This window comes from Paenibacillus sp. OK060 (assembly GCF_900101205.1).
GTDB lineage: Bacteria > Bacillota > Bacilli > Paenibacillales > Paenibacillaceae > Paenibacillus > Paenibacillus marchantiae.
Genome location: NZ_FNFR01000002.1, coordinates 1,153,427 through 1,209,939 on the forward strand (window position 1 = coordinate 1,153,427; position 56,513 = coordinate 1,209,939).

A 56,513-nucleotide genomic window follows, 5' to 3' on the forward strand; every position below is an offset into this window, starting at 1 on the left:
TGCAGCTTGTCTGCATGCGATGTAACCTGAATCTATCAATTCGAAAATATGGATTATTCCAAACTTACTTATGCTTGCGACTGTTCTTGACAAGAGTCATTCGTCTTGAATGTCTTAGCCAAGAATAATACGATTTTAAATCCCGCAGTTCAATCGTCTCGGACATTTTCCCCAGAAACGTAACAACAATCATCTTATGAAGCGGATTGCCAGCAATGTCATATTCCCCTTCAAGTTCGGAAAATTCAGCAACCACGACCAAATCTTCGTCGATCAGGTAAACATCCTGCTCATTACGGTAGTATGGTGTAATACGGTCCTGCTTCAGACACTCCCATAACCATGCCGCAATATGGTCATCATCATTACGTGCCGGCTCAATACGGTCTGCATACCGCATCTTGGCATGATTGGTAATGACGATGTCGGCCACTTTTTTGTCTCCAAGAGCCACGAAAAAAGGCTCGTACGTGCTCCAACGTTGCATCACCTTATCACGCATGGGAATCACTCTCCACCAGATAGGACTTTCTATCTATTTATTTACCCAATATATTACAACATAAGTCCCGCAACCTCAAGGCGTAACTTCAGATTTTTTCACAAAATCCAGTTTATGCCTAATTCAATAAAAGAGCGGCCCCGAAGGGCCCCTCTGGTTAATCGTTTCGAAATGTACAGTGGCAATAAGTTCACTGTACATTTCCAAACCATTTTTGTTATATCCCGTAAAAACTCGTTTTGTCCATCGTTTTGCTAGCATACTCTGTTTTAATCTCATTCCGGTAGGAACGTTCAACCTTGCGCACATAGGAAAGTCTGTTCACATTTTTCATCGTATCTTCAGCCCGCTCTGCATTAACATACATGACGACATAATGCATACGGCGGGAGATGTAATGAACGGTACCATACTTTTCGAGATTACGAGCCGCTTTCAAATCACTGACCCATATAATGAATCCTGTCCTTTCCGCAAACATCATTTTCCCCGCCTTTCTATAATGGAGACCGGATCCTCGGAAAGGTCCGGTCTGTCATAAATTTATGTTCTTATCAAATCTTAGCTACAACCACACTTGCCTCCGCTACCGCAGCCGCCCTTCGGATTCGGATCATTGCTCGGTACCTTGATCGTCGTTGACACGGCGAATGCAATCGTCTCCGACATCTGGAACAACATATCGTCCAATGCTTTCTCCGCCTGTTTGAAGCGGGCTACCGCCTCGAAATGTTCCAATTCAAGCTCTAGAGCCTGAACCTGATCTTTTGCGGCGTGATAGTCCGGGTGAAAATGCCCAAAACGCTGGGTTTCTTCGAATAGTTCCTTTTTGGCTTCCAGCTTGCGTATCCCCGCCTGAATTTCAGGGCTCGTCTCCACTTGCTGCTTCCAATATAAATAATCCGATACTTCGGCTGATTGGTTAATCATGTCGCCCAGTTCATATGCGCCCGTTAACACTTGGGCCATATCGACCGTGTTCATTTCCGCTACGCTCATGAAATTCATCCTATCTATATATAAAGTTCTACTTAACGTAGACTACTTCATCATATCATATCCCCGAAAAGTTAAGAAGAGTTTTTCCTGCAAATAGAAATAAAGGGAACAGGCGATCTGCTTTGACAAAGTCGATCAAGTTTATGCATGGTTCGGAATAATCAGGCGTATCTGGTTCCATTCGTTAGGTGAGAAAGTACGGCGTTCTGTGGGATCTGTACCATCCTCCGATATGGACCAGCCCGTTAGTGTCCAATCTTCATGACCTTGAATCTGATCAGGGATAACATAAACGATATGGCTGTCTAGCTTCAGACCCAGTTTTGTCTGCCATTCAATGGCTTTCGCAGCAATCTGACGAGCTGTGGATACATGATATCCTCGCCACTCGTTATGCCACATCTCAGGGATCTCTCCGTATCCGGGAAACAGACCTGACTGCTCCGTGATGGAATGATCGTGTTCATACGTGTGCAGATTGGAGTCACATTGAATGAGCCCCGCTCTTCCACGAATATAAAAGAGTTCCTTCTGCACCTCAAGTCCGACTTTGAACTCATCTGCTCCGACAATGGACTCATCTAGAATGGCTTCCGCCTCTGGCCTGTTCAACTTTTCAAGTAATTCACTTCTCGATTCATATATCCAGGTGTCCTTTTTCTTAACTTTATCCACCGATTCATCCTGATCAACGTTCTGCCTAGCATCCATGTAAAGTCTGTCTGCATCCTGTCCCCACTGCTGGATCGCTAGCTCCACATGCTCAGGCACTCCCGAGACAGCATACAGTCTAAGGAAGTTTATCATTACATCCGCTGTAAGACCGATCTCTGATGCTGCGATGATTCGTTCCTTTGTTATCCGATATATGGACATTCGATCACGACTCACAAGCTCTGCACCAATGTCCAGATTCCAGCGGACCTGTGGGGCTACATCTGGAGGAACCATAATTTCAAAGTCAGGCTGAACAAAAATCGTATTCTTTTCCGGTTTTTCTGACTCGTCATTCGCAAAGTTCAATAAAATTCTTGGATCAATCTGCCAGCGATATAAAAGCTCTCCCGCAGCTGACTCACCAACCTCACCATATCCCAAACCTGTCAGAACATCGAGCCAACCCCAGATATGTGTTAAGAAGGATAATCCTGAAGAACCTTCACTCTCTCTAATTTCAATTGCTTCTTTCAGCTCAACGTTGTCTAAAGTCCCTGCTGAAATACTCAACCATTCATTTTCCCGTGAAGCAAACATCATCAGTTGATAACGAAAATGCTGAAGTTTAGGCTCAGCTGCACCATATCGGTCCATACATACGCTATAGATTTCTCGGTGCATTGAAGACCACGACAACGTTAACCAGTGATAAAGACGGTCAGGTGACACATGCATTCGGTTATGCGCCTTTTCAATCAAACCCAGACTGAGCAGCAAATCAATAATAAGGGCCACATGGACTGGATACACATCCGCATGATCATAGTGAATACCTAGTTCGGCAAAATCTTCAGGGCCCAGAACCGTCATCCGACTTAATCGCTGCACCATTTTCTTGTGGATCGTTCCCTTACTTGTTAATAGGAGTCCTCCTTGGGCTTGACCTTCTCTTACCATCCAAGCCAGTACATGAAGAAGCTCTGCGGCAATATCCGGTTTTCCCTCTCGAACAATCGTCACTTTGTGGACTTCAATACTGGATATGGCCTTATCTTGTGTCATTTCATCCTGTATTACATTCGTCTTCAGCTGAGCGAACTGTCCAACTCGTGCTGCGTAGGCAATGGTTAACAAAGGAAGTAGTGATTCTGGTATGTAATACAAGCGTTCGCCCCAAGACTTGCGCACAGCTTTGATCCAGCCTTTATGCCGAAGCGCTATAAACGTCGTCACTGCTTCAGCTCTGCTAAGACCATCCACAGCCCACTCTGCTGATGTCAGCATGTTGGAAAAGGGTTGTCCGGCATATTTGCAAAAAATCACACCAAGTACCGTTCTTTCAACCCATGAAAGCTCTTTTAATGAATTCACATCCAGATTACCTTGTGTACGCATTGCTAATCATGCCTTTCTCTTATTTTTAAGTAGAGATGTAAACAGCATTTTCATTGCAATTCATGAACGATTTTGTACTCATATCCTTGTTCGACCAGAAACATCTGACGGCGTAATGCAAACTCCTGTTCCTTACTGTCCTCCGATACAAGGGCATAGAAATAAGCTTTATTTTCTCCGGACTTCGGCCTTAGAATCCGACCCAATCGCTGGGCTTCTTCCTGCCTTGAACCGAAACTGCCGGATATTTCAAGTGCAACAGCAGCATCCGGCAGGTCTACGGCAAAATTGGCAACCTTGGATACGACAATCGTTTTGATCTCACCACGCCGGAACGCTGCAAACCATTTCACTCGCTCTTGCTGGGACATCGTACCCGATATGAGCGGCGCTTCAATTTCCCGGGCAATGCTCTCGAGCTGATCCAGATACTGTCCGATGACAAGCGCTGGCATTCCCTCATGATGGTCCAATATCCGTCTGATCACAGCTAATTTGGCCGGATTTTCGGCTGCAAGGCGAAATTGATGCTTCACCTCTGCTTCCAAATAGTTTGATCGTAGTTCAGGAGTAAACGGAATGCGTATTTCCTGGCACTGTACATTCGCAATCCACCCTTGCTGCTCTAATTCTTTCCACGGCATGTCATATAGTTTCGGACCAATTAGCGAAAATACATCCTGTTCACAGCCATCCTCACGCACCAATGTTGCTGTCAATCCCAGTCTTCTTGTAGCCTGAATATCTGCTGTTGCTCGAAATACAGGTGCTGGAAGCAGATGGACCTCATCATAAATGATGAGTCCCCACTGGCGTTCACTTAGCAATTTGATATGAGTAAAATCAGCATCTTTCGATTTTCTATGTGTAAGAATCTGATAAGTTGCCACGGTCACAGGTTTCACCTGTTTTTTCTGACCGGAATACTCACCAATCTGTTCATTCGTTATCGTTGTTTTATCCTGTAATTCCTGAATCCATTGCCGAACGGATGTGGTGTTCGAGGTCAAAATAAGACATTCACATTGCAGACGTTCCAACACGGCCATCCCAATAACTGTTTTGCCTGCACCGCAGGGAAGAACAAGCAGGCCACTGCCTCCCATGCCTTCGCTTCCTTCAAATGCATCTACTGCATCTCGCTGGTAAGGGCGTAACCTGAATCCTTCTGAACTGTCACTTTGAGTATTCGCTTGCCATTCAAACGGCAGACTTGTTCCTTCTCGATATCCCGCATAATCCAGCACCGGATAACCCAAACGAGTTAGTTCACGCTTCAGCAATCCGCGTTGCTCAACGCCAAGTATGAGCTCATGGGGATCGACACGTTCCATCCGAAAAGCCGAGATGGTCTTCATACTGCTTAATTCATCCAGCAATCGTTCATCTTCACTCACGAGACGCATTCTCCCGTGATTTGCCTGTGGCTTCAATTGCAACTTCCCATATTGATGGATAATTCTTTGGATATCTTGAATCAGGGCGGCAGGAACATTCCAACGAGACACTGATTCCAGACTTTCTATCACTTGATCAGCACTCCAGCCGAGTGCAGCGGCATTCCACAGTGATAATGCAGTGATGCGATATGTATGAAAAGCCGCAGGTGTCTTCACCAGTTCGGCATACATCCCTAGTTGAGCTCTGGCCTGATCAAATCCAGGATGACCCACTTCAAGCAATACTGTAAAATCACGCTGGACAATGCAGGCGTCCGTTTTCTCCATTCCGCTTCCTCCCTAATTAGAAAATGAGTTATATATTTTTCCGAATAACAGGCATCACAAAAAGTCCAGTTCCGGTTTCTTCCGAAATTGAACCTGTATAATACAACAGTTCGACCTTAATTTAAGCTTTATAAAGACCTAACAAAAAAAGCACCCTGCTCATACCTTGGTATGAATAGGATGCCCAACTATACTCAAATCATTCGGCTGTATATCCTTTAGCCATTGCTATAAATAGTTTCACAGCATTTTGCATGGCATCCTCATCAAAGTCGAACTTGGGATGATGATGCGGATAGATGGCATTCTTCTCCGGGTTACCTGCTCCAACAAACATAAAGCAGCCAGGAATCTGCTGTAAGTAATAAGCGAAATCTTCAGCTGGCATCAACATCGGTGACTTCTGTACATGTTCTGCACCAAATACATCTACCGCTTCCTTGAAGAAACGTGCCGTTTCCTGCTCATCATTCACGACAGGAGGATATCCCATAATATAGTTCAACTTCGTCTCGGCACCGTAGATCTCTCCGGTCTGAGCCACGATCGTATGCACACGTTCCTTCATGATACTGCGCGTCTCTTCATCAAAGGTTCTCACTGTACCCGTCATTTTACATAACTCGGCGATGATATTCTGCGCTGAGCCCGCCTGCATTGTACCAATTGTCAATACTGCGGGACGCAAGGGATCCACCGAGCGACTGACAACCGTCTGCAATTGCATCACAAGGGCTGAACCAGCCACGAGGCTGTCCACCGTGGATTGCGGCATGCCGCCATGTCCACCTTTTCCTTTGATCTCAATATAAAAGTCATCTGCCGCTGCCATCATCGGCCCCGGAGTACTCGCTGCCACGCCTACAGGAAGCGGGGTCCACAGATGAATTCCATAGATGACATCTACCCCTTCCAGTCCGCCGTCTGCTATTACTTTGAGCGCACCACCTGGTAGCAACTCTTCTGCAGGTTGGAACAAAAAGCGAATTTCACCCTTGATCTCATGTTTATGGCGACTGAAATACAGTGCCGTGCCTAGCAAAATGGATATGTGACCATCATGACCACAGGCATGCATAGCTCCTGCTTGTTGTGATGCATATTCAACGTCCTTCTCGTCCTGAATCGGAAGTGCATCCATATCTGCACGAAGCATTACGACAGGCCCTGGCTTGTCCCCACGAAGGGTACCTATAACCCCGTGTCCACCAACGTGTCGTCTCACTTCAACACCAAAGCTCTCCAGCATACCCGCTACAAAAGAGGATGTCTTCTCCTCATGAAAGGAAACCTCAGGATTCCGATGAAGATGACGACGCCATTCTACCATGTGGATTTGCAGGTCATTCCACCATATATTATTTGTCATGTCTCTCCATCCTTTCGCTCTCTATACGGGACTTTCATCAAGCCCGAACCTTCCTCTTGAAACCTATTGCTGTATATTGTAGCAGAATTGGAAGAAAACCGATACGAATGAACGCTTGAAAGCTTGCACGGGAAGGGGAAACATACTATCATAAACTAGAGAAAAGAACGAGATTTATACTCTCGGAAGCTTATGAGGAGGATCAGACGCTTATGATTTTTGAGAATACAGGCTTGGATGGCTTGAAGAGCGACTTGGCATACCTGGATGAGAGCGCCGAGAAAGTCGGATTTGTCCGGTGGCAATGGGAATATTATCGTGCTACATATGACTACAAAATTGAAGATGAACAAACCAAATCGGAATACTTTGTACGTATTAATACCCGTGCGATAGATGGCAAACTCGAAAAACCGGATACGGTTCTCGCAGTTGAAGCTGTTTATCTTGGAAAAGCAACCTTTCCGCATGGTCTGGATTATGACTCTACCATACCGCAGCCAGTCGTGAAGCTGGCGGCCCAAAAACTACAGCAGCTTAAAGAACTGCTGGAAGCATAGGCTGGGCCGAACCATGAAACAACAAACGGCCCAAACGAAAACGAAGAGAGGCACGCCGGATTTCCAACTGCTAATCCTCACTTTATTGTTGGTGGGCTTCGGACTGGTGATGGTGTTCAGCTCCAGTTCCAGCATTGCAATTGCAAACAAAAATTTTAACAATGATGCCCTGTTCTTCACGAAAAAACAACTTATGTGGGCGGTTATCGGTTTAGTGGGCATGTTTTTCGCCATGAATATCCGATTTAACAAATACAAAAAACTTTATGCACCATTTTTCCTGTTCACCACGGTATTGCTCCTGATAGTATTGGTTACAGGTAAGGTGCTGAACGGCGCACGAAGCTGGATTCACATTTTTGGCTTTAGTATTCAGCCCGCCGAGTTTGCCAAAATCGCTATTATTCTGTACCTCGCTGCACTGATTACCAAAAAAGGGGAACGGTTCAGGGATCTTAGGACAGGATATATTCCCGTGCTGGTCATTGTCGGGTTCATTGCAGGACTGATTATGCTGCAACCGGACTTTGGTACGTGCTTCATTCTTGTGGCTACTTGCGGTCTGGTCATCTATGCAGGTGGCGCCAGCATGAAACACATTATGGCTTCCATTTTATTGGTTGTGCTGGGAGCAGCATTGGCGATTGGAGCAAACGCATTGTTTTCTTCCATGTCTTCTTCAGATACTACGGATAGCACCACAACTACGGAAGCATCGCAGAACTATAAAATCGGCCGGATTCAGGCATTTTTGAATCCATTATCCGATACGACAGGTGGAAGTCTTAACCTCTATCGCTCCCTTGTCGCCATCGGCGATGGAGGCATAACCGGCTCCGGGATCGGACAAGGTACGATGAAGCTGCATTATTTGCCAAATGCCTATAACGACTTTATTTTCTCCGTAATTGGAGAAGAGCTCGGCTTTGTTGGAACTGCCCTATTTCTGTTGGTCTACCTCTACTTCATCTGGCGAGGCATTATCGTCTCCCTTCGCTGTCCCGATCCATTTGGGACACTGGTCGGTATTGGTATTATGGGATTGATTGCGATCCAGGCCTTTATCAACATTGGGGGCGTGACCCAGACCATTCCTGTGACAGGGGTTACCCTTCCGTTCATCAGTTATGGCGGTACCTCACTCTTTGTGATGATGGTGGCTATGGGTATCCTGCTCAGCATCTCACGTACCAATAATTTGGACGTCATCAAGGAAGAGAAAACGAAGTCGGTGACGGTTCAGACATCACGTACTTCTCCCGCACTTCGTTCACGTGAATCCATTCGCCGAATTCGGTAATGGGAAGGAAACGTCATACGAATGGTTTTGGAACAAAATGTATTGAAAACAGAAAAAGACTTCGCATCGAATTCGATGCGAAGTCTTTTTGGTGTTGTTTATCTAGATGAAGAACCAGGTCAATATACCGTTGTTCTTCCATCACGGATTGCTCAAGTTTACAGATCGTCGCCTCTGAAAGATACGCCTTCTACCTTTACATTGACTTCAACAACACGTAACCCGGTCATGGTCTCTACCGCTTCTCTTACATTCTGCTGGAGCATGCGGGAAACTTCATGAATCGGTGTCTCGTACAGGACGATGATGCGCAGATCAATGGCTGCTTCCAGCTGGCCGACCTCCACGCCCACGCCTTTCTGTACGTTTTTACCGCTCAGGCGCTTGGCCCAGCCCTCTGACAATCCTCCAGACATTGCGGCAATTCCGGGTGTCTCCATCGCAGCCATTCCGGCAATTTTCGCCACTACGTCATCGGCAATCCGGATGTTTCCGCCCTCTAGTTGAAGTTGTTCTGCCATGCCACATCCTCCTTCACTTCGTTACTCGTATTTTAAATCCTTTCGACCCCAAAAAGCAAATTAAACTCAAAAAGATGCGTTTACAACCTACCATGATTTGGTTATATTGAAATATGAAAATAATCTCATAAGTATTTAGTCATATCGTTTAAAACAAAATAATATGTTACCGAGGTGTTTGTTGTGAGAAACAGAATTTCATCCATTTTGCTGATTGCCACCTTTGCACTCAGCGCCGTCGCCCACTACTTGAAATGGGATTCGATTCTGCAATTCGTCATTTCAGCCATTTCGGTTATTTTTGTGGCCGGTTTTTTAGGCAAAGCCACCGAAAATGTAGCCCACTATGCCGGACAGCGGTTAGGCGGATTTTTGAATGCTACATTCGGCAATGCCGCCGAATTGATTATCGCCATTTTCCTCGTCAAAGAAGGATTGTTCGACATGGTTAAGGCCAGTTTGACAGGCTCCATTATCGGTAACCTGCTGCTGGTGCTTGGTCTAAGTATCTTTGCCGGAGGACTCAAGTTCAAAATTCAGAATTATAACGTATCCCTTGCCGGTCTAAACGGCTCCCTGATGATTGTAGCCATCATTGCCCTGTTTATTCCAGCCGTCTTCCTGAATACCCATTCCATCACACAGAAGGATACGAACACACTCAGTCTCATTGTCGCAGGTTTGCTGATCCTTGCCTACATAGCGTGGTTGGTGTTCTCCATGGTTACGCACAAGAACTATCTCGCAGATGTCACTGTGGATGAAGATGAAGAGTTGCCGCATGAACATGCACCCGAGTGGTCTAAGAAAAAATCAATTCTCTATCTTGTTCTTGCAACCGTCATGGTTGCCTTCGTCAGTGAATGGCTCGTTGGCACCCTTGAGGTGTTTACTGAACAATTTGGACTCAGCGAACTGTTCGTCGGTGCGTTCCTCGTTGCCATTATCGGTAACGCCGCGGAACATAGTGCAGCCATTATGCTTGCCATGAAAAACAAAATCGGTGCCGCCGTTGAGATCGCAGTCGGCAGCAGTTTACAAATCGCACTCTTTGTAGCTCCTGTGCTCGTTTTTGTCAGCTACTTCACAGGCAGAACGATGGACATTGTGTTTACAACGATTGAGCTGGTCGCCATTGGCGTAGCCGTATTTATCGCCAAGTCCATCACCCAGGACGGTTCAACGAACTGGTACGAAGGTCTGCTCCTAATGGTTGTGTATGTTATTTTGGGTGTATCGTTCTTCCTGGTATAACAGTACTCCCATCATCCTAAATAATAGACAAAAAATTAGCGCGTAAAAGGCAGCCTGGAAATCGCATTTCCAGGCTGTTTTTTCTTTTCTCCCTCGCCTAAACCACATCAGACGAGCTGTTTCAATTCAGGCGCACAAAAAAAGCATGCAAACACCTGCATGCCTTCTATTCTGACCCACGCTATTGCAGGCTATTGCTCATTCTTCTTGTTCAAAGCTTCATATAGAATCGCCAGATTCCGCTCAAGCGCGCTTACCAGCTGCTTACCAGCACCTTCTGGAAGAAGCCCTGCACGAACAGCAAAATCGACTTCCTTGGAGAACCCATACATCTGTGTATCCAATACTTCCTCATAGAGAGGGCAGTAGCGGGTAGCCAGATTCTCCATCTGTACTTCAATAAGCTTCTGTATTTTATCTGCATCTTCTTGAAGAAGACTGATCGCTTTCAAGTGCAACTGGTCCTGCAGATCAGATGAAGTCATGCATTTTTCCCCCCTATGTCCCAAAAATCGCGTAAAGACGTTCTACCTCTAATATTAGACGAAATCAGGAGCTAATACAAGAACCTGACCAAAATAACCATAGATTATGGAGAGCTTTATTCCTGCCTAATCCCCCTATTTTACGGAGGTCTTGCCGTACACCTGAATTATCTCATGCAAAAAAAAGCACCTCTGCCATAATAGGCAGAGATGCTTCTTAGTGCCATTACTCGGATGCGATACTTACATTCAGTCCATGTTTGGCAAATACTTCTGACATAGCTGCTTTGGCTTCAGCTGCATCCGGGCCATGAACGTGCAGTTCATAGCTGTGCGTGCTGATCAGCGTTGTAAACAGTCCGAGAATACTTTTCACATCGATATACTTGTTCTCTGAATGAAGCACGATTGAAGAAGTAAACTTGCTCGCTGTTTGAGCAATTTCCACTACCGCTGCGTTATTACTCGACATAGGAATCCCTCCGTCTTTTCACTTTTGGTATCATCTATTAATTACCACTACATGATACCGTGAATCCGCTTTCCTAGCAACAGCAAAATACTGTTCCTATTTCAGACGATCCGGATTGAGGCATTCCAGCTCAGGAATAACGAAAATCCCGTCTTTACGGATCAATACATCATCAAAATAAATTTCGCCACCACCGTAGTCTGGACGCTGGATCAACACCAGATCCCAGTGAATGGAGGAACGGTTTCCGTTATCTGTTTCTTCATATGCCTGGCCTGGCGTAAAGTGCAAGCTGCCTGCAATTTTTTCATCAAACAGAATGTCCTTCATTGGGTGCAGGATATGTGGATTAAATCCAATTGCGAATTCTCCGATATGACGAGCGCCGTCATCTGAATTCAGAATTTCATTGATGCGGTCTGTATCGTTGCTTGTTGCTTCAACGATTTTACCGTCTTTGAAGGTGAATTTAATATTTTCAAAAGTAATGCCGTTATACAGCGTTGGCGCGTTATAACTAATCGTTCCGTTCACTGAATTACGTACAGGGGCACTGTACACTTCGCCATCCGGAATATTTTTTTGGCCAGAACATTTCTCTGCACCGATATCTTTAATGGAGAAGCTCAGGTCTGTTCCCGGTCCAGTGATACGCACTTTGTCCGTGCGTTTCATCAGATTAGCCAATGAATCCTGTGCTTTGTCCATTTTAGCGTAATCCAGGTTACATACGTCGAAGTAGAAATCTTCAAACGCTTCTGTGCTTGTATTCGCCAGCTGTGCCATACTTGCATTCGGGTAACGAAGCACAACCCATTTTGTATGTTTTACCCGTTGCTCGCTATGTACCGGATGGGAATAAAGTGAATTGTACATTTTCATTTTCTCTTCCGGCACATCGGACAAATCGTTCACATTCTCCCCTGCACGGATACCAATGTAACAATCCATTTGTTTCATCCGGTTCAGATCGATCTCTGCCCAGGTTTTCATCATTTCTTCTGTCGCATTTTTGAACATGGCACGCTGTACTGTTTTGTCAGTCAGCTGTACAAAGACGTTACCGCCTTTTTTGCCTACTTCTTCAATAATTGCATTAATCAGATCACGTTCCGTGCCGATCATCTCAACCAGCACATTCTCGCCGGGCTGTACATCTACAGAGTAGCCCACCAGATTGGCTGCGAGCTTCTGAATTCTTGGATCCTTCATCGTGTAAACTCCTCCTGTCATCCGCCATTCCTTGAATTGAACAACGGTAAATTACGATACTATTGTAGCACGCTACAACGATCTCGTCAGCAGGCAGCCCCGCAACTTATCTATTCATAAGCCCTGAAGTTTACATCTGTGACAAGAGCTTCTTTATTCCTTTTGCTGTTCATGTCCTTATAGCTCACCTGGCTTTCCGAAGAAAGTCGCAAGGGCAAGCTAGTTTTCCGATCTACGGTTAGATGATACACCGTCTGTACCTCGGCCTGCTTCATCATCTCTTGCATCGATGTTTCCCCTTGTTCCCACACTTTGTTCAAATCCTTCTCAAGCTTCTCCTGACTGCCTCCCTTAACCGCAGTTGCCTTGTGCATATACTCTGCCCGAATCGCATTCATCTCGTCGTTAAGCTGCGCGAGTGCCCACGTTTTGGCGTCTTTTGGTGCGAGTTCAATTCGCAGTATTTTCGTTCGACGACCTGAACCGTACTCGGACTTTATCGTTTTGTTCAACCGATCGATACTTTCCATTTGAGCGATGGGATTAAAACGGGACAGCGATCCGCGCAGGGGCTCATGTTGGGCAGTTAAAGCCATCCACTGTCCTTGTTTGCGTTCAAAAGATGCACTGAATCCACTCGGTTGCCCATTATTGTTAACAGCGGCGGCATTTACCCCTTTTACTCCCGCTCCGGCAGCAGTCACGGCTCCAGGCAGCCTCGTTTGCAAGGTCAAGCGGTCATGATCCTCCAGCTTGCCCTCAAATTTAAACTGATTTTCGAACAGCCCGTTGCTTTCGCGTCGTAATCCTGCTTCCCCATCAAAACTCAGCTTTTCTTTACCTGCTATTCCGGATAAAGCAAGTGAAAATAACTCCTCAGGAGTTCGATCTCGGTCTAACAATCCACAACCAGGAGCACACAACACAACAATGCTCAGAATCAACAATAGCCCACGTAAATACCGACGGTTCAACATGTTCTATTCCACCTTTCCATCAAACTTTCTCCATAGCCTGCCCCTCCCTTATTTGCTTATACTTCCTTCCTTTGGCATCGCCTCTTCAAAAAAATAAAGAGAGGACGACTCCGCAATCGGAATAGTCCTCTCTTAACGTGTAACTTCCTGTTCTTCCATGACGATCCGATTTCGACCACCATGCTTCGCATCGTACAATGCCATATCAGCCCGATAAAATAACGATTCCACACTAACCTTCTCATCCATCCAGTTCCATTCGGCAATACCGCTGGATACGGTCACGGAAGGCCTTGTTTCTTCAGCAACCCTGGTGCGAATGATTTCCGCATATTCCAGTGCCTGACGAGCACCAATCTGAGGCATATAGATGGCCAGCTCTTCCCCGCCCCATCTGGCGCAGATGTCCTCAGGCCGGACGGAACTTGTTACAATGTCGCTTACCTGTTTCAATACCTGATCACCTGTTTGGTGCCCAAACGTGTCATTCACCTGCTTAAACTGGTCAATATCCACAACAACCAGTGAACCACAGAATTCATGAGCCTGACGTTCATGGATCACACTATCCAGGTAATGCCTCACATACAGTCCTGTCAGCATATCCAGGTTAGCCAAACGTCGTACCTCGGCGTGAAGCGTTGCATTGGAGAGAGCAAGTCCAATATGAATGGACAACATCTGCAGCAGACGGTAATTGTCGTACGAAAAATATTGCTTTTTGGGATGTCCCAGCAAAATGGCACCCTTCACTTCACCATTCACCCGAACGGGTGAAGCAATCAATGACATTGAGCCGGTAAGATCCATGAAGACCGATGACACTCTATCGTATTTCGCATAATTGGATAGGATGAGCGGTTCTTCGGTTTGATACAGCAAACCAGCGATTCCATAATCCATTGGAAACGATTTGCGACCTAACTCATTCACATTGGATGACATCACTTCGAAATGATCCGTACTGTCATTCAGTTGAAGAATACAACATGATTCAGCCTGAAAGATGTCCTTTAACTCCTGTTCAGAGAATTGATAGATCTCCATGAGCTGCAGGCTTTTGTTCAAACGTTGTGTCAGATCGTTGATTAGACGAAGTTCCTGGATCAACATATTCGATTGCTCGTGCAGTTTGGCATTTTCAAAGGCAGTTCCTGCTGTATCCGCCATCATCGTAATGAGTTGGAGATCGGAATCTTCCATTAACTCCTCATTCATCTCAATATGAAATACACCATAGATCCCTTGTTTACCTTTTAGAGGAAGACCAACCTCCAGTATGCGATGTTCACCTTCATCCGATCGAACAACAATGAGCTTGCCTTCCATAAACGATTGTACACAGATGTCTTCTCCACGTTCATGAACAAGCAACGGTTTAATGCGGGGATTGAGGCTGCTCTGATCCTGAGACATATACAATGTCATACGAGTCGTTGGATATAAGTAGTCAATGCTGTCAAAGACTTCATCCAATATGGCATCCACATCCATTTTGTCATGCATCCGTTGAACGATTTGGAACAGAATTGACCTTCGGTGCTCTTCACGAGCCGTTTGTTCATGAGCATGTAATAGATCCGCCATAAATATGTATTCAAATCTTCGGTAAAAGCAGGTACGATAATGCAATGCCTCTGATCGAACAACGGCTTCAGACGTGTCATCTCGATTTTGCTCGTAGGTTACAGCAGTGAAGACAGCAAACATATCCTTATTTGTTCTGGAGAAAAGAGGTTCAGCCATTAGATGGTACTCTCCATTTTCAGTGGTTCCACGTAACGACTGGGCCTGTCCCGTTTCAAGGCATTGCATCACAGTCGAATGTACATCGAGCAATGGAGCCCCTTCATTTCCTTGCCCCATACAGATCCCTTCTGTATTCCATACGTTGTATATTATCGATGATCTGTCGGAGTGCGGCCGCCGTTGGATATGCCAGTCGGTGTATGCTTGTTGCAGCAGGCTTCCCAAATATGAAAAATCAAAAGGTGTGATGTCCATTTTTTGCATCCAGAATACATGCGCTTCGTGAGGAGCGGCAGAAGATGCGGAATCGCCCGAACTTCGCGAATTCAAGCTGGCTGGTTTACTTCTTAGATGTTCTAACATGTCAGGCGCTCCTTTGCACCGTTTTTGCATCCACTTGGATGCATTAATCTGCAGACGTTATCGCAAACCTGCAAATTCTATGCGATAACCTTAATGTACAAGATCATTTAAAGTTAAGATACAATCTATTTTACTCTCTTTAAAGCATTTTTGCATCCATATTTCAGAAAATTGTCCCATTATTTTGGGCCTAAGGACCTATCGACAAATTTAGACGTTTTTTTGCTTTTATCACAGGCTTGACTTTGGTTCTAGTAAACTGTAAAATAAATTGTTGATGAAGACTACTAATGGGTCTTTAAATTTGGGCATTACCGGTTGTGTCACCCTCATTCTTTTTGTTGCTTTCAGGACAGCGGCTGAACTTTCCTGATCGTTCTATGCGTGGCTTAGCCCGCATCAACAAATTGGAGCGCAAACAGAGCCCTATATGAACTTTAACTAAAAAGGAGCTACTTTAAACATGGCACGTTACACTGGTCCTAAATTTAAATTGAGCCGTCGCCTCGGCATTTCCCTGAGCGGAACAGGCAAAGAATTGAAACGTCCTTTCCCTCCAGGTCAGCACGGAGCTAACCAACGGAGAAAAATCAGCAACTACGGTATGCAATTGCAAGAAAAACAAAAATTGCGTCACATGTACGGTTTGGGCGAGAAGCAATTCCGCACTCTCTTTGCTAAAGCGCAAAAAATGCAAGGTATCGCAGGTGAAAACTTCATGTTCTTGCTTGAGAGCCGCCTTGATAACCTCGTATACCGCCTTGGATTCGCTAACTCCCGCGCTGGTTCGCGTCAGTTGGTATCCCACGGTCACGTAACTGTAAACGGCAAAAAAGTTGACATCGCTTCTTACCAAGTAAGCACTGGCGACGTTATCAGCCTGCGTGAAAGAAGCCGCGGTCTTTCTTCCGTTAAGGAAGCTTTGGAAAACCGTTCGCATCTTCCGGCATACGTAGAATTCAACGATACTGCTCTGGAAGGTAAATTTATCCGTTTGCCTGAGCGTTCGGAATTGTCCCAAGACATCGACGAAAAACAAATCGTCGAGTTCTACAACCGTTAATCGTTGGAATTTCATTAAGCTTCACACCAAACAGCTGTCCGAGATTTTCTCGGCAGCTGTTTTTTTTATTTCGAGAGAAACAAAAAGCAAAAAAAAGAGGTCGTACCTGCACCTAATACAAGGATATGGCCTCTTTCCTATACATAGTCATCTATTTTCATCCACACTCGGACGCTCAATACTTCCACGTTTTATTGAAATTCTCCATGACTTCTCATGATATGTAATTCAATTCCGCATGATATATATCATAATCCAAGAAAGAATGGCAATTTTCGACCATTGCTTGTATTTCTCAGGCATGCAAACCAGCCTTTTTATGCTATAATAAGTGCTGTTAAAAGGAGGAAGACACTGAATGGTTGATGTTAATAAGAAAAAGCCCGAGGAACAGCCTGCCCGCAAGCGCAGTTTTGCCCGCAGACTTGGTAGTTTCGTCAAATGGATGGTTGTCCTTGGATTCATGGGGGTACTATTTGTAGGCGGTGCTCTAATGGGATACGTCAGTTCCATTGTGAAAGACGAACCCGTCCGTTCAAGGGCGCTGATTGAACAAAAAGTCAGCGAAAACTCCATCACAGGCTTTGCTTACTTTGCCGACGGCAGCCCGATCGGTCAATTACGAACAGAAGAAGACAGGCGTCCGGTCACCTTTGACCAGATCCCACAGAACGTTATTGATGCAGTCATTTCGATTGAAGACAATCATTTTTACGAACATAAAGGTGTAGACATGAGCGGAACGCTCCGTGCCGTGAAACAGAAAGTGCTGAAAGAATCTGTTCAAACAGGCGGTAGCACACTGACTCAACAATTGGCCCGGCGTGTATTCCTCAATCTGGATCGAACCGAAGACCGGAAAGTGAAAGAAATATTGCTTTCGCTCCGACTCGAACGTTTCCTGACCAAAGACGAAATTATGACAGCGTATCTGAACAAGGTTCCTTTTGGTAACGGCTCCAGTGGATATAATGTATATGGAGTCAAGGCAGCTGCCAAAGGACTGTTCAATATTAATGATTTGAGCAAAATAAACACAGCTCAGGCTGCTTATCTTGCCGGATTGCCTCAGCTCCCCTCCTCTTACTCTGCCTTTAATGGAAAAGGCGACTTTGTTGAGGACAATTTTGAGCGTGCAATCAATCGTCAGCATCTGGTCTTGCGCCGTATGCTGGAACTGGGCAAAATTAATCAGTCCGAATATGACGAAGCTCTTGCTTTTGACATCAAGAGTTCACTCGCACCCAAAACCATCAAAGCTTACAATACTTATCCATACCTTATGATGGAAACAGAGCGACAAGCTGCACAGATTTTAATGAAGCAACTGAATTCGGATAAGGCTGAAGGCACGGATGCCAATGCGGATACAGCCAAGGATACGGATACCGATACACCGCAAAAAGAAAGCAGTGCTCTGCTGGAAGAAGCTCAGCAGCAATTGCGTACAGGCGGATATCGTATCTACACGACGATCAACAAAAGTATCTACAAAACAATGCGTACCATTGCCGAAGATGACAGTAATTTCGCTGCTGACGATCCCGTGAAGGGAAAAGAACAGACTGCTGCCATGTTGATCAATCACAAAACAGGAGCCATTCTCGGCATGATTGAAGGCCGTAATTTCCAGGATGAGCAGATGAACTATGCAACTCAGATGGTGCGTCAGCCAGGTTCAACTATGAAACCTATTGCCGCTTATCTGCCTGCACTGGATGAAGGGCTTGTTCAACCGGCTTCCATTATTGACGATTCACCGATAATTCTGAAAGACGGCCAGACCGGATTCCATATTCCGAAAAATGCCAACAATCGCTACCAGGGACTTGTGACTGCCCGTAGAGCACTCAACTACTCGCTAAATGTGCCTGCGCTTAAGCTATTCAACGAAGAAGTTGGTATCGACAAATCATGGGCTTTTGCCAAGAAGCTGGGGATTACCACCATCCAGCCGGCAGATTACCAAGCTCAGACCGGTGTTCTTGGAGGACTTCAGTACGGTGTTACCGTTGAAGAGCTTACCAATGCCTATGGAGCCATTGCTAACAATGGTGTGTACAATGATTCCTATATGATTAGCAAAATTGTAGACTCAAAAGGGAATATCGTATATAAACACGATGCAGAGCCTGTTCAAGCTTTCTCAGAACAGACGGCATACCTGATGACAGATATGCTACGTACCGTTATTACAGAAGGTACAGCCGATAAAGTTCGTGAAAATTACAAGTACTCCAAGAGTGTGCCTATCGTAGGCAAAACGGGTTCAACCCAAAACTATGCGGATGTCTGGTTTGAAGGCTATACGCCGGATGTCACATTGGGTGTATGGGTTGGATACAAACAGCCGATAAACACGCTCGAGACCAAATCACAGAAGAAACGTGCACAGCAGCTGTGGACGCAAATCATGAATCAAGTCATCGCTACAGACAAAGAGATGTTCGTAACCGATTCATTCAAGAAACCATCCGGGATCGAGACACGAACTGTATCGGCTTATAGCGGCAAATTGCCAACATCTCTGACTGACAGATTTGTCACTGATATTTTCAATAGCAAATTTGTGCCGAAGGACAGCGATGATGGTGTCGCAAAAGCCAAATATATCACTTACAATGGTGTCAACTACATTCCGCGTGATGAAACACCTGGAGATATGACGAAAGAGAAAACCGTCGTCAAGCGCAAGAAACCGATCTCTGATCTCATCAAGGAACTGCAAAGTGCATTCTCACGCATGAGTCGTCACGAATCACTTGCATATTACCTGCCGGAAGATGCCGATGCAGACATGCCGACACAGATCGATCCAAGAACGGATAACGGCAAAGCACCAGATGCACCAGGCAATGTGAGAATTTCCGTTGCCAACGGGAACGCCGTGATTACATTTAACGCAACACCGGAAAGTGATGTGGTTGGCTATCGCCTGTATCGCTCAGTAAATGGCGCCGGATTCCAGAATCAGGGGCAGGTTGTCCTGACAGGTGAGTCCAGATCATTTACTGCATATGCACAAGGTGGAAACTTTGCGTTCTACGTGACAGCAGTGGATGTAGCTGGTCGTGAGTCTGCTCCTAGCGCAGCAGTTAGCAGTGCGGGAACGGTGGAGCCTCCTGCAGATGAAGAAATAAATGAACCGATTAATGTTCCGGGAACAGTCGTTACACCGGAAGACTCTCAGAATGAGAACGCCGCAACTACGGCTCCGGCTACACCGGGCCAAGTGAGCGTGTCGGCGCTCTCCCAAGGACTGCGCATTCAGTGGGCCTCCAATCCGGAATCAGATGGTGTTCAAAGTTATGCTGTATATTTTAGTGAGACAGGGTCAGCCCCTTACACCAAAATTGGCACAACTTCAGGGACCTCCATGGACTACGGAGTACCTGCATCCACCAGTGGATGGTTCAAGGTATCTGCCAGCAACAGCATAGGCGAATCCGAGCCGTCCGGAGCTGTGCATTTCCAACCGTAATACAGAGGTATCATAATTCCCCTCTCAACCCCATTCTCGCATCATGAGGATGGGGTTTTGTTATTCATTGATATCCAAAAGTAAAAGCCTGATCCACAATGAGACACGGATCAGGCTTTGTATTGGAATCATGAGACAGGCAGACACGTTGTATCCGCTGATTTATGCTTTAGTCTTCAATGGTCGATAGATCGCCTGTGGGCAGATCCAACTCCCAAGCTTTCAACACGCGGCGCATAATCTTGCCGGAGCGGGTCTTGGGCAGTTTATCCTTGAACTCAATCTCACGCGGAGCGGCGTGAGCAGACAAGCCCTCTTTTACAAATCGATAGATCTCTTCCTTCAGCTCCGGTGTCGGCTCATACCCCTCACGAAGTGCCACAAAGGCCTTAATGATCTCTCCGCGAGTTACATCCGGTTTGCCGATAACGCCTGCCTCTGCTACCGCAGGGTGCTCTACGAGCTTGCTCTCCACCTCAAAGGGGCCAATACGTTCTCCTGAAGAGTTAATGACATCATCAATCCGGCCCTGGAACCAAAAGTAGCCATCTTCGTCCATATAAGCCGAATCACCGGATACATACCAGCCAGAAAGTCGGAAGTACTCCTTATATTTGGCCGGGTTATTCCAGATCTTCGCCATCATGGACGGCCAGGAAGTACGAATAGCCAGGTTCCCCATACTGTATGGCGGCAGTTCCTCTCCATGATCGTCAATAATGGCTGCTTCAATTCCCGGTAATGGACGACCCATGGAACCTGGTTTGATTGGCATGCCCGGGTAGTTACAGATTAATTGTCCACCCGTCTCCGTCATCCACCAGGTATCATGAATTCGCTGTCCATAGGCTTTCCAGCCCCAACGGACAACTTCGGGATTAAGTGGCTCACCCACAGACATGACGTGACGGAGACTGCTCAAATCATGCTGGGCAATGGTCTCTTCGCCCGCTCCCATCAACATGCGGAAAGCCGTCGGTGCACTGTACCATACGCTGACTTTGTTTTTCTCAATGGTGCTGTACCAGTCTTTCGGACTGAAACGTCCCCCACGAATAACGTTGGTCACACCATTCAACCATGGTGCAAAAATTCCATAGGAGGTACCTGTTACCCACCCCGGATCGGCTGTGCACCAGTATACGTCGTCCTCGCGCAAATCGAGTACAACCTTGCCGGTGTAATAATGCTGAATCATTGCATTCTGCACATGATATACACCTTTCGGTTTGCCTGTAGATCCGGAAGTATAGTGAATCAGCAGTCCGTCTTCGCGTGTCAGCCACTCCACTTCCATATCATCTGAAGCTGCGGACATCTCTGCATCAAAGTCGATGAGTCCTTCTTCCGTCTGCGGACCGCCACCCACAACAAAAATATGCTTCAGTTCAGGCAATTCGGAACGTTTGATTCGTCCCAGCAATTGAGGGGTTGTCACCAGGGCGACAGCTCCGCTATCCTCCAGTCGGTCCTTCACCGCAGTTTCCATAAAGGCCTCAAATAGAGGACCTGCAACAGCCCCAACCTTCAATATGCCCAACAGGCTGAAATAGAGCTCAGGACTGCGAGGCATAAAAATAAATACCCGATCACTCTTAGCAATACCATATTTGCGGAGAACGTTACCGAAGCGACTCGATTGCTCACTCAAGTCAGCAAACGTGTATGCCTCTTCACGCGTAGCATCACTGTATAATAGCGCCGTTCTCCCGCCTCTTCCTTCCAGCACATGACGATCAATCGCTTCATGCGCCATGTTGACTTTCCCGCTGGCGTGCCACGTAAAGTGCCTTTCGACCGATTCCCAATCAAACCGGCTTCGGGCCTCCGTGTAATCGCCCAGATTAGATTCAGACACAACCGTTTGCAGCATCTCACCATGTGCTTGACTCATGCTTGCCAGCCTCCTTCAACTCGACATTTCGATTCCCAATATGGGTCACTTCTGATTGCCTTTGTGTTGACTGAACTTCCAGTTAGCGCTTACATTAGTAGAGAGAACTTCTCATCATGTACTTGCCAGGCCAAACCGATGAACCCAAACTGCAGTTGATTTGTGAACATTTTTTGTCTACGCAATTATAGCAAATCTTTTCAATCATCGTCTATGGCTTTTCAAATTTTTGGTTTTTTGCTATAAGTAGGGGGAGAGAGGAGCATGAACTATGGAGCATATTAAGGAGCATCATATGCGTTCCATCTTCAAGTCCGGCCACCGAATCATCATTGAGGGACCAGTTCAGGCCGAGACGATTACGCAGCTTGAATTTCATTCCGATCTGGATGCTTTCCGGCGCCCTTCGGAACAACAGGAGGCATTGGCCGAAATTGCCGCATTGCCCGAAGGTCGAATCATAATAGCGCGGGAAAATGAGACCATTGTCGGTTATGTGACTTTCCATTATGCAGATGATTGCGAGCGTTGGTCGGAAGGCAATATGACCGATCTAATTGAGCTGGGAGCCATTGAGGTTGCGGATTCCTATCGCACTCTCGGGATTGGGCGCGAAATGCTGCTCACCGCGTTTGAAAATGGACAGATGGAGAAATATATCATATTCACAACGGAATATTACTGGCATTGGGATTTGAAGGGCAGCGCCCTTTCCGTATGGGATTACCGCAAGATGATGGAAAAATTGATGCAAACCGTAGACATGACCTGGTATGCCACCGATGATCCCGAGATTTGTTCACATCCGGCAAACTGCCTCATGGTCCGAATTGGCAGCCAAGTACCCCTGGAATCGGAAGAACAGTTCGACCGGGTGCGATTCCGCCATCGGTTTATGTATTAATCACGAATGCACATGGATGATTTTCGAATACGTATACATAGAAAAACCGCCTCTTCGCGAACAGGTTCATCATGGATGATCTGCTACGAATAAGCGGTTTTTTGTTGCTTTTTAAAGCGTGCTCAACATGCGTATAGCTTATGGGGTTACATATGTTCCAGCATATGTTCAACAATACGGTGAGAGCGCTGGGAAGACTCCACAGTAAACTCAGCAAAGTTCACATGTGCTGATCCATCTGCTTTGTCAGACATTGCGCGAAGTATAACGAACGGAACACGGTTCATGAAGCTCACTTGCGCTACGGCAGCTCCCTCCATCTCCGCACATGCCCCATTCATTTCGGTATACAGCATTTTCACCGTATCCTTGCTTGCAATGAATTGATCTCCTGACAGCACTTTACCGATCAGATAGTTCGCTCCCTGCGCTTTGCAGGCTTCTTCAGCTAATGCGATAAGTGATGCTTCCGCTGGGAAGGCGGACGTCTCCTGGTAAGGAATAACCCCGCGCTCAAATCCAAGTGGGGTCACATCCATATCATGCTGTACACATTCGGAAGAGATGACCATATCTCCAATATTCAACTCTGGATTAACTGCACCCGCAACACCTGTGAAAATAATACGATTAACCTGAAAACGATCAATCAAAATCTGTGTCGTCACAGCCGCATTCACTTTACCCACGCCTGATTTGCAGACCACAATCTGTTTACCCAGCCATTCACCTGCAACATAGGTAATACCAGTTTGTTTTACAGTCTCTAGTTGCTTCATACCAGCCAAGAGAAGTTCTACTTCCTCATCCATTGCACCAATGATACCGATCGTTTCACGCATGTTATGACCTCCTATATAGCATTCTGCATGTTAACCTGGACTCGTTTCCCTCCAAGTGTTTTTTCGTTACGTTCAGAACTCCATTCAGCACAAAAGCTCCGTTTCCGGAGCTTCCGTCATTCCACTATGTAGAGAGAATGCCTTCTCCCTTTCTTAAATCATTTCCATTTCAATCAGAAATGACGATGAACCATCAAAGCCTGTATTTAAACTACGTCTGCATGGCTTACAGACAGACGAAGAATCGTTTCATGCGGCAAAATAACCCGTGGGTTCTCCACATTTTCCTTCTTCATCAGCTTGGTCAGCAAACGCATCGCTACAGCGCCCAGGTCATACATCGGTTGAGCTACAGTAGTCAACTGAGGACGGACCATGGAAGCCATACGAATGTTATCCACACTGATGATGGAGAAGTCATCCGGTACTTTCAGACCTTCATCCTGAATGCTATGAATAGCACCAATTGCCATCTCATCTGTTGCAGCGAAGATTGCCGATGGTTTTTTCTTCAATCCGAGGAAATACTTCATCGCTTCTACACCGGACTCATAACGATAGTTACCAATACGTACGAGATCCTCCTGATATTCCATACCTGCTGCTTCAAGCGCTTTCTTGTACCCTTGGAAACGAGCATAACCGTTGGCAGGATCTTGCAGTGTACCACTGATCATTGCGATTTCCTTGTGTCCATGACGGATCAATGTATTTACAGCATCAAATGCCGCTGCTTCATGGTCAATATCTACAGAAGGGTACGTGCCCTTCTCGTCACTTGTTGCACAGAGAACAATCGGCACAGCCGCTGATTGGAACGCCTGAATATGCTCGTCCGTCACAGTTCCACCCATGAAGAGCAGACCGTCCACTTGTTTCTCGAGCAACGTGTTAATTACACGAATTTCTTTTTCTTTCTTCTTATCCGCGTTACACAAAATAATGTTGTAGTGATACATATTCGCAATATCTTCAATCCCGCGGGCAATCTCTGCAAAGGTTGAGTTCGAAATGTCCGGAATAACGACCCCGACCGTGGTTGTCTTCTTGCTCGCCAAGCCTCTGGCTACCGCATTCGGACGATATCCCAACCGATCGATGGCTTCATATACTTTTTTGCGTGTCTGTGGCTTAACATTAGGGTTATTATTAACAACCCGTGATACCGTTGCCATAGAGACACCGGCCTCACGTGCCACATCATAAATGGTTACCGTCACAGTACTTCTCTCCATTACCAGTAAATTTTCATACCATTTTCATTAAGATTTATATTACGACAAATTTATGCATTAATCAATTAAAATAGGCTTTAGGACTCACGCAGTGCTTTCGTGATTGTGGTTGAAGTAATATTCGAGTGGGAAGTATGCCATACAGGAATTCCCTTTTTGACTAGAATTGCCTGCGGAGATTCGTGCTTAACACCCAGCTTGTCCGCTGCTTCATTGGACACAGGGCGATCTTCCACTACATAAATGATACCGTATTTCACTTGTTCACTTGGACTATTTTGCAAATAATCGTTCATCTCCTGATAGGCGTTCGCGCTGATCGGGCAGCGTGTACTGTGCTTAAACAGAAGCAAGGGTTGATCCTCGGTAGCCTCCACTGCGGAGTTTAGCTGTTCAATACTTGTCATTTTAGTCATGTCAGCCATTTGATATACATCCCCCTTTACCAGGATTACCGCTATGTTGAGCGTTTTCACTCTACGATATCTTAACAAAAAGCGGGCGAAAAAGCCAATTTTCATGAAAACAAGCATTTTGCACGTCAAAATTAGACAGCATTCGAGAAGTGCGCCTGCCATACAAAACCGGATAATTGACCTAATCTGCGCTGTGTTGTCTCGATCCATTCTTCATCATTAGACTTTTGGGCGTAACCCATAATATCCAGCAGCAGGTTAATTCTCTCCTCCACAGCACGTTGCATCCGATGCTCCATCTCACGATCCGAAGCGTCTGGCCAAGCCAGCAGTTGTTCATGGAAAAGATCCGCAAGTTCATTTCGCTCTCCAAACGATACATCCTGTTTCGCTGGCTGTTCACCGAGTGTACTGATGCACTCTTTCAAATCCGGCTTGACCGGCTGAAGCACTTCATAGGAAACACAGTCTGTACAAGCAAATACAGGTACGTTACGAATCTCCACCTTTTTGGCATATACCACCGTTCTTAATTCCAGTTCCATTACATGTCCGCATCTGCACGTCTTACGCACAGTCATCACCTCATTCGTTCTATACTCTTATACAGATACCATTCGACCTATTTCCGCTCAAATCCTGCTATAAACCAGAGGTTGCACAAATTACCACTGTCTCCAGATGAAGGTTGTCGAATGTAGGCGTTCATTGAGATGTAATCGCTTCCCCAATGGCGAGATTGCATGACGATGAAGTCAACATGAGAATCTGTTACAATAAAGACGCTATGTGCTAATTACCGCAAAAGGAGAGATGATGATGAGATTAACAGGCAAAAAAGTCATCGCCCTGGTCGATGAAGAATTCGAAGATCTGGAACTGTGGTATCCGGTACATCGTGTTCGTGAAGAAGGCGCTGAGGTGCATCTCGCCGGAGAGAAAAAAGGCAAAACCTACATTGGTAAATATGGTGTTCCCGCGCAGGCGGAATACAGTTTTGATGAATTGGATAGTTCAAACTATGATGGTATCCTTGTACCCGGGGGCTGGGCACCGGACAAGCTTCGTCGCTATTCCAAAGTACTTGAGCTCGTTAAGGAAATGCATGCGGATCGTAAGCCGATTGGACAGATCTGTCACGCAGGTTGGGTACTGATATCCGCCAAAATACTGGACGGGGTTACGGTAACTTCTACACCGGGTATCCGGGATGACATGGAAAATGCCGGAGCCATCTGGAAAGATGAAGCCGTTGTTGTGGATGGACACATCATTTCAGCTCGCCGTCCACCTGATCTTCCGCCGTATGGCAAAGCTTTTTGCGATGCACTTGCTGAAAAATAAAACAAAGCCCCACGCCATATGGCGTGGGGCTTTATCGTTAAAATAAGACTATTTTCCAAAATTGTACAAAAGTTAATATTTTCACTTAAAGGTATTTATTTGAAAATAACCCATTCAGGATGCATTCGATCCACTCTGTTCATCCGGACTGCCCATCGAATCATTGAAGACCTGTAGACGCTCTTCGATGTCTGCACTTGTCCGCAGGCTGAAGCAATCATGGGCAGCCTCTTTGGCAGCAGCAGCCGTCGTATTCAATACTCTGTGCTTCACACGCAGCAAGGATTGTGGAGACATGCTCAGATTGCTGATCCCGAGCTCCAGCCATAGGGGAATCGAACGTTCGTCTCCTGCCATCTCCCCGCATACACTGACATCAATGCCTGCCGTATGAGCCGCATCGACTGTTGCGCGAAGCATGCGTAATACAGCCGGGTGATACGGATGATACATATGTGCAATCTGCTCATTCATTCGGTCTACAGCCAGTACATATTGCACGAGATCATTCGTACCGATACTGAAGAAATCAGCTTCTTCGGCAAGCAAATCGGCTATCATCACCGCTGCCGGAACCTCAATCATGATGCCCACCTGTATATGTGGATCGTACGGCAATTCGCGCTCGTCCAGATCAGACATCGCTTCACGCAGGATTTCATTGGCCTCCTGAAGTTCTTCTACCGAAGAGATCATCGGGTACATAATTTTGACATTGCCCGCAGCACTGGCCCGCAGAATGGCTGTGAGCTGTGTTTTGAACAGATCTTTGCGGTCCAGACTGATCCGAATCGCACGATATCCGAGAAATGGATTATCTTCTTCTGGCAGTTCAAAGTAGTCTAGCTGCTTGTCACCACCAATGTCGAGCGTACGAATAACGACAGACTGTCCTGCAGTTTTCTCAGCGACAAGACGATAAACCTCATACTGTTCCTGCTCACCCGGGAACGTAGCACGGTCCATGTATAGGAACTCTGTCCGGAACAACCCCACGCCCTTCGCCCCATGTTTCAGTGCCATATCCAGTTCCTTGACGGAACTGATGTTAGAAGCCAGATGCAGAACGGAACCGTCTTTGGTTACGGCATCCACTGTTGCAAGTACCTGCAGCTGCTCTTTTTTCTTCAATTGTTTGCTGCGAATCATCGTGTAACGTTCAATCGTCTTGCGATCCGGCTCCGTAAATACGAGGCCATTATCTCCATCGACAACCAACATATCTCCTGTCTCCACCGGCATGCCAAGACTCGCTTCCAGACCGGAAACGAGAGGAATACCAAGGGCACGAGCCATAATTGCCGAATGTGACGTTTTGCCTCCAATAAGTGTCACAATACCCAGCACGTGGCTTGGATTCAAATGCGCTAATTGAGAGGGAGACAACTCTTTGGCCACGAGTATATAAGGCTGGGTATCCGATGGAAGCGTAATTTCCGGTGCGCCCAGCAGATGCTTTAATAAACGATTACCCACGTCCTTGATGTCGATGGCTCGCTCCTTCATATACTCGTCTTCGAGCAGATCAAACATGGTGACAAAATGATCAATGGCCTCTTTGACGGCTACTTCTGCTGCTTTGTACTGCCGTTCAATAATGCCACGAATTTCGTTCATGAACACCGGATCTTCCAGAATGGCCAGATGCGCATCAAAGATGCTGGACTCTTCAGGACCGACGACTTCCTTGAACTCGTTCTTGATATATTCAATCTCATCCTTCGATGTCCGTATGCCCTCGTACAGCCGTTCGAACTCTTGGGCGAGATCCACCGAATCCATCTTCTGATCCGGCAGATCCCATTCCCAACTGGGCAGGACAAATGCTTTGCCGATGGCTATGCCTGCAGCGCCGTTGATGCCTTGTATCTTCATTCTACCCCTCCAACGTTCCTGTCATAGAGCACCACGGACATAACGGATGCCTGACCTTTCTTAACTTGCTTAAATGGAGCAAAGCTCCATGATTTGACACGATCGGGATTCGTGATGACCATCGGTGTCGTCAGCGATGCCGCCTCGGCTCGCAACACAGCCAGGTCAAACTTGATTAACAACTGACCGGGCTCCACCGTATCCCCTTCCTGAACAAAGGCTTCAAAGTGACCCTTCAGTTGGGATGTGTCAATACCGATATGCAATAGGACCTCAAGTCCTTCCCTGGTTGAGATGCCTAAGGCATGCATCGTTGGATACATGTGCATAATCGTTCCGTATACGGGTGAGACCAGCTCTCCCTTTTCCGGGACAAAGGCTACACCATCGCCCACAAGCTTGGCTGCAAATATCTGATCCGGTACCTCTTCAATCGGCAGCATTTTGCCTTGCACAGGAGCACAGAACAGAACTTGTTGCAGATCACGTTCGAGCAGCTTCGCAATCTCTTCCCGGATTAATTCCGAATAGGTGCCAAATACCACTTGTACGTTACCGCCACCCAGCTTGATAAGCCCTGCGGACCCCATACTCTTCATTGCACCTGTATCGATTAATCGATCATTATGCACGGTGAGACGAAGTCGTGTAATACAAGCCTCTACCTGCACAATGTTTTCTTTCCCGCCCAATGCTTCCAAAATAAGAGGAGCTTGATAAGGAATGTTACCTACCCAATCTTCCAGCATGGACCCCTCTTCGCGTCCTGGAGTTGGAATCTTGAACGTGCGAATCGCCCACCTAAACAGGAAATAATAGACTAGCCCGTATAGTATGCCAATCGGAATGAGCTTCCAAGCATTCTCCGATAGATGGAAATTGAGTATGTAGTCGATAATGCCAGCCGAATAGGAGAAACCATGGCGTATATCAAGCCAGTAACTGATCCACATCGCAAGTCCTGACATGACTGCATGCACGATGAACAGATAAGGTGCCGCAAACAAAAAGGCAAACTCAATCTGCTCCGATACCCCTGTCAGAAAACAAACGAGTGCGGAAGTGAGAAATGTTTTTTTGATTTTCGGCTTCAGATCTTCCCTTGCCTCCTGAATAATGGCAAAGGCAATCGCTGGAATCGCAAACATCATGATCGGGAATAACCCGGCCATAAAATACCCTGCTGTTGGATCACCCGCAAAAAATCGCGGCAAATCCCCTTGCACTATATTGCCGTCTGCTGTTTCATACGTCCCCAGTTGGAACCAGAATACATTGTTAAGCAGATGATGCAGTCCGAAGGCCACCAGCACCCTGTACAAGACCCCATATATAAACAGCCCAAAACCGCCGAGACTGTATTCCCAGGTGGCGATGGCGTTCAATGCATGTTGCAAAATGGGTGCGATCCATAACATAAAGAAGGAGAACAGTGCCGAGCAAAGTCCAACTATGAGTAAAACAAACCTTGAACCACCGAAAAACTGTAAGATTTCGGGCAGTTTGATACTTTTGAAGCGATTATGCGTCACCCCGGCAAGTGCGCCGAGAATAATTCCGATTAAGGAAGCAGGTTGAACGGTGCCATCCCCGAAATTGCGAGTCACCTGATCATATATCACAATACCAGCCAGAGCAGCGAGTCCCGCTTGTCCGGCCTGGTTGGAGAGTCCCAGCGCTACACCGACAGCGAACAAATACGGCAAAAAATAAAAAATACCGTGTCCGGCCACGGTAGACACTTCACCAACAACTTTCAATCCCCAGGCGTCCCAGGGCAAACTGCCAACACTCAGCAAAATTGCGGCGGCGGGCAGGACCATTGTAGGCAGCATTACCGCTCGTCCGAGCTGCTGCAAGGATCCGAGCCAATTCATGGCGACCTCTCCTTTCTATCCTAGATGGTAAGCTTTACGCAACGTTTTGTCAAAGCAAAACAGTAACCTGTTGGTAATTTGTATTTCTCTCCCGCCAGGCATGACAAAAAGGAGCGTATTTCCTTGTTCCCCCAATAATTAAATGGAGCGGAATACCACTTGGATTTAACTTCATGCGGTCTTCTAAGCTGCAAAGTATATTTTATATTCCAATTATACAACAGAAAAAATCCCGTCAACTCGAGGTTAACGGGATTTTTTAGGAATCGAGATTTAACCGCGTCCAGCACCGCGCAGAACGATGGAATCCTCTACCTTGATACAACGATTCGTTACCGCTGTCATGCCGTTCTCAGCTGCAATCTGAACGGCTTCATCGCTGTGGATACCAAGCTGAAGCCACAATACATTCGCTTTGATCGCCGCAGCTTCACGAGCGACATCTGCACAATATTCATCGCGGCGGAATACGTTCACGATATCTACCGGCTCAGGGACATCTGCGAGGGTCGCATATACCGTCTCACCGAGAATCTCACCTTGTACCTGTGGATTTACCGGGATGATACGATAACCTCTGCTTTGCATGGCTTCCGCTACCATATAGGAAGTGCGATCTGATTTGTCCGATAAGCCGACGACTGCGATGTTGCCTGCCTTGCGCAAAAGTTGTCCAATTTCTTCACGAGTAGGATTGTTAAATTCCATGTTCAAGCACCATCCTTTTCTGCTTAAAGTGCGTGTTCAAAAAGACCGGTTTTCAGTACCGAGAAGATGGGATGAAGCTAGAAATGGAGTAGCGGAGCGTAGGGAAAACTACGTGAGCAACGGACATTTCGGCTGAATTCCATATTCGATGCTGATGATGCCTCCAGGCATCCTTCGTAATCAAAAGCGGTTTTTTGAACAACCTCTTAAACGTGTTATCTTACTCTTTTACCCATTGAACCGAGGCGCCAAGCGCCTGCAAATGATCGAAATATTGCGGATAAGACTTGGCTACATGGTGTGCATCCCGAATACGAAGCGGTTCTTTGGAACGCAGACCGACAACGGTCAGTGCCATAATTACGCGATGATCGTAGTGAGCGTTGATCTCAACGCCGCCTTCGACGCCTTCCGGACGACCATGTACGATAATCTCGGCCTGACGTTCTTCTACGTTGGCTCCTGCCTTCCGCAGTTCGTTCAAATAATCTGTAATTCGGTCACATTCCTTGTAACGTAAGTTCTCTACATTATAGAACCGTGAGGTGCCTTCCGCAAACACTGCCGCCGCTACCATGGCCAAAACCGCGTCTGTCGCGGCATCTCCATCGAATTCCACGGCTTTCAATGTACCGTTACCTTGCACGTGTACCACATCGTTCTCATGCGTCAACGGCACTTCCATCATGCGCAGAACGTCTACAATGGCACGCTCACCTTGTTTGCTCTGTTCCATCAATCGCAAAATTTTAACATCCGATTGGGTGACAGCCGCGGCCGCGAGGACAGCTGCTGAACCCGGATAGTCTCCTTGAACCGTATATGTTTGTGGTTTATAGGCTTGACCGCCAGGTACGCGGAAGGACATGTAATCATCACTCGCATGAATGACGATGCCCGCCTGTTCCAATACTTCCAGCGTCTGGCCAATAACCACTTTGGATTTCAAGTCGTTTAATACTTCAATTGTGCTGTCTTCTTCCAGAAGAGGAGTTACAAACAGCAACGCGCTCAAATACTGGGAGCTGACGGAACCGGATACACGGATATGTCCACCCTTAGCCTGACCCCCTTTGATCGTGATTGGCAAGCGCCCTTGTTCGTGCTGTACCTCAACACCAAGCTGACCAAGCGCATCGATCAGGTCATCATGTGGGCGTTTGCCCAGAGAATCCGGGTACGTATTTACAAACGTCACATCAGGACAAAGTGCCGTTACCCCCATCAGGAAACGAAGCACTGCACCCGCATTGCCTACATTTAATTCACGCACATCACGTGGATGGCTGCCGAAGCCCTGGATAACGATTTTGCTATCATCTTCTTCAAGCACCGCTCCAAGGTCGCGAATACATCTGCGCATAGCGTCACTATCTTCACTATGAGCCGGGTAATGGATCGTACTTGTGCCTTCTGCCAGCGCAGCAGCTAGCAAGTAGCGTGTGGTGTAGTTCTTGGAAGACAAAGCTCCAATTTCCCCGTTCAGGGATGGGGTTGGTTTAACGATAACGTCCATGGATGAAATTCTCCTTCATTGATTATAATGTGCTTCGTTAGATGATTCTGTTACGTATTTGATTCAGGATACATGCGGTGATGTTGTACTGCCAAATTGACATTCCATACATCGCTTGGGTATCATTATAGGCGTTAAGTCCATACAGAAAAGAGGACCTGAATATGACACAAATTGCTGAAATTGAAACTTCTGAGCTACGCCGCCGTTTGCAGGCGGGAGAGAAGCTGCAGATGATAGACGTCCGTGAGGACGATGAAGTCGCACAAGGCATGATTGAAGGAGCGAAACACATCCCGCTTGGACAGATTCCGGACAGACTGTCCGAAATTCAAAAGTCCGGTGAGATTGTTCTGATCTGCCGCAGTGGATACCGTAGTGAGCGTGCCTGTGAGTACTTACAGCAGCTCGGATATGATGGCTGTACCAATATGGTTGGCGGTATGCTGCAATGGCAAGAGGAAGACTAAACAACATCAGGATCGAGGTTAATGGTTAGGATATCTGCAATAAGCAGTTCTCGGTAACCAATGTGCATCCTGATCCTTACAGGAAGTCAAACGGGCCAATCGGCCCGTTTTTCACATCGTTCCACGATCACATGGCTCCATTCACCACTTTAAACCCTTCGGCATATCTTCTTCCACATGCGAAATGTATCCCTCTCTCCATGCATCGACCCTGCACTCATGTGTACAGTCTATCCATACACTCACTGAAGAGAAAACGAAATAATTACAAGCTTAGACGCGGTAATGCGCTAAAATTAAACGAGTCACTTCAGAAGCGGATAACTCGGTCGTATCCACCGTGTAATGCGCAAACCGGTATGCGTCCTTCCGTTCCTGCATAATGGTCTGAATGCGTTCCTCCGCATTGCCTGCCAAGAGCGGACGGTTCTCACAGCCGCTGACACGTTCTACTATCACTGCCGGATCAGCAGTCAGGGCAACCACCCAGCCGTTCTTCGACATAACATCACAGTTGTCCGAACGCAGAACCACACCGCCTCCGGTTGCAATCACCTGCGCCTTTTTCTCTAACACCGAGCACAACATGCGACTCTCGGCGTCGCGGAAATATGTCTCTCCCTTGCCTGTGAACAATTCAGGAATCGTACAGCCTTCCTCTTTCTCCACCGCGGCGTCCACATCAATCAGTCGGTAACCCAGCTCGCGTGCGAGCATGTCAGCAACGGTTGATTTGCCAGTTCCCATCATGCCGATGAGAATAATATTGTTAGACTTGCTCAAGGTGTACACTCCTTTAATTCAAGCAATTCATGAGCACTTTTGTCCTATCATAACACAGCCCTGCGGACGGGGGAAGGCCATAGTGTGGCCCACTTCCCTCCAAGCATCCGCAAGCACTTCCAGATCATATCGAAGCATGTCCATGTACTCCAAACGATTTTAACGAACTCAGATCAGCTTATTTCCGAATTATAAGCGATTTTAGAATTCTAATGAATCTCAGGAAACTCATTTCACAAAAACACCTTCAAAACAGCGCAATTTCGCTCCAAATGTTGTAAGTAGGACCTTCTGAGTTCGTTAGAGAATAGAAAAGGCTCATATCCACGAAATAGAGCATCTCAGGCTCGTAAAATGTAGAAGCATCTTAACATACGGTAAAAAAAAGAGACCTGGAGTTCATCGGTATGAACCGACTCTCCAAGTCCCCTATCTAAGCTTCTGTCCAAGCCCTTCTTCCAGCCAAGGCCCCTGATTCAGGACACTTTAGCCAAATCTCACGGACTTGCGATATATGCTACTATTCCATCCAGTTGTGATGGAAGCTGCCTTCTTTGTCCAGACGTTTGAACGTATGAGCACCGAAGTAGTCACGTTGTGCTTGCAACAGGTTCGCAGGCAAACGCTCTGTACGGTAGCTATCGTAGTAGGACAATGCACTGGAGAACCCAGGGACCGGAACGCCTTGAGTTACCGCAGCAGCTACAACTTCACGCCATGCACCTTGGTAGGATTCAACAATGTTTTGGAAGTATGGATCCAGAAGCAGGTTTTTCAGTGCTGCATCTTTGTCATACGCTTCTTTAATGTTTTGCAGGAACTGCGAACGGATGATGCAACCACCACGGAAGATCATGGCGATGTTGCCGTATTTCAGATCCCAGCCGTACTCGTCGGAAGCTGCGCGCATTTGGGCAAAACCTTGTGCGTAGGATACGATTTTACTTGCAAACAGCGCTTTGCGAACATTCTCGATGAACGCTTTTTTGTCACCGGAGAATGCTTCAACCGCAGGTCCGTTCAGGATTTTGCTCGCTGCCACACGCTCGTCTTTCATCGCAGACAGGAAGCGGGAGAATACGGATTCTGTAATCATGGACAATGGTACGCCGAGATCCAGCGCGCTTTGGCTTGTCCATTTTCCTGTTCCTTTTTGTCCAGCTGCATCCAGAATGACATCAACCATTGGTTTGCCCGTTTCCGGATCGTATTTGGAGAAGATATCTGCTGTGATTTCGATCAGGTAACTATCCAGCTCTCCCTGATTCCATTCTGTAAAGATGGCGTGAAGCTCCTCAACGGACACATTCAACACGGATTTGAGTAGGTGGTAAGCTTCACCAATCAACTGCATATCTCCGTATTCGATACCGTTATGCACCATTTTCACATAGTGTCCAGCACCATCTGGTCCGATATATGTACAACAAGGATCGTCACCGACTTTGGCCGAAATGGCTGTCAGGATCGGTTCAACCAGCTTGTACGCACTCTCTTGTCCACCTGGCATAATTGCAGGGCCTTTCAACGCGCCTTCTTCCCCACCGGATACACCTGTACCGATGAAGCGAATGCCTTTGTCTTCCAACTCTTTGCTGCGACGTTGGGTGTCAGGGAAGTATGCGTTACCGCCATCAATGATGATGTCGCCCTCATCCAAATGAGGAAGCAGTTGTTCAATGGTAGCGTCGGTTGCATAACCAGCTTGTACCATGATCAGGATTTTGCGCGGGGATTCCAGGGATGCCACAAACTCTTCAATAGAGAATGTGCCTGTCAGGTTTTTACCTTCGGCTTCTTTCAGAAGATCGTTGGTTTTCTCCGGAGAACGGTTAAATACCGATACCGTGAAACCTCTGCTTTCAATGTTAAGGGCCAAATTTTTGCCCATTACTGCAAGTCCAATGACACCGATCTGTTGTTTCGCCATCTGGTCCTCCATCCTTTGCTCCAATTAATTTTATTGAAATGAATTCTCAACAATACCCCCATTTTAACGGTTTTACGCATAGAAGTGAACCCCGGACCATGGTCGCACAGCGAGAAAACACCCCAATTACCTGAGGTGTTCATCGTATTTTCATAAATACAGCGTTATATTTCAGCCTTCCAGCATCAACATGTGCCCTGACAACTGCTTTAAGACTTTACGACAGACATTTGCTTTTTCGATATTATCCATCTGAATGGCGGCATACAGACGCTCCAGTTCATCATCCACTTCCATGCGCAGCAGCATGAGTCGCTCCTCGCCTTCGCGCGAGAGGAACATTTCTTCCATCTCTTCCGCCGTCGGCGCAGGTTCCTTTTGAAAAATAACACGCTGTTTGAACCCGGATACTTCAACGAGACGAATGACTTCACCAAACAAAATATTCTCCACGGTCATCTGCTGATCCTTAAACCGTTTCACAACGGCATGCCCACGTGTATCCCCGATCAGCTTCTCCAACCATTCCGCAAGCTTTGCGTCCTTGATAATATAATCTCCGGTCATCTTGTAATTCCCACTGCGCGTCTGTTGAAAACGGAGCTTTACCAGCTTGCGTCCGGTGCGGACTGACAGAATAAAAAAGGATTCGTCCTCGCTCCAATATAGTGAATACCCCTCACGAATAAGGTCTTTGATCAAATTTTGGATATGCCGACGGTTGAACCGCAGCTCCAGATTGCAATATTCAACTTCATAACTCTTATTCACGGCACTCCCTCCATCTGTACCGGAGATGCTCCGGCCATCTTCTTCAATCGCTTCTACTCAATCGGCTTACCCTATTTTATACTTCATTTTATGTAAGGGTACTTGGTTATTTGACTATTTTTCACCGATTGATCCGAAGGATCGCAGCTTTCCGCAGATGCACAGGGGCAAGCCCCCGTTTTTCATGATATAATGGACGCGAAATAAAGGTATGCAGAGGTTATATGCGGACTGCGAATTGATCGGGATGATGCCCTTGCTGCGGATGGGGAAAAGTCCCTGGAAACGGTTCGTTCAACGTTCAAAACACTGCTGCCGCTCTATAAGATGTCTTTGTCTTAAGTACGTTGAACGATTAGTTCCCAGAGTTGATCACTCCGGCGGGCAGAATAATCTTCCCGTCGTTAGCTGAATGGATGCAATGGTTGCACCATGCTACATAAAAAGGGAGTTCCACAACCTGAATGGTTGTTGGAACTCCCTTTTCTTATTGGATCCACCTTATCAGACTTCAATCGCATCATTTGGCAGGAGCTGTACGATACGGTTTACGGGATAACACATAGTGCACAACGGCAAGTCCAGCCATAACGACAGCACTTCCGATAAATGGAGCCGGATGACTAACGTGATCCCACAGCAGTCCGGATACAATCGGCCCTACGACCATGCCTGATCCCTGAAGGGTCAGGAAGAAACCCCAGATCGCTCCGCGTTCTCCTTTGGGAATCAATGTGGCTACAAACGCATTCCAAGCCGGGAGAATCATCGCATAGCTGACGCCAACCAACATGACGATACCGAACACAACTGGAATAGACGTAATAGAAGAAAAAGCAAACAGACTCACTGCTGCCATTAAAAAACCGATGTTCAGGAACGGTGCCGTTCCAAACCGGTCTACCATTTTCCCTACAGGCAGCAATGCAATGACCGTAATGCCTCCACCCGCTATCAGCAACAAGCTGTATAGGTTGGGCGAGATGTGCAGGTCTGTGCGAGTGTATAGCGTAATCACGGGACTGAGCAGACCAATAACAAAAGACTGCATGAATAGTGCAGGATATACGAGCGGATTAACATTAAGGGTGCTGCGTACCCGTTGCAATGTACCCTGGACACTGTTTTTGAGTCGGATGAACGGCGTGAAAATATTCGGTTTAGCCGGATATTTCATATCTGACCGCTTCGTCTCACTTTCCGCATGCTCTCCCTCAACAATGACACGTCCGGGTAAAATCAAAGCGACCAGAATGACCAGAATTGCAACACCCATCAACACCAAGAAAATGGTGCGATAATCGTGATGCGTCCGCTCCAATAGCCAGTTCATTCCGATCGGCCCTAGACCAGTCCCCCCAAGTGCCGCCATCTCCAGCGCACCCATGGCTGTACCGTTCTTGTTCTGTGGCCCCGACATCGCAGTCACGCCTGTCATAGCGCAAGGCCAAAGGGGTGACGTACCAACTCCAAGAATGAGACAAGCCATGGCAAGGCCAAATGCACTTTTGAAGAATATAATCATGATTACAGCAACTAATGTACAAATTAGCGCCGTCACCATTGTCGCGCGAAACCCGATCCGTTCTGCTGCCCATCCAGAGGGAGCCCGGAACAGATTATCTCCCAAATATTGAAGGGCAAAGGCCACACCAATCACGCCAGCGGACAAACCCAGAATATTGTCCATATACACGGGCAAAATAGCGACCAGCAGGGCACCTTTAATAATTTCAACTAGAAAAAGCGTTAGCCACATGGCGATAAAGAAAGGTGATCGCAGAATTTTGGCTGGTTTTGTATTAGTTTGCATTCTTTTTCCCCTTTCGATGCTTGCTTGCCCATCTCCTATCCTTACTGTAACCCTCGGGGATGTGTCCAAATCTCAGCAATTCGAAAAATTGTCAAGCAATATTGCTTGCATTCGGTTCTTAATTTGCTATACTCAAATTTGTTTGAGATTACAAAATGATAAGTTATCAGCGAAGCTGAACTAAATCCGTGATCGCAAGAAAAACATCCGCTACAAGCGGTCTGTCTTCATAGAATTTACGTCGAAAGACGTTTTTCTTACAAATTATAATTAGGAAAGGTTGTGACAGCACTGATGGATCACCGCCGTACGCCGCTGTTTACCGCTTTAAAAAATCACGCGGCACTCAATCCGGTGCAATTTCATATTCCGGGACATAAAAAAGGATTGGGAACGGATACCGAATTTCGTGAATTTATCGGCGATAATGCCCTCTCCATAGATTTGATTAACATCGCACCGCTAGATGATTTGCATCAGCCAACCGGTGTCATTGAGGAAGCGCAGATTCTGGCAGCCGATGCCTTCGGAGCCGATTATACCTATTTTAGTGTACAAGGCACAAGCAGTGCCATCATGACCATGATTCTGTCGGTATGTGAACCGGGTGACAAGATTATTGTGCCCCGTAATGTGCATAAATCGGTCATGTCTGCCATCATTTTCTCAGGAGCGAAACCCGTATTCGTCTCTCCTGCGCAGGATGCCAATCTAGGGATTGATCACGGTGTCACTACAGGCGCGATCCGACGTGCTCTTGAGCGTCATCCCGATGCCAAGGCTTTGCTCGTCATTAACCCAACGTACTTCGGCGTATGTACCGATCTAAAAGAAATTGTTGAACTGGCGCATAGCTATCAAGTCCCAGTACTTGTGGATGAAGCGCATGGCGTACTCATTCATTTCCATGAAGATCTGCCGCTCTCAGCCATGGCCGCCGGGGCTGATATGGCTGCAACGAGTGTACACAAGCTCGGTGGTTCGATGACCCAGAGTTCTGTACTCAATCTGAACACGAAGAATGGATATGTGAATCCACAACGTGTACAAACCATTCTGAGTATGTTGACTTCAACGTCGACTTCTTACATCCTGCTGGCTTCGCTCGACACGTCGAGACGTAATCTGGCTCTGAATGGCCATCAGATGGCACAGAAAGCCATTGATCTGGCTGAGTTTGCAAGACGCTCCATTAATGATATGGACGGACTATATTGCTTCGGCAGAGAGCTGCTGGGCACAGAGGCTACCTTTAATTACGACCCAACCAAAGTAACCATTCATGTTCGCCACCTTGGAATTACAGGCTACGAAACAGAGAACTGGCTACGTGAGCATTACAAAATCGAGGTGGAGCTCAGTGATATGTATAATATTCTGTGCCTCATCACACCGGGAGATACGGATGACTCCGTAGAAATCTTGCTGAACGCCCTGCAGGATCTATCCCGTACGTATTATCAGGTGAATCCAGCCCATGAGCTGGTGGTCAAGGTTCCAGATGTACCACAGCTGATGCTGACTCCACGTGATGCGTTCTATGGTGATACCGAAGTCATTCCTTTCAAGGAATCCGCAGGTCGGATTATTTCGGAATTCATCTACGTATATCCACCAGGAATTCCGATTCTGCTGCCAGGTGAGGTTATCACTCAGGAAAACATCGATTACATCATTGATCATGTTGAAGTTGGACTGCCTGTAAAAGGACCTGAAGACCGGAGCGTAACCAACGTGAAAGTCATCGTGGAAGCAGATGCAATATTCTAGAACAGCCACCTCTGCATGAGGTTGATCGATCTCTAAGGACCAAGCGGGATGCTTGGTCTTTTTATTTTTTCTCCACACAGACTTGTCCTGCCTTGGGCTTATGATCGCTGTATCGTTTGCATTTTTCCACCTATTCCACTATCCTTATCGCAAGAAAAAACAGCATATACACCTAATAAAAAGCAAACAAAAGGCCCCCTATAATTAAGGAGCCTTCTTGCTTTATTCCAAAAGGATGACTATTCTTGGCTTGCAACGAGTTCGTTGTACGCCGCTTCAACACGGGTCCACTCTTCTTCGTCTTCAATATTGTAGAGCACCATTTCCTCGTCTTCTTCTTCCATACGCAGAATGATGCCGTCAGCTTCAGGATTGTTACGTTCCAGCAGGAGCGCATAAACATGCTTCTCCACGTCAAACGTCTCCACCAAAACCATCTCCACGTCATTTCCGTTCTCGTCTGTCAGTGTCAGAAGAACTTCTTCATGCTCGTGGTCGTGGTCGTGGTCTTGACCGCATCCGCAGGCATCGCCGTGTTCATGTGTGTGATCGCTCATTGATATACCTCGCTTTATAAATAGAAATTGTGTAACCTTGCATATCGTAACATGTTCAATGGTCCAGGTCAATTTAACCGACAAGGTTATTTTTGCTTCAATCGTTCAGCGCGGTAATGATTTTCTCGGCTGCCAGTACATAATTACTGTTTGCATTTTCTTTAATATAAAAACCGACTTGATACTTGCCAGCTCGGCTGAAATCATACGTAAAATCGTACGTTCGGAACCAGAAGTTATCCTTCTGTGTCTTAAGCTCCTGAGACTGAATATCCTTAACCTCACCACTTGGATTGGTAATCGTCACCTTCACGGCAGCTATATCTGTTGTCAAACTGTCGACTTGTGAGAACACATTAAATTTCAACTTACCCACGTTCACGTTGCCAAACACGGTATCTCCCTTGAAGAGAAAAATATGTACATTCGGTTTGATAACCGTTACTCTCTTGTTTGTGGTATCCCATCTGGCGATTCCGCCCGCTTCTCTTACAGGTACATAGGTCGTTCCGTCAATCAGATAACCACCGTCAGCTGCTTCCTTGCCGTTAATGAGAACCCGAATCTTCTCGTTCACTGAATCTGCAAACAATAAAGACCCGCCGAGCAAGGAGAATACCGTGACACACAGCAAAATTCTTTTCCATTTCATTCCGTCAATATTCCCTCCCCTGCTGCTAGCTGTTGTACATTTATACTGCAGGTTCATCCACAAAGTTGCGCTGTTTTTCACCATTTTTCATTTTTTATCCAGAATATTTTCCACCCCTTGGAACGATCAAAAAGAGGCGTTCCCTGTTAAAGGACGCCCCTATAGTATAGTTGTTGGCAATACGTAATTATACGAACTTCTTGTAGGTCAAACTTATTATGAAGTGGACTACGAAGTATGACGAGTCAATATACAAGGTACGCCCTTGCCTACAGCTCCATCGGTTCGCATCCTTGCTGCATAATCCATTCCTCGTGTACAGGGGGTCTTGCAACGCTCACATACATCCGAAGTAACCAATTTCATGGATACACGAAGTTTGTCACTCTTTAACGCGGGAGCCTTTTTTCCCTTTGGTTTTGCCATCCCGGATTCCCCATTTCCCCAATTGCTTGCTGATGTAATGCATCATATGGGGATTCGCCCGGTTGTGTGTCAAAAGCAATAAACTTCGTGCATGATATCGTTTAAATGAAACCGCCGTTTGCACGCAGCGTCTGTCCTGTAACCCATTGCGACTCTTCACTGACAAGGAAAGAGATCACATTTGCAATGTCCTCCGGTTCACCTAAACGACCAAATGCATTCATTTTACGTAGCCCTTCGAGCTGTTGCTCCGTCTTCCCTACAGAAAACAACTCGGTATTCACCGGGCCTGGTGCAACAGCATTAATAGTGATTTGTCTGGAGCCAAATTCTTTTGCAAGCTGACGAGTAATCTGTTCAACTGCTCCTTTGGTACCTGCGTACACGCTGTATCCCGGAAACATCTGTCCGGTTACAGAAGTGGAGAAGTTAACAATTCGGCCCTGCTCCTCCATGTGTTTCAATGCTTGCTGACAAGCAAAAAATGTACCTTTCACATTGATGGCAAACTGCTGATCGAATTCTTCCTCCGTCACATCTACCAAAGGCGTTGTCTTCATGATGCCTGCATTGTTGATCAGAATATCAACTTTTCCAAGCTGGCTAATCGTTTCGGAAAATAAACGCTCCACATCTTCCTTTCGGGCAAGGTCAGCCTGAACGGTAATGGCACGGACTCCTTTTTGGCGAGCAATATCTGCCACCTGCTCTGCTTTGTCGGGGCTGCTCGCGTAGTTAATGACGACATCCGCGCCCAATTCAGCGAGTTGCTCTGCTATAGCACGTCCGATCCCCCGGGATGAGCCAGTTACAATGGCTACTTTACCTGCTAGCTTTTTCATTTACGATTACTCCCTCTCTTGTTCAAAATGTAATAATCCCTTTTCTATCAACAACCATACCTGTGCAAATTCCGCATCAATTGTAGGGCTCTGCCATTCATAGGCGTGTGCCGGATGATGAAAACGGGCTGTAGCTTGAAGGATCGCCGTTGCAACCACGTCTGGGTTGTTAAATTGGAACTGGTTCTCCTGTTGGATGATCTCACTCAAATGACGTACAAGATGTTGCACATGTTTATTGATAATATCTGCGGATTCCTGAGTTACCCGTGCGTACATCTCAAACAACTCTGCATCGGATTCGGCATAATGACGTTTATGAGCAATTAATGCTTCTATATATACTTTCAGATGACGTGTTCCCTCTCCGTTATAACTCTGATCCTTAGTTATTGCCGTCAAAGGCGTAATAATCTCATCTTCGAGCCATTGTGCGGTCACGCCTTCAAGTAATTCTTTCTTGCTTTTATAGTGCCTGTAAATCGTACCGTGACTAACTCCAAGCAATTTAGCGACATCCGTAACAGATGTTTTGGCAACACCGAAGCGCCGGAGAGTTTCCTGCGTTGCTCCAATAATTTGTTCCTTAGTTAAAAATTCAGAAGTTTTGTCCTTTTCCATAATGATTAAGATGGTTACACCATCCTCAAGTCACCTCCGTTGAAATTAGATTAACACAGAGAATAACAAATGACAAATATTTATTTTTGTCATTTGTTATTCTCTTGATGATTTATATGTAAGAGCGTAAAGAAAAAAAGAGCCCATTTAATATGGCCCTTATCCAAAGTTTTAATGTTTCTCTTTTTCTAGAAAACGAACTTAAACAATACGAAGATTACCGCAAGAATCCCAGCGAGAATTAGCCAGTTGCTAATTTCCCACCAAATGCTTTTCCCTCCGGCTAAAAGCTGTTGTTCATTTTCTTCATGGCGCTGTTTGTGTGTATGTGATTCTGAGGCATGGGGCGGCTTGCTAAAGTCCATCATATACATTCCCCTTTCCAGCAGCTTTAATCTTATGGTTCCATTATAACCCATAAATGAGCAGAAATTTATTAATTCTCAAAAAAGATGCTATTTCCATACAACAGTAGAGGAAGCGTGTCATTAATCCATTGTTCCATAGGCACGTTCCGCCCCTGCAGGTTCCATTGATAAGCCGTGCCATACATCCCCCAGCTTAACAGAACTGCTGCTGTCTCTTTACGAGAGTTCTGCCCCGGTGTGGAGGTTTTCTGACGATTCAACAGTTGCAAAATAATAATCTGGATTTTTTCTCTAATTTGAAGTTCCAGTACGGTTCCCAGTGACCTGTAACTTCGTTCGCAGCGAGTACTGACTTCAGCATGAAATTCACACAGGGCTGTTAATATTTTTCTCAAAACTTCTTCATTAAATGTATCACCCTGATCCATTCGATCATTCAATTTCTCCATGAATGAATACGTAACGGTCGAATCCAGAATGGCAAATTTATCGGTGAAGTGTGCATAAAATGTGGCTCGATTCACCGTAGCTTTTTCGGTAATATCCCCCACGGTCAGAGAATCAAAGTCCTGATGCTGCAATAGGGATAGGAACGCATCCTGCAGGAGCTGACGTGTCCGTATGACACGAGGATCCTGGTTATTTTTGATCGTCATTCGAACGTCTCCTCGCCTTTTGCATAATGTTCGCAACAAAAATATAGGAACTGTTGTCTACGCAACGATTCTGCATTTTTGCTGATTGTAAGCCTGATTGGATTAGTATAGCATGCTTAACAACAAGCGTTGTTTACATTACTTTAGTTGTCTAGTCTACTATTTACAATATAAGAATGAAAAGGAGAAACATGATATGAAAACCATCGTCATTGTTGGCGCAGGCCCCGGACTCGGGATGGCTATAGGACAGAAATTTGGACAAAACGGATTTCAGGTCGCTTTGGTATCACGAAACCAAGACAAACTCGATAACCTGGCAGCCCAGTTAAAATCAGAAGGTATTGAAGCATCCGGCTTCGCAGCCGATCTATATAACCCGGAACAATTAACACAAGCTTTTGACCAAATCAAAGAGAAGTACGGTTTTATTGATGTGCTCGAATTCAGTCCAACCGTTGGACAGTTCCCTCCGACACCTGCCATGAATGTTACTGCGGATAATGCATTGGATCAGTTCCAGGGTCTGGTACTTGGTGCAATTCATAGTGTGCAACAGGTATTACCAGCTATGCTGGAACTTCAGACTGGAGCGATTCTGTTCACCACTGGGCTTTCCGCTATATATCCAATTCCGATGATGGGTAACGTGGGGATTGCTTTGGGCGGATTACGAAACTATGCCAACAATCTGCATACGGACCTCGCTCCGAAAGGCATTTATGTGGGTCACCTCTCCTTGGGTGTATTCATCAAGCCGGATACACCAACAGACCCTAAATACATTGCTGACGCTTGGTATGATATGTATGTGGAGAAAGATAAAGCTGAGGAAACATTCCCGGTTGGTGTTACTCCAGAAACGATTGTATGGTAACTGGAGATTTTCAAAAGATAGTTTTGCGTTGTTATATATAAAACCACCCTTTTCACTTAAAAAGTGAGGAGGGTGGTTTTGGTAATCACATAATGACTAACACAAGTTATACGCATGGATGTGAGGCTTAACAACTATTACTTCAGGCACTTACTTCAAGCTCTCTCATTTAGCAGACAATTCTTCTTCCGTGACCCATTTATGATTCTTCACCGGATCTCCGCCTGTGGTCGGGGTATAATCAACCATATATACCGTCGTTTGCTCAGCGGAGTCAATCGTTGCCTTAGCACCTTTCATTCCTGGCATGTGGTCAGCGTTCAGCACAACCTCTGCTCCTGCTGCATACGGTTGATCCGTATGGTCCTGAATTTCCTCTTGAATGACCCATTTATGATTTTTCACAGTGTCTCCCCCTGTAGTTGGTGTATACGAGACTGTATAAGCTGTTGTCTCATAGGCTCCCACAATTGTTGCTTCTGCACCCTTCATTCCGGCCATATGGTCCGTACTCAACACGACATGGCTGCTCACTGGATATGTAGGATTTTTCTTTTCCTGAAGTCCTTCCGGTAATTCTCCCGAATCCGAGTGGTGCATCTCTCCTGTGCTCGCTGCATGACTGTCACTACTGCTATTATCCTGCTCAGCATTCTTGCCACATCCACTTAACATCACACTGCCCGTGATCACCGTAGTCAGCAATATCATTGCATACTTTTTCATGAGTTGCACTCCTTTGAACTTTCGATTTCTACTCTCATAATATACCCCATATGGGTATATTTCAACCGTAATTGATTTCTTTATCTATTATTTGGTTGGTTATCGCTGCAGAATTAAGAGCATATCAAAAAAACCTCCGATTTTTCGGAGGCCTTCAGTTTTTAGAAATTATTTTAAATACATGCTTCAGACTTCAACATGAAGTTCGAAACGAAACCGTTCGATCGACTCAGCTCAATAATTAGGCTAGTCCCACGGTAACATTGACGTTCCCTTTGATTCCTTTGGAATATGGGCAGTATTCATGCGCAAGTTTTACAAATTTATGTGCTGTCTCCTCATCCAAACCCTCAATTTTAACTTCAAGTTCCACTTCCAGTTTCACACCATTATCCGTAGGGTCTGTCACAAGCATAACCGTAGCCGATACTGTGCTTCTCTCAATTTCGACTTTGTGTTTCTTTAACTGAAATTCCAGCGCTGAATTAAAGCAAGCACTGTAGCCTGCTGCAAACAATTGCTCTGGATTCGTAGCTGTCGTCACTTTGCCTCCCAGTTCAGGTGGGGCAGCGACATCAAGCATAAATACGTTATCTGGCGATTGCACAATCCCTTGACGTCCACCTGTATTGATAACTGTAGTTTCATATAATGTTTTCATGAGTATTGGCTCCTCTGTAATTTAGATTTTATTTTGTAAAGATGATGTCTCTTTTGTTTTGCTAACAATTAGATTGTACACAATTTAATTGTGTTTGTAAATCATTATTATAAAAATTAAAAACAACCATTCCCTCTTGTAATAGCAGGAAATGGTTGCTCCGTAATTGATAAATATCTATCACTGATCCAAAAGTTGAATCTACCTAATATAGTTTAGCTTTTACATTTTCTTCTCAAAGCCCTCCATCGGTGCAAGTGAATTCTGGTAGTCAGTCCCTTCCTGACTGTCGGTAGTAAAGTGCATGACCTCCCGAAACGAACCTTCCAGATAAGTCTGCATCGCCAATGGAATGCGCAACTCATCCATATCCGACGGGGATATTTGGTAACGAATGCTGCCAAGGTCACCTGCTTTCACCTTCTGTACCCATTTTGGCTCACGAATCAATTCCCGTCCGAGTGCAGCCAAAGTTGCCCCGGCGTTGATGACCTCTTCCGCGTCTTCCGGCCGCTCAATCGATCCGATGCCAATCAGAGGTTTTTTGTGATCCAAAACCCGGACGAATTTAGTTAAGATTGGCTCTTTGTCATCGGGGTGGTTTAAAGATGTTCGTTTGTAACTTCCCATCGACAGATGAATGTAATCAACCCGAGTGTCTGTCAGCGCCTGGGCAAAAGCCAAGGAGTCTTCGAGCTGGATGCCCGGCATATGAATTTCTTCCGGTGAAATCCGGTAACCGAGGATAAAGGGTTTATCCGCATGGGCATCAATAACTGATGCAACCTCCTGAATGACTGCCAGCGGAAATCGCATACGATTTTCAAAACTGCCACCCCACTGATCGGACCGTTGATTGGAATTGACGGAGAAAAATTGCTGCAATAGATATGTGTTGGCCCCGTGAAGCTCTACCCCGTCAAAACCAGCTTGAATGGCTCGTAAGGTTGCTCTGCCGAAGTCCTTAATAATGTTTTCGATTTCCTCAGGAGTCAATTCACGCGGCGTCTCCGAGCCGATTGGATGAGCGGCAGCGATTGCACTCGCACTGGTGGGTTGTACACCTCTTAGCGTTTTGGAGTTCGTTTTGCGCCCTGCATGAAAGATTTGCACAATGGCTTTCGTTCCGTCTTTCTGAATGGCTCTTGCAATTTTGGACAGTCCTTTGATTGTAGAATCACTTGCGATGGAGAGCTCACCTTCGAAGCCTTTTCCCCCATCGGTTACGTACGCAACACCTGTAATGATCATTCCAGGGCCTCCAGCCCGTTCGGCATAATAATCGACTTCATCATTGGTGATGGAACCATCGAAGAAACTGGACATTGTTGTCATTGGCGCCATGACCACTCTATTTTTCAACGTAAAACCATTCGCAAATGTATAAGGCTGCAAGAAATTACGATTACTATTTTCCATATATATTCTCTCCTTTTATTAGGCGTGTCCACCCTTGTCTCTGTTTCATGAGTTATTGTATAGTAGGGTGAAAAAAGAGTATAGTATGCACTTAAAAGGTAGATACTAACTAAAAGGAGAGTGGAATATGGAAATTGCTGAGGAAGTAAACGTTAAACCATTTTCACATGCCATGTCGTTGATCGGTGGAAAATGGAAAATGCATATCTTATTTTGGTTATGGAAAAAAGAAACATTGCGATATGGAGAACTGAAAAGAGCTTTGGATGGAATTACGCATAAAATGCTAAGCTCTCAACTGAAGGAACTAGAAGCCGACCAATTAATTATCCGTACAGAGTACCCACAATTACCGCCAAAAGTAGAATACTCTTTGTCTCGTGAAGGATTAACGCTGATGCCTGTGCTGGAGAGTCTCTGCGATTGGGGTAGACAGAATCTTGCTGATTTGCAGAAGAATTAGTCAAACTGCTGCAAGCTATATGTATATTTTCAGTAGAATACTACAAGTGGAGCAGTACGTGAACTGAATTTACTTGTTGGGATTTTAAAGTGCTCGCAATCATTATGGAGAGCATCTTTTGGGGGAGTAGTGTAGTGTAGTTTAGTTTTAATCTTCTGAACTCTCAAGTAGAAATTTCCCGATAATATTCTCGTTGCTATCGTATAAGTTTATATACTTATCGACTTTTGGTTCATTCATACTCTGAATTGCTTCTTCGGGAGTTTGTGGCAAATCTTGATTCATATCTGAAGTCTTGATGTAACCTTCCGTTCCGTTTACACCTATAGCCTTAACTAAATCTATTTCTTTTCCATCATGATAAACAAATGAACCATATGTTTCACCTTTATCATTGATTTTTACTTCCATTTGATCTTCAGAGGGACTAGTATTAGCAGATGCAGCTCCCCATCCATAGACACCTATTCCAATCCCTAAAGCAAAAATCACACCAACTGTAATGAATTTTAGTGATTTTGTTCTCATAAGAATATCCTCCTATAGTTGAATGATTAGTGCTGTTTTATTCAAGTTATTTTTGGTCTGCTTGAAAATGCACCCTGATCTTTACTTGTGAAAGTACTCAAAACTTTGTTTGTAATTTTAATTTCCCTATATATAAATGAACACTTACAATCAGAGAATGTTACACAGTGAGAAAACTTTTTATATATAATCAGAACGCCGGTAGTTCTGCAATTGTTCATTTTAATTCTGCCGGTGCTGGATCGCTGCATCATAAGCAGTTATTTTCTCATTATGGAGGCTTTTGACGGCAAATAGTCGATTTATAATTATTTCTGCCAAGTGATTAAAACTTTTGGTTGCTGTTGGAACATTCCAATAATTAAATTTCACGGAATGCGACATACGCATGCAAAAGAAACAGCTGAAAAGTTAAACACTGTTCTTTTCGGTTAACGTAAAAAATACCAACTCACAGTTAATGTGACGTTGGCATTTTTTTAACGATAATCAATAACAGAACTTGTAGAAAGCAATTTAATTAACGAGATACTTAGCAAAATAACATGATCTTGACCAAAAATTAACCATTTCTCTTTAATGAACACAAAATTATAGTGTAGTTTCTTCTATAAGGAAAAGAAGCCTTGCTCTGCAAGGCTTCTCGCGTATGATCTGTAGTGGGCTCGAACCACTGACCCCTACCCTGTCAAGATAGTGCTCTCCCAGCTGAGCTAACAGATCATGATATCTGATTGTTTTCCAATCGAGTAACAGTATCATACCAAGTAACCGTGTTCATTGTCAATCGTTATATTGGTAATATTTTATTCGAATTGGTGCACAATAAAGGAATGATTACCATTTTGATGACGAGGTGACTTCCATATGAGGAACATGAAAGAACGTAAGCTGCGTTTATTTATCATAGCCAAAAACTTAGCCTGTTTGATTGCGCTTGTTGCATTAATATACGTTTCTGTCGGTTGTAGTTTGGAACGAGATGAACATACAGTACAATTCCAACAGTTAAAAGAGTCCCATGAGGTGAATGATGATCTGCCCGTTTGGCTGGATGTGTATTCCAAGTCTGTTGTGCATGACGTTTACTCCCCACAAGGCAATGTTGAAGTCTTACCCTGAGGAACATCAAATTGCATTTCACTCGTCTTCGTCCCACTTTTTGGAGTACGCCTTCTTAGTCACATAATACAACAAAGCAATCATTCCTGCCGCCATCAAAAGGGTGATTGCCATCACTCCTGCCATACCCATGGTGCGCCCCTCCTCTCCCAGTATGTTCCAGTCTTAACTATACAGGAAAAGCATTTTTTTGTATAATTCAGTCTGATAGCGTAGAGCAGAAAGAAGGTATGGAATTGGCAGCTGAGATTAGTTATGTAACGACTGAAGAACAACTCCAGGAAGCATTGGATATTCGCAATCATGTTTTTGTAATCGAGCAGCAGGTGCCTGCTGACATTGAGATCGATCAATATGATATCATCAGTCCTGATGTGCATCACGTATTGTTGAGTAAAGATGGACAGGCTGTAGCCACAGGGCGTCTGATCTATTACACCAAGGATACCGCCAAAATGCAGCGTATCGCTGTACTCAAATCTCATCGTTCGTTCGGTTACGGACGTGTGCTTCTGTTAGCCATGGAAGAACGAGCACGCGAATTGGGATTGGCCTACTCTGTTTTGGACGCACAATGCCAGGCGCAGAAGTTCTATGAGAAGCTCGGATATGAAGTGATCTCGGAAGAGCCTTTTTATGATGCAGACATTCTGCACGTTCGTATGCAAAAGAGCCTGTAAATAACCTCTGCGTGCGATATGAAGCTATGTAGTGCATACTTTTTTTTGATCCGGACAGGCTAAAGAGGTAACCAGATTCCTATTTGGTCAGATAAGGAGAGTGTGACATCATGGATCAAACGACACGCGAAAGCTTCACAGCAGTACAAAAAAATGGTGACGGCGATCTGACAGCGTTTCAAACTTCATCCGGACGTGTGCTGGATTACCAACAAGCACTGGCAGAAGTAAAAGCAGGATCAATTGCAGGTGTGAACGTCTTTAAAGGCAAAGACGGCGAAATGTACATTCGCGGTGACGCAGACGGCGACCCAACCAATAACCTTGATCAACTTCCTATCTTCTAATAGATGTATGCTGATTAACATGGCGCCAATCCGGCATTCCGGGTTGGCGTTTTTTACGTTTTAATATTCGGTAAAATATTTCACGGCATCGCCAGCAGGCTGGCTTTTGCGAATGGGCTGTGATTCCTGCTCCCATGCTTGCAGAATTAGTATGCCTTCCAGCGTAGACTTGTTCTCCCACACAATATGCTGCCTGCGCTCAAGCTCCAGCAGTGACTCATGAATGAACGCCTTGGTTCTGCCCGTCTTATTCTCCAGCTCATCCATTCGTGGTACTCGGCGACGCTGCCCCGCATAATTAACAATAATACGCAAAATTTTGCGTTCAAAATCATTCAGCATATTTCTTCCTTCCCTTCCTTATGGAGTACGGGACGCCATGCCAGAATACCTTGTTCAAGAAATGTTCGGGGTGCCCCCTCTTTCCCTGCGGATGCTCTAATCTTACCTTCCCGTACACTGTTGATTCGAATCTGCCGCTGTGTAATATGCCCTGCACGATCCATGTAGACGAGCTCCACCATCTGACCAATATATTTCCCTAGCATAATCATCCCTCCAATAAGAACATGTGTTTGTTTTATTATTATATGCGAACATAAGTTCTTTATTCAACAACTAAAAAAAGGATTTTTTTGAAATAAAAAAACCAGACTCACTCCCTCTCATAGGGAAGTCTGGTTCCTATCCTGCCTTGCTATGCAGTGCATGTTCAGTTCAACGTCGATCCGATTCCGTGAATTGTACTTTTTTCAGCTGCTGGGTCGACGGGTTAAAATCAACATTTACAAATACAGCAAATTGTTTACCGTCTTTGTTACGTACCCATAACTTGAACTGTTCACGGGATTGGTCTGCTGTTAGTGAGGTACGGCCGATGTGTTTGTAATCCAAAATATCCACGTTGTACTTGGTTTGTGTTTCTTTCACTGCAATGATTCCCCACTTCGCATAATCCGGAATTGCAGTTGCTGAACTTGTTGCTAGTCCACTTAAACTTAGTATCACCGTCATCAGGGCTACGATGAGCATTCTCATATCATTCACTCCTCGGGACAATGTTTACGTTAGCCTGCCCTGTAGAAGTTTATTTTACACGAGTAGACGAAGGATAAACGTAATCGGTTGCTGGAGCGATTGAATCGTACTGATCGCGATCTTATACCGTTCGATTGGTGATTTGAAGCTTATCCCCCAGTCACCCTCCAATAAAAGATTACGCGGTTGTGGATCTTCCGGCTTTTCCAAACCGTACTTTTCTATAAGCGCATCTCGTGTTTGTTGATCCAGCTCACTTGGATAATCTGCGTATGCTGCCGTAACATCGCTACATCCAAAAACGACAAGCAGCAGGACACCCCATCCTACCATAATCCAACTTTTGCGCACTCTCAGTTTCTCCTTCATTTAAATCAAATAATGACAACCATACTTAACTTCATTTGTCCTGATTGTACATAAATAACACGGGATTGGAAATAACAAATGTAGACTTAACTACATACGCCTTAAGCCTCAATTGCAAAATTATGGGTTTAGCGTATTCGATAAACGTGTAATAGGCCATGACAGCATCAATTCATTATTCTGAACAATCATTTCGAGGAGGTTACACCGAATGTTCAAACGTATGGATGAAATCGCAATTGAAATCCCAAATGTCGAGAGACCGGACCCGAATGCAGCGGCAGCGATACAAGAATTGCTGGGTGGTAAATTCGGAGAGATGTCAACGTTGAACAATTACCTCTATCAATCCTTTAATTTTCGCTCTAAAGAAAAATTGAAACCCTTCTACGATCTGGTGATGAGTATCACCGCCGAAGAATTGGGTCACGTAGAGCTTGTGTCCCATGGCATTAACAAATGCCTCAGAGGTTCCACTGAGTACAAAGAGCCTGACGATACACCACTTGGTTCCGTGAAGGATGCGCGTCTGTCCTATCATTTCCTGGCTGGCGCACAGGGAGCAATGCCTTTCGACTCCATGGGCAATCCATGGACAGGCGCCCATGTTTTTAACAGTGGAAATCTGGTCGAAGATCTGCTGCATAACTTTTTTCTTGAATGCGGAGCACGTACACATAAAATGAAAGTTTATGAAATGACCGATCACCCTGCAGCCCGGGCAGTTGTTGGCTATTTGCTGGTACGCGGCGGTGTGCATGTAGTCGCTTATGCTAAAGCGCTTGAAATCGCAACCGGAGTGAATGTAACCAAATTGGTGCCGATTCCCTCCCTGAGCAACAAATCCTTTAACGAGGCGTGGAAATACGAAGAAAAAGGTCTACACACCAAGCTGTATACCTATAGTGATAAAGACTTTACTGCAATCAGTCAGATCTGGAAAGGAACACACCCCGAAGATGGACAACCGCTGGAAGTCATTCAAGGCGTACCTGAAGGGTACCCGATTCCTGAAGCTCCTGCGGTGGAAGAAGAATTCGCCCCAGGCATTTCGCAGGAAGAGTTCCAGGAAATTGCACGTCGTCTGAAGATGGCGGGAAATATTGCGGATTAAGAAAGCTTTGTTGTAGTGGATGTATTAGTTATTGTTGAAATGGCATGAAAATGGATTAAGCCCTCAGATCTTGCTGCTTCAGTGGCAGGATCGAGGGCTTTTTTTGATGTGTTAAAACATGGATTTAATGCTGTTGATGAACTTTTGCCCTGTGTTTGGCTCTGTCAGTGTAATGTCCCACATCACTATATTGGTCATCAGATTTGAACCATCGGTTATTACTTTTATGGTCAGTTCTTTAACTCCCTTTAACGGAGTTTGAAAAGAGTCAGGATGGTTCTCCCCGCTGTTCGCCGATACAACCGAAGAATAGATTTCTGTGCCATCGGCAATAAAGTTTATTGTAATAGTCTCATTGCTTGCTGTGCGGACAACATCGTCCGGGATAGCGAAATAACCTTTCATATTTTTGTATTTTCCATTTAAGAGATATGAAAACTCATTCGTATTTTGTTTTTCTCTACTGTACAGATTGATTTGAGGCTCAACATTTGTCTGGCCTACTGTAAAACTGGAGAGTTCTTCATCCCATACTACAGCCCCGTCACTCGAAACAAGTTCATTCAGTGCAACACTTTTTCCGTCAACGTTATCTAAATAATGATTGAGGCCGCCAACAACAGTGATCGTACCTATTGAAAAAATAATCGCTGTCAGGAAGATTCGAATAAGTCCTTTTAATGTATTCCGATGATGCTTTACTATCCGCTGTGCTCCATATCCAACGGCAGCCCCTAAAGTATTAATCAGGATATCGTCTATATCAAACGCACCTAAACGGGAAATCATTTGCAATGTCTCTAACATCGTAATGCAGAGAATGAATATGCTGATAAAGCGAATAAACCCACAGCGAAAGAGGAGCGGAATGACCATCCCGAAGGGGATGAATGCTACAAAGTTCCCCATTTCAAAAAACCATATCTTAAAATCTCTCCCCATTGGAAAATGTAAAGGAATTCCTTCAGGGGTGAAGCTGTATCGCCAGCCCTGATCAGGACTGGCCGAGCTTCTATCAAAGCCCAGGAATAAGAAATACAATGTTAAACAAGTATACAACGATAACAATACAATGATGAATTTTCTTGACTTTCCTTGATACAAAATCAAAATCACACCTTCTTTTTTTCAATAAACTTCTACATCATCAAATCATTCCTACACTACAATTTGCAGGACTCACGTTTACTCATGACTCATCACTTCGATCAGCATGTTGGCCCCCAGTCGAAATCCCTGAACAAATGCAGCTTCGCTATGCATACCATCACATTGACCACACAAGTCAAACAACTGTTCTAGCTCACGGAATTCTCCCTCGCTCAATCGATTCTTCCATTGTTCCGTCAGAGACGCAATTTGCCGCCCTAATAATTGGTATTCAGGATGTGTCGGCATCATCGTCTCATCCGGGCGAAGTCGCCCGCTATAAAGTGCTTCCAGAATTGAATTCATGTGCATCCTCCCAGAAATGGATTCGCATCGACTTGAATGAGCGTTCTGCACATGGTAGGATATTTATGCAGTCAGCTCATTGATAGTGATTGCGGGATAGGAAGCAGCGCTGTTCTTCGTGGGACGAACGCTGCTTTCTTTTTTTTATTTTTGGAGTTCGTCGTAAATCTTCTCAATCCCTTTGCGAACGATGTCTGATCGGTTCGTATTCAGCTTCTCAGCCGAAGCATCGAGCTTATTCATAATTTCATCATCGACACGTATCTCGATCGTCTTGCTTTTGGGTTTGTCAGATTTAGGACGCCCCATCTTTTTGGAGGACATCGCTTCACCTCTTTTTTTGTCCTGACATTAATGTATTATTGTCAGGACAAAAAGTCAACTCATTTGTAAAACATACGTTCTTTATTTTGTGGCTTCCAAATTAAATACATGTAGATCGTCAGTTCAACTCAGAAAAAATATCACTCATGTTATATGTAGCTATGACTTGTACTTTAAAGTACGGATCTGTTTTTGACAAAAAAACAACCCTGAAAGGCATTAAGCCGTTCAAGGTTGTTAAGGGCTGCTCCTCAATATGAACTTTCCTGAATCACTGAACTGCTTGTTATTGTATTTTATTCAGCAATGGTATTATAACCTCATCCAATTTCTCAAGCATCTCATCCTCCGTAGGATTTTCTAATATTCTTTCTAAATCGCCCTTTAACATAATCAAATATTTAGAAGGCAATCTACTAATTAGTCCCGTCAGCATAAAATATTCCCATGTAGAGTCTCTTATTTTAAATACATTTTGAATATGAGGAATAAGTTCTTCTCCAAATCTTAAAAGTAAATCTTCTACGGATCTGAAAATGGGCCAATTCCCATCCTGCAACCACTCCGTAAGCTCAGGAATGATATCTCGCAACTCTTCATTACCTAATTCACTTAACTTACGCACCGCTTCAAAATCAGACTTGTCGCGGGGAAGCCATTCTCTAACATTCAGACCTATCTCCTCTTTTCATCCAACATTGAAATCCTACATCCTTACTCCTGCTCCCCTACTGGCTCAATGTCTTCTACTTTTACTTCTATTGGATCCTGAATATCCGTCGTTGATATTGCATCTCGCATACGAATGGTCCATATTCCTATATCCTTATCGAAATCAACATTCTCAATTACAGGAATACGTACTTGCTCTCCGTCTGATGAGTACAATCCAGCCCGGATGGCTTCCTCCTCACTCATATGAGCTCCATCTGGATTGGCCGGACAGGATACAGCAATCGTTTCCGCTCTGGCCTGACCGGGATAGGGCTGATTTTCCGGGCTGCCATCCGTCCAGATCTCAACATAGGAGCCGA

General features: G+C 45.4%; 60 protein-coding genes and 1 tRNA gene (1 of these 61 cut by a window edge). 15 read left to right on the plus strand and 46 right to left on the minus strand.

Annotated features, from left to right (window positions below; translation table 11 throughout):
• Positions 1-64 precede the first annotated feature (64 nt).
• The 6 genes from BLS14_RS11505 to BLS14_RS11530 all read right to left on the minus strand — a co-directional run bounded on the left by BLS14_RS11505 (position 65) and on the right by BLS14_RS11530 (position 6,649).
• On the minus strand, positions 65-502 hold the full coding sequence (locus BLS14_RS11505) for a hypothetical protein (RefSeq protein WP_063565592.1): 438 nt from the start codon (positions 500-502) through the stop codon (positions 65-67).
• A gap of 217 nt (positions 503-719) precedes the next feature.
• On the minus strand, positions 720-983 hold the full coding sequence (locus BLS14_RS11510; RefSeq protein WP_063565591.1) for a YlbG family protein: 264 nt from the start codon (positions 981-983) through the stop codon (positions 720-722).
• 80 nt (positions 984-1,063) lie between these two features.
• The gene (locus BLS14_RS11515; RefSeq protein ID WP_063565590.1) at positions 1,064-1,501 is read right to left on the minus strand and encodes a YlbF/YmcA family competence regulator; all 438 of its coding nucleotides are present in this window, start codon (positions 1,499-1,501) and stop codon (positions 1,064-1,066) included.
• Between the two features lie 141 nt (positions 1,502-1,642).
• Positions 1,643-3,553 carry a helicase-associated domain-containing protein gene (locus BLS14_RS11520; protein ID WP_063565589.1) on the minus strand — a complete coding sequence of 637 codons (1,911 nt, stop codon included), beginning with the start codon at positions 3,551-3,553 and terminating at the stop codon, positions 1,643-1,645.
• A gap of 50 nt (positions 3,554-3,603) precedes the next feature.
• A complete protein-coding gene (locus tag BLS14_RS11525) occupies positions 3,604-5,280 on the minus strand; it encodes a DNA repair helicase XPB (protein ID WP_090951626.1) in 1,677 nt (558 codons plus the stop codon).
• A gap of 199 nt (positions 5,281-5,479) precedes the next feature.
• Entirely contained in the window at positions 5,480-6,649 is a 1,170-nt protein-coding gene (locus BLS14_RS11530; protein ID WP_063565587.1) for a M20 family metallopeptidase, read from the minus strand.
• A gap of 212 nt (positions 6,650-6,861) precedes the next feature.
• Here BLS14_RS11530 and BLS14_RS11535 point away from each other — a divergent pair, with 212 nt between their 5' ends.
• Positions 6,862-7,209, plus strand: coding sequence for a YugN family protein (locus BLS14_RS11535; protein ID WP_063565586.1), 348 nt, complete (start codon positions 6,862-6,864; stop codon positions 7,207-7,209).
• A gap of 13 nt (positions 7,210-7,222) precedes the next feature.
• Positions 7,223-8,509 carry a putative lipid II flippase FtsW gene (gene ftsW / locus BLS14_RS11540; protein ID WP_090951629.1) on the plus strand — a complete coding sequence of 429 codons (1,287 nt, stop codon included), beginning with the start codon at positions 7,223-7,225 and terminating at the stop codon, positions 8,507-8,509.
• 158 nt (positions 8,510-8,667) lie between these two features.
• On the opposite strand, the gene BLS14_RS11545 is transcribed toward ftsW, so the two are convergent.
• Positions 8,668-9,030 (minus strand): Asp23/Gls24 family envelope stress response protein, encoded by a 363-nt coding sequence (locus BLS14_RS11545; protein WP_024631137.1) that lies wholly within the window; start codon positions 9,028-9,030, stop codon positions 8,668-8,670.
• A 183-nt stretch (positions 9,031-9,213) separates the two neighbouring features.
• On the opposite strand from BLS14_RS11545, the gene cax reads away from it, so the two are divergent.
• Entirely contained in the window at positions 9,214-10,284 is a 1,071-nt protein-coding gene (cax, locus tag BLS14_RS11550) for a calcium/proton exchanger (protein WP_063565584.1), read from the plus strand.
• A gap of 191 nt (positions 10,285-10,475) precedes the next feature.
• On the opposite strand, the gene BLS14_RS11555 is transcribed toward cax, so the two are convergent.
• The 5 genes from BLS14_RS11555 to BLS14_RS11575 form a co-directional block, all read right to left on the minus strand.
• On the minus strand, positions 10,476-10,769 hold the full coding sequence (locus BLS14_RS11555; RefSeq protein WP_024631139.1) for an Fpa/YlaN family protein: 294 nt from the start codon (positions 10,767-10,769) through the stop codon (positions 10,476-10,478).
• Positions 10,770-10,995: 226 nt separating this feature from the next.
• Positions 10,996-11,241 (minus strand): HPr family phosphocarrier protein, encoded by a 246-nt coding sequence (locus BLS14_RS11560; protein WP_024631140.1) that lies wholly within the window; start codon positions 11,239-11,241, stop codon positions 10,996-10,998.
• Positions 11,242-11,337: 96 nt separating this feature from the next.
• Positions 11,338-12,453 carry an aminopeptidase gene (locus BLS14_RS11565; RefSeq protein WP_072735360.1) on the minus strand — a complete coding sequence of 372 codons (1,116 nt, stop codon included), beginning with the start codon at positions 12,451-12,453 and terminating at the stop codon, positions 11,338-11,340.
• Between the two features lie 110 nt (positions 12,454-12,563).
• A complete protein-coding gene (locus tag BLS14_RS11570) occupies positions 12,564-13,430 on the minus strand; it encodes a hypothetical protein (RefSeq protein ID WP_090951632.1) in 867 nt (288 codons plus the stop codon).
• A gap of 132 nt (positions 13,431-13,562) precedes the next feature.
• The gene (locus BLS14_RS11575) at positions 13,563-15,542 is read right to left on the minus strand and encodes a sensor domain-containing diguanylate cyclase (RefSeq protein WP_090951636.1); all 1,980 of its coding nucleotides are present in this window, start codon (positions 15,540-15,542) and stop codon (positions 13,563-13,565) included.
• Between the two features lie 463 nt (positions 15,543-16,005).
• Between BLS14_RS11575 and rpsD the strand changes: the two genes are divergently transcribed.
• Together rpsD and BLS14_RS11585 are read left to right on the plus strand one after the other, a co-directional pair.
• Positions 16,006-16,605 carry a 30S ribosomal protein S4 gene (rpsD, locus tag BLS14_RS11580; protein WP_063565580.1) on the plus strand — a complete coding sequence of 200 codons (600 nt, stop codon included), beginning with the start codon at positions 16,006-16,008 and terminating at the stop codon, positions 16,603-16,605.
• 358 nt (positions 16,606-16,963) lie between these two features.
• The gene (locus BLS14_RS11585; protein WP_072735363.1) at positions 16,964-20,086 is read left to right on the plus strand and encodes a transglycosylase domain-containing protein; all 3,123 of its coding nucleotides are present in this window, start codon (positions 16,964-16,966) and stop codon (positions 20,084-20,086) included.
• Positions 20,087-20,255: 169 nt separating this feature from the next.
• On the opposite strand, the gene acsA is transcribed toward BLS14_RS11585, so the two are convergent.
• Positions 20,256-21,980: an acetate--CoA ligase gene (gene acsA, locus BLS14_RS11590; RefSeq protein WP_090951639.1), complete on the minus strand. Its 1,725-nt coding sequence runs from the start codon at positions 21,978-21,980 to the stop codon at positions 20,256-20,258.
• 271 nt (positions 21,981-22,251) lie between these two features.
• Here acsA and BLS14_RS11595 point away from each other — a divergent pair, with 271 nt between their 5' ends.
• On the plus strand, positions 22,252-22,884 hold the full coding sequence (locus BLS14_RS11595) for a GNAT family N-acetyltransferase (protein WP_063565577.1): 633 nt from the start codon (positions 22,252-22,254) through the stop codon (positions 22,882-22,884).
• Positions 22,885-23,030: 146 nt separating this feature from the next.
• On the opposite strand, the gene BLS14_RS11600 is transcribed toward BLS14_RS11595, so the two are convergent.
• The 4 genes from BLS14_RS11600 to BLS14_RS11615 all read right to left on the minus strand — a co-directional run bounded on the left by BLS14_RS11600 (position 23,031) and on the right by BLS14_RS11615 (position 25,922).
• Complete coding sequence (locus BLS14_RS11600) at positions 23,031-23,726, minus strand: 5'-methylthioadenosine/adenosylhomocysteine nucleosidase (protein ID WP_063565576.1); 696 nt, start codon at positions 23,724-23,726, stop codon at positions 23,031-23,033.
• 206 nt (positions 23,727-23,932) lie between these two features.
• Positions 23,933-24,946, minus strand: coding sequence for a catabolite control protein A (ccpA, locus tag BLS14_RS11605; RefSeq protein ID WP_024631149.1), 1,014 nt, complete (start codon positions 24,944-24,946; stop codon positions 23,933-23,935).
• Positions 24,947-25,038: 92 nt separating this feature from the next.
• Positions 25,039-25,386, minus strand: coding sequence for a bacillithiol system redox-active protein YtxJ (gene ytxJ / locus BLS14_RS11610; RefSeq protein ID WP_064636572.1), 348 nt, complete (start codon positions 25,384-25,386; stop codon positions 25,039-25,041).
• A gap of 122 nt (positions 25,387-25,508) precedes the next feature.
• Complete coding sequence (locus BLS14_RS11615) at positions 25,509-25,922, minus strand: hypothetical protein (RefSeq protein ID WP_090810777.1); 414 nt, start codon at positions 25,920-25,922, stop codon at positions 25,509-25,511.
• Between the two features lie 271 nt (positions 25,923-26,193).
• Between BLS14_RS11615 and BLS14_RS11620 the strand changes: the two genes are divergently transcribed.
• On the plus strand, positions 26,194-26,721 hold the full coding sequence (locus BLS14_RS11620) for a type 1 glutamine amidotransferase domain-containing protein (protein ID WP_079694172.1): 528 nt from the start codon (positions 26,194-26,196) through the stop codon (positions 26,719-26,721).
• Positions 26,722-26,835: 114 nt separating this feature from the next.
• Here BLS14_RS11620 and ptsP read toward each other — a convergent pair whose 3' ends face one another.
• From ptsP to aroA, 4 genes are all read right to left on the minus strand, one after another.
• Positions 26,836-28,596 (minus strand): phosphoenolpyruvate--protein phosphotransferase, encoded by a 1,761-nt coding sequence (gene ptsP, locus BLS14_RS11625; RefSeq protein ID WP_063565572.1) that lies wholly within the window; start codon positions 28,594-28,596, stop codon positions 26,836-26,838.
• Positions 28,593-30,473, minus strand: a complete 1,881-nt coding sequence (locus BLS14_RS11630; protein ID WP_063565571.1) for a glucose PTS transporter subunit IIA — start codon at positions 30,471-30,473, stop codon at positions 28,593-28,595. Before BLS14_RS11630 ends, ptsP begins: the two co-directional genes overlap by 4 nt.
• 273 nt (positions 30,474-30,746) lie before the next feature.
• Positions 30,747-31,181: a CoA-binding protein gene (locus BLS14_RS11635; protein ID WP_090951642.1), complete on the minus strand. Its 435-nt coding sequence runs from the start codon at positions 31,179-31,181 to the stop codon at positions 30,747-30,749.
• Between the two features lie 220 nt (positions 31,182-31,401).
• The gene (gene aroA, locus BLS14_RS11640) at positions 31,402-32,697 is read right to left on the minus strand and encodes a 3-phosphoshikimate 1-carboxyvinyltransferase (protein ID WP_063565570.1); all 1,296 of its coding nucleotides are present in this window, start codon (positions 32,695-32,697) and stop codon (positions 31,402-31,404) included.
• 164 nt (positions 32,698-32,861) lie between these two features.
• Between aroA and BLS14_RS11645 the strand changes: the two genes are divergently transcribed.
• On the plus strand, positions 32,862-33,167 hold the full coding sequence (locus BLS14_RS11645) for a rhodanese-like domain-containing protein (protein ID WP_063565569.1): 306 nt from the start codon (positions 32,862-32,864) through the stop codon (positions 33,165-33,167).
• Between the two features lie 273 nt (positions 33,168-33,440).
• Here the strand turns inward: BLS14_RS11645 and BLS14_RS11650 are convergent, their stop codons facing one another.
• The 4 genes from BLS14_RS11650 to BLS14_RS11670 form a co-directional block, all read right to left on the minus strand.
• A complete protein-coding gene (locus BLS14_RS11650) occupies positions 33,441-33,950 on the minus strand; it encodes a shikimate kinase (protein ID WP_231952443.1) in 510 nt (169 codons plus the stop codon).
• A gap of 520 nt (positions 33,951-34,470) precedes the next feature.
• Positions 34,471-35,880: an NADP-dependent phosphogluconate dehydrogenase gene (gene gndA / locus BLS14_RS11655; RefSeq protein ID WP_064636561.1), complete on the minus strand. Its 1,410-nt coding sequence runs from the start codon at positions 35,878-35,880 to the stop codon at positions 34,471-34,473.
• 171 nt (positions 35,881-36,051) lie between these two features.
• Complete coding sequence (locus BLS14_RS11660) at positions 36,052-36,651, minus strand: hypothetical protein (RefSeq protein WP_063565568.1); 600 nt, start codon at positions 36,649-36,651, stop codon at positions 36,052-36,054.
• 520 nt (positions 36,652-37,171) lie between these two features.
• A complete protein-coding gene (locus BLS14_RS11670) occupies positions 37,172-38,464 on the minus strand; it encodes an MFS transporter (protein WP_063565567.1) in 1,293 nt (430 codons plus the stop codon).
• A gap of 294 nt (positions 38,465-38,758) precedes the next feature.
• Between BLS14_RS11670 and BLS14_RS11675 the strand changes: the two genes are divergently transcribed.
• Positions 38,759-40,234 (plus strand): aminotransferase class I/II-fold pyridoxal phosphate-dependent enzyme, encoded by a 1,476-nt coding sequence (locus BLS14_RS11675; RefSeq protein WP_063565751.1) that lies wholly within the window; start codon positions 38,759-38,761, stop codon positions 40,232-40,234.
• Positions 40,235-40,473: 239 nt separating this feature from the next.
• Here the strand turns inward: BLS14_RS11675 and BLS14_RS11680 are convergent, their stop codons facing one another.
• The 7 genes from BLS14_RS11680 to BLS14_RS11710 all read right to left on the minus strand — a co-directional run bounded on the left by BLS14_RS11680 (position 40,474) and on the right by BLS14_RS11710 (position 44,356).
• On the minus strand, positions 40,474-40,791 hold the full coding sequence (locus tag BLS14_RS11680) for a DUF1292 domain-containing protein (protein WP_063565566.1): 318 nt from the start codon (positions 40,789-40,791) through the stop codon (positions 40,474-40,476).
• Positions 40,792-40,888: 97 nt separating this feature from the next.
• Positions 40,889-41,443 (minus strand): hypothetical protein, encoded by a 555-nt coding sequence (locus BLS14_RS11685; RefSeq protein WP_063565565.1) that lies wholly within the window; start codon positions 41,441-41,443, stop codon positions 40,889-40,891.
• Positions 41,444-41,671: 228 nt separating this feature from the next.
• Positions 41,672-41,869: a hypothetical protein gene (locus tag BLS14_RS11690; protein ID WP_090951644.1), complete on the minus strand. Its 198-nt coding sequence runs from the start codon at positions 41,867-41,869 to the stop codon at positions 41,672-41,674.
• Between the two features lie 101 nt (positions 41,870-41,970).
• Positions 41,971-42,711 (minus strand): SDR family oxidoreductase, encoded by a 741-nt coding sequence (locus BLS14_RS11695; RefSeq protein ID WP_090951647.1) that lies wholly within the window; start codon positions 42,709-42,711, stop codon positions 41,971-41,973.
• 6 nt (positions 42,712-42,717) lie between these two features.
• On the minus strand, positions 42,718-43,332 hold the full coding sequence (locus BLS14_RS11700) for a TetR/AcrR family transcriptional regulator (protein ID WP_090951650.1): 615 nt from the start codon (positions 43,330-43,332) through the stop codon (positions 42,718-42,720).
• Between the two features lie 188 nt (positions 43,333-43,520).
• The gene (locus BLS14_RS11705) at positions 43,521-43,700 is read right to left on the minus strand and encodes a hypothetical protein (protein ID WP_064636548.1); all 180 of its coding nucleotides are present in this window, start codon (positions 43,698-43,700) and stop codon (positions 43,521-43,523) included.
• A 68-nt stretch (positions 43,701-43,768) separates the two neighbouring features.
• Positions 43,769-44,356: a TetR/AcrR family transcriptional regulator gene (locus BLS14_RS11710; RefSeq protein ID WP_063565561.1), complete on the minus strand. Its 588-nt coding sequence runs from the start codon at positions 44,354-44,356 to the stop codon at positions 43,769-43,771.
• A 196-nt stretch (positions 44,357-44,552) separates the two neighbouring features.
• Here BLS14_RS11710 and BLS14_RS11715 point away from each other — a divergent pair, with 196 nt between their 5' ends.
• Positions 44,553-45,233, plus strand: coding sequence for an SDR family NAD(P)-dependent oxidoreductase (locus tag BLS14_RS11715; protein ID WP_090951652.1), 681 nt, complete (start codon positions 44,553-44,555; stop codon positions 45,231-45,233).
• A 165-nt stretch (positions 45,234-45,398) separates the two neighbouring features.
• On the opposite strand, the gene BLS14_RS11720 is transcribed toward BLS14_RS11715, so the two are convergent.
• The 3 genes from BLS14_RS11720 to BLS14_RS11730 form a co-directional block, all read right to left on the minus strand.
• Positions 45,399-45,959 carry a YdhK family protein gene (locus tag BLS14_RS11720; protein ID WP_090951655.1) on the minus strand — a complete coding sequence of 187 codons (561 nt, stop codon included), beginning with the start codon at positions 45,957-45,959 and terminating at the stop codon, positions 45,399-45,401.
• A gap of 241 nt (positions 45,960-46,200) precedes the next feature.
• Positions 46,201-46,620, minus strand: coding sequence for an organic hydroperoxide resistance protein (locus BLS14_RS11725; RefSeq protein ID WP_090951658.1), 420 nt, complete (start codon positions 46,618-46,620; stop codon positions 46,201-46,203).
• A gap of 222 nt (positions 46,621-46,842) precedes the next feature.
• Entirely contained in the window at positions 46,843-48,039 is a 1,197-nt protein-coding gene (locus BLS14_RS11730; protein ID WP_090951661.1) for an NADH-dependent flavin oxidoreductase, read from the minus strand.
• Positions 48,040-48,166: 127 nt separating this feature from the next.
• Between BLS14_RS11730 and BLS14_RS11735 the strand changes: the two genes are divergently transcribed.
• Entirely contained in the window at positions 48,167-48,502 is a 336-nt protein-coding gene (locus BLS14_RS11735; protein WP_176854462.1) for a winged helix-turn-helix transcriptional regulator, read from the plus strand.
• Positions 48,503-48,649: 147 nt separating this feature from the next.
• Here the strand turns inward: BLS14_RS11735 and BLS14_RS11740 are convergent, their stop codons facing one another.
• The gene (locus BLS14_RS11740; RefSeq protein ID WP_063565555.1) at positions 48,650-49,030 is read right to left on the minus strand and encodes a hypothetical protein; all 381 of its coding nucleotides are present in this window, start codon (positions 49,028-49,030) and stop codon (positions 48,650-48,652) included.
• A gap of 650 nt (positions 49,031-49,680) precedes the next feature.
• Positions 49,681-49,753 (minus strand) — tRNA-Val (locus BLS14_RS11745).
• A gap of 153 nt (positions 49,754-49,906) precedes the next feature.
• On the opposite strand from BLS14_RS11745, the gene BLS14_RS11750 reads away from it, so the two are divergent.
• From BLS14_RS11750 to BLS14_RS11760, 3 genes are all read left to right on the plus strand, one after another.
• Complete coding sequence (locus BLS14_RS11750) at positions 49,907-50,152, plus strand: hypothetical protein (protein ID WP_176854465.1); 246 nt, start codon at positions 49,907-49,909, stop codon at positions 50,150-50,152.
• Positions 50,153-50,388: 236 nt separating this feature from the next.
• Positions 50,389-50,832, plus strand: a complete 444-nt coding sequence (locus tag BLS14_RS11755) for a GNAT family N-acetyltransferase (protein WP_063565750.1) — start codon at positions 50,389-50,391, stop codon at positions 50,830-50,832.
• Between the two features lie 110 nt (positions 50,833-50,942).
• Positions 50,943-51,179 (plus strand): DUF3892 domain-containing protein, encoded by a 237-nt coding sequence (locus BLS14_RS11760; protein WP_063565553.1) that lies wholly within the window; start codon positions 50,943-50,945, stop codon positions 51,177-51,179.
• Positions 51,180-51,239: 60 nt separating this feature from the next.
• On the opposite strand, the gene BLS14_RS11765 is transcribed toward BLS14_RS11760, so the two are convergent.
• From BLS14_RS11765 to BLS14_RS11780, 4 genes are all read right to left on the minus strand, one after another.
• Positions 51,240-51,521, minus strand: coding sequence for a hypothetical protein (locus tag BLS14_RS11765; RefSeq protein WP_063565552.1), 282 nt, complete (start codon positions 51,519-51,521; stop codon positions 51,240-51,242).
• Positions 51,515-51,727, minus strand: coding sequence for a hypothetical protein (locus BLS14_RS11770; protein ID WP_064636528.1), 213 nt, complete (start codon positions 51,725-51,727; stop codon positions 51,515-51,517). The genes BLS14_RS11765 and BLS14_RS11770 overlap by 7 nt, the downstream gene beginning before the upstream one ends.
• A gap of 169 nt (positions 51,728-51,896) precedes the next feature.
• Complete coding sequence (locus BLS14_RS11775) at positions 51,897-52,217, minus strand: DUF3889 domain-containing protein (protein WP_064636525.1); 321 nt, start codon at positions 52,215-52,217, stop codon at positions 51,897-51,899.
• A gap of 54 nt (positions 52,218-52,271) precedes the next feature.
• Entirely contained in the window at positions 52,272-52,568 is a 297-nt protein-coding gene (locus BLS14_RS11780; RefSeq protein ID WP_090951666.1) for a hypothetical protein, read from the minus strand.
• A 229-nt stretch (positions 52,569-52,797) separates the two neighbouring features.
• Here BLS14_RS11780 and BLS14_RS11785 point away from each other — a divergent pair, with 229 nt between their 5' ends.
• Positions 52,798-53,700, plus strand: a complete 903-nt coding sequence (locus BLS14_RS11785; protein ID WP_079694230.1) for a manganese catalase family protein — start codon at positions 52,798-52,800, stop codon at positions 53,698-53,700.
• A gap of 111 nt (positions 53,701-53,811) precedes the next feature.
• On the opposite strand, the gene BLS14_RS11790 is transcribed toward BLS14_RS11785, so the two are convergent.
• The 5 genes from BLS14_RS11790 to BLS14_RS11810 form a co-directional block, all read right to left on the minus strand.
• Positions 53,812-54,804 carry a VanZ family protein gene (locus BLS14_RS11790; RefSeq protein ID WP_176854467.1) on the minus strand — a complete coding sequence of 331 codons (993 nt, stop codon included), beginning with the start codon at positions 54,802-54,804 and terminating at the stop codon, positions 53,812-53,814.
• 81 nt (positions 54,805-54,885) lie between these two features.
• Complete coding sequence (locus tag BLS14_RS11795; RefSeq protein WP_090951673.1) at positions 54,886-55,155, minus strand: DUF6809 family protein; 270 nt, start codon at positions 55,153-55,155, stop codon at positions 54,886-54,888.
• 144 nt (positions 55,156-55,299) lie between these two features.
• Positions 55,300-55,479, minus strand: coding sequence for a ribbon-helix-helix protein, CopG family (locus BLS14_RS11800; RefSeq protein WP_063565545.1), 180 nt, complete (start codon positions 55,477-55,479; stop codon positions 55,300-55,302).
• Between the two features lie 286 nt (positions 55,480-55,765).
• Complete coding sequence (locus BLS14_RS11805) at positions 55,766-56,158, minus strand: DUF5071 domain-containing protein (RefSeq protein ID WP_079694232.1); 393 nt, start codon at positions 56,156-56,158, stop codon at positions 55,766-55,768.
• A 35-nt stretch (positions 56,159-56,193) separates the two neighbouring features.
• On the minus strand, positions 56,194-56,513 hold the 3' portion of the coding sequence (locus BLS14_RS11810; protein WP_090951676.1) for a DUF3221 domain-containing protein. It continues 259 nt past the right edge of the window; only the last 320 of its 579 coding nucleotides appear in the window; its start codon lies off the right edge, out of view; it ends in the stop codon at positions 56,194-56,196.

What these genes read in the sequence shown, in the direction of transcription:
- BLS14_RS11750 (WP_176854465.1), top strand. Translation starts at nt 49,907, where the DNA reads ATGAAAGAACGTAAGCTGCGTTTATTTATCATAGCCAAAAACTTAGCC.
- BLS14_RS11760 (WP_063565553.1), top strand. Translation starts at nt 50,943, where the DNA reads ATGGATCAAACGACACGCGAAAGCTTCACAGCAGTACAAAAAAATGGT.
- BLS14_RS11545 (WP_024631137.1), bottom strand. Translation starts at nt 9,030, where the DNA reads ATGGCAGAACAACTTCAACTAGAGGGCGGAAACATCCGGATTGCCGAT.
- acsA (WP_090951639.1), bottom strand. Translation starts at nt 21,980, where the DNA reads ATGAGTCAAGCACATGGTGAGATGCTGCAAACGGTTGTGTCTGAATCT.
- rpsD (WP_063565580.1), top strand. Translation starts at nt 16,006, where the DNA reads ATGGCACGTTACACTGGTCCTAAATTTAAATTGAGCCGTCGCCTCGGC.
- BLS14_RS11555 (WP_024631139.1), bottom strand. Translation starts at nt 10,769, where the DNA reads ATGACTTCATCTGATCTGCAGGACCAGTTGCACTTGAAAGCGATCAGT.
- BLS14_RS11690 (WP_090951644.1), bottom strand. Translation starts at nt 41,869, where the DNA reads ATGGCAAAACCAAAGGGAAAAAAGGCTCCCGCGTTAAAGAGTGACAAA.
- BLS14_RS11505 (WP_063565592.1), bottom strand. Translation starts at nt 502, where the DNA reads ATGCGTGATAAGGTGATGCAACGTTGGAGCACGTACGAGCCTTTTTTC.
- BLS14_RS11560 (WP_024631140.1), bottom strand. Translation starts at nt 11,241, where the DNA reads ATGTCGAGTAATAACGCAGCGGTAGTGGAAATTGCTCAAACAGCGAGC.
- BLS14_RS11680 (WP_063565566.1), bottom strand. Translation starts at nt 40,791, where the DNA reads ATGAGCGATCACACACATGAACACGGCGATGCCTGCGGATGCGGTCAA.
- BLS14_RS11695 (WP_090951647.1), bottom strand. Translation starts at nt 42,711, where the DNA reads ATGAAAAAGCTAGCAGGTAAAGTAGCCATTGTAACTGGCTCATCCCGG.
- ftsW (WP_090951629.1), top strand. Translation starts at nt 7,223, where the DNA reads ATGAAACAACAAACGGCCCAAACGAAAACGAAGAGAGGCACGCCGGAT.
- BLS14_RS11620 (WP_079694172.1), top strand. Translation starts at nt 26,194, where the DNA reads ATGATGAGATTAACAGGCAAAAAAGTCATCGCCCTGGTCGATGAAGAA.
- BLS14_RS11775 (WP_064636525.1), bottom strand. Translation starts at nt 52,217, where the DNA reads ATGAGAATGCTCATCGTAGCCCTGATGACGGTGATACTAAGTTTAAGT.
- BLS14_RS11710 (WP_063565561.1), bottom strand. Translation starts at nt 44,356, where the DNA reads ATGACGATCAAAAATAACCAGGATCCTCGTGTCATACGGACACGTCAG.
- BLS14_RS11520 (WP_063565589.1), bottom strand. Translation starts at nt 3,553, where the DNA reads ATGCGTACACAAGGTAATCTGGATGTGAATTCATTAAAAGAGCTTTCA.
- BLS14_RS11675 (WP_063565751.1), top strand. Translation starts at nt 38,759, where the DNA reads ATGGATCACCGCCGTACGCCGCTGTTTACCGCTTTAAAAAATCACGCG.
- BLS14_RS11730 (WP_090951661.1), bottom strand. Translation starts at nt 48,039, where the DNA reads ATGGAAAATAGTAATCGTAATTTCTTGCAGCCTTATACATTTGCGAAT.
- BLS14_RS11510 (WP_063565591.1), bottom strand. Translation starts at nt 983, where the DNA reads ATGTTTGCGGAAAGGACAGGATTCATTATATGGGTCAGTGATTTGAAA.
- BLS14_RS11740 (WP_063565555.1), bottom strand. Translation starts at nt 49,030, where the DNA reads ATGAGAACAAAATCACTAAAATTCATTACAGTTGGTGTGATTTTTGCT.
- BLS14_RS11525 (WP_090951626.1), bottom strand. Translation starts at nt 5,280, where the DNA reads ATGGAGAAAACGGACGCCTGCATTGTCCAGCGTGATTTTACAGTATTG.
- BLS14_RS11670 (WP_063565567.1), bottom strand. Translation starts at nt 38,464, where the DNA reads ATGCAAACTAATACAAAACCAGCCAAAATTCTGCGATCACCTTTCTTT.
- BLS14_RS11615 (WP_090810777.1), bottom strand. Translation starts at nt 25,922, where the DNA reads ATGGAACTGGAATTAAGAACGGTGGTATATGCCAAAAAGGTGGAGATT.
- BLS14_RS11635 (WP_090951642.1), bottom strand. Translation starts at nt 31,181, where the DNA reads ATGGAATTTAACAATCCTACTCGTGAAGAAATTGGACAACTTTTGCGC.
- BLS14_RS11685 (WP_063565565.1), bottom strand. Translation starts at nt 41,443, where the DNA reads ATGAAATGGAAAAGAATTTTGCTGTGTGTCACGGTATTCTCCTTGCTC.
- BLS14_RS11530 (WP_063565587.1), bottom strand. Translation starts at nt 6,649, where the DNA reads ATGACAAATAATATATGGTGGAATGACCTGCAAATCCACATGGTAGAA.
- ptsP (WP_063565572.1), bottom strand. Translation starts at nt 28,596, where the DNA reads ATGAAGATACAAGGCATCAACGGCGCTGCAGGCATAGCCATCGGCAAA.
- BLS14_RS11600 (WP_063565576.1), bottom strand. Translation starts at nt 23,726, where the DNA reads ATGCGTGAAACGATCGGTATCATTGGTGCAATGGATGAGGAAGTAGAA.
- gndA (WP_064636561.1), bottom strand. Translation starts at nt 35,880, where the DNA reads ATGGCGAAACAACAGATCGGTGTCATTGGACTTGCAGTAATGGGCAAA.
- BLS14_RS11715 (WP_090951652.1), top strand. Translation starts at nt 44,553, where the DNA reads ATGAAAACCATCGTCATTGTTGGCGCAGGCCCCGGACTCGGGATGGCT.
- BLS14_RS11785 (WP_079694230.1), top strand. Translation starts at nt 52,798, where the DNA reads ATGTTCAAACGTATGGATGAAATCGCAATTGAAATCCCAAATGTCGAG.
- BLS14_RS11720 (WP_090951655.1), bottom strand. Translation starts at nt 45,959, where the DNA reads ATGAAAAAGTATGCAATGATATTGCTGACTACGGTGATCACGGGCAGT.
- BLS14_RS11575 (WP_090951636.1), bottom strand. Translation starts at nt 15,542, where the DNA reads ATGTTAGAACATCTAAGAAGTAAACCAGCCAGCTTGAATTCGCGAAGT.
- BLS14_RS11765 (WP_063565552.1), bottom strand. Translation starts at nt 51,521, where the DNA reads ATGCTGAATGATTTTGAACGCAAAATTTTGCGTATTATTGTTAATTAT.
- ytxJ (WP_064636572.1), bottom strand. Translation starts at nt 25,386, where the DNA reads ATGGCTGACATGACTAAAATGACAAGTATTGAACAGCTAAACTCCGCA.
- BLS14_RS11700 (WP_090951650.1), bottom strand. Translation starts at nt 43,332, where the DNA reads ATGGAAAAGGACAAAACTTCTGAATTTTTAACTAAGGAACAAATTATT.
- BLS14_RS11515 (WP_063565590.1), bottom strand. Translation starts at nt 1,501, where the DNA reads ATGAGCGTAGCGGAAATGAACACGGTCGATATGGCCCAAGTGTTAACG.
- BLS14_RS11770 (WP_064636528.1), bottom strand. Translation starts at nt 51,727, where the DNA reads ATGCTAGGGAAATATATTGGTCAGATGGTGGAGCTCGTCTACATGGAT.
- BLS14_RS11585 (WP_072735363.1), top strand. Translation starts at nt 16,964, where the DNA reads ATGGTTGATGTTAATAAGAAAAAGCCCGAGGAACAGCCTGCCCGCAAG.
- BLS14_RS11800 (WP_063565545.1), bottom strand. Translation starts at nt 55,479, where the DNA reads ATGTCCTCCAAAAAGATGGGGCGTCCTAAATCTGACAAACCCAAAAGC.
- BLS14_RS11725 (WP_090951658.1), bottom strand. Translation starts at nt 46,620, where the DNA reads ATGAAAACATTATATGAAACTACAGTTATCAATACAGGTGGACGTCAA.
- BLS14_RS11565 (WP_072735360.1), bottom strand. Translation starts at nt 12,453, where the DNA reads ATGAAGGATCCAAGAATTCAGAAGCTCGCAGCCAATCTGGTGGGCTAC.
- BLS14_RS11705 (WP_064636548.1), bottom strand. Translation starts at nt 43,700, where the DNA reads ATGATGGACTTTAGCAAGCCGCCCCATGCCTCAGAATCACATACACAC.
- BLS14_RS11735 (WP_176854462.1), top strand. Translation starts at nt 48,167, where the DNA reads ATGGAAATTGCTGAGGAAGTAAACGTTAAACCATTTTCACATGCCATG.
- BLS14_RS11595 (WP_063565577.1), top strand. Translation starts at nt 22,252, where the DNA reads ATGGAGCATATTAAGGAGCATCATATGCGTTCCATCTTCAAGTCCGGC.
- BLS14_RS11795 (WP_090951673.1), bottom strand. Translation starts at nt 55,155, where the DNA reads ATGAATTCAATTCTGGAAGCACTTTATAGCGGGCGACTTCGCCCGGAT.
- BLS14_RS11570 (WP_090951632.1), bottom strand. Translation starts at nt 13,430, where the DNA reads ATGTTGAACCGTCGGTATTTACGTGGGCTATTGTTGATTCTGAGCATT.
- BLS14_RS11630 (WP_063565571.1), bottom strand. Translation starts at nt 30,473, where the DNA reads ATGAATTGGCTCGGATCCTTGCAGCAGCTCGGACGAGCGGTAATGCTG.
- aroA (WP_063565570.1), bottom strand. Translation starts at nt 32,697, where the DNA reads ATGGACGTTATCGTTAAACCAACCCCATCCCTGAACGGGGAAATTGGA.
- BLS14_RS11645 (WP_063565569.1), top strand. Translation starts at nt 32,862, where the DNA reads ATGACACAAATTGCTGAAATTGAAACTTCTGAGCTACGCCGCCGTTTG.
- BLS14_RS11535 (WP_063565586.1), top strand. Translation starts at nt 6,862, where the DNA reads ATGATTTTTGAGAATACAGGCTTGGATGGCTTGAAGAGCGACTTGGCA.